This is a genomic window from Methanocalculus natronophilus (assembly GCF_038751955.1).
In the GTDB taxonomy this organism is placed as follows: domain Archaea; phylum Halobacteriota; class Methanomicrobia; order Methanomicrobiales; family Methanocorpusculaceae; genus Methanocalculus; species Methanocalculus natronophilus.
The window spans coordinates 225030-267736 of the sequence record NZ_JBCEXH010000004.1 but is presented as its reverse complement, the minus strand read 5'-3'; the positions used below and the strand labels follow the sequence as shown (position 1 = coordinate 267736).

Here is a 42707-nt window from a genome sequence, read left to right as displayed (position 1 = left end):
ATCGGTGATCGCGTAGAGGGGCGTCCTGCATGGACAGAAGCAGGGGCGTAAGGTCCTGTGGACCGTGCAGGAATGAGAATTCTGGCAGTAGTAGAAGCAGAGAACGGTGAGAATCTGTTCCGCCGAAAGGGCTAGGTTTCCTCGGCAATGTTCGTCAGCCGAGGGTTAGTCGGTCCTAAGTTGTGCCGTAACCCGAGCACGACAACAGGGAAACAGGTTAATATTCCTGTACCATACATTCGCAGTTGTTTTCGGACAACCCTGACGCTTCGGGATATACCATGCGAAACTGTCGTTTCGTTCAAGCGTTCAACGCGGTGGAGTACCGTCATGGTGAGAAACCGCAGAAGACGTGATGAGGTAACATGGTCAACTCCTGGAGCCCGTGAAAAGGGGAATGTATGACCGTACCGAGAACTGACACAGGTGCCCCTGGTTGAAAAGACCAAGGCGTGTCGGAACTAATTGTGGTAAGGGAACTCGGCAAAATGGCCCCGTAACTTCGGGAGAAGGGGTGCCTGCCTGGTGATCAGGCAGGTCGCAGTGACCAGGGAACTCCAACTGTCTAATAACAACATAGCAGACTGCAACTCGGAAACGACTCGTATAGTCTGTGAATCCTGCCCAGTGCGGGTATCTGAACACCGAGTTCAATCGGACGAAGGACCCGTAAACGGCGGGGGTAACTATGACCCTCTTAAGGTAGCGTAGTACCTTGTCGCTTAATTGGCGACTTGCATGAATGGAACAATGAGAGTTCTACTGTCCCTACCACAAGTCCGTTGAACCTTTTATCCTAGTGCAGAAACTAGGGACTCCTGATGGGAAGTGAAGACCCCGTGGAGCTTTACTGCAGCCTGTCGTTGTAGTACGGTATTGCATGCGCAGTGTAGATGGGAGACGTCGAACTGGTCCTTCCGGGGACCAGGGAGTCATCAATGAGACACCATCCCTGCTCTGCTGTACTACTCACTCTTCATACGAAGAGGACATCGGTAGGTGGGCAGTTTGGGTGGGGCGCCACACCCTCGAAAAAATATCAAGGGTGCCCTAAGGTCAACTCATGTGAGTCAGAAACTCACAGAAGAGTGTCAAGAGCATACGTTGGCCTGACGCGATGACGCATAGCAAGTCATCGCGAGAGGAAACTCGGGTCTAACGAACCAATACGCCCTGTTGATGAGGGCTATTGACTACAGAAAAGCTACCCCGGGGATAATAGAGTCGTCGCCGGCAAGAGCACATATCGACCCGGCGGCTTGCTACCTCGATGTCGGTTCTTTCCATCCTGGCTGTGCAGCAGCAGCCAAGGGTGAGGTTGTTCGCCTATTAAAGGGGATCGTGAGCTGGGTTTAGACCGTCGTGAGACAGGTCGGTTACTATCTATCAGGAGTGTTCGGAGTCTGAGGGCAAGAAAGAAATAGTACGAGAGGAACTTTCTTTCGTCGCCTCTGGTGTATCGGTTGTCCGACAGGGCACTGCCGAGCAGCTACGCGGCAAGAGATAAAAGCTGAAAGCATCTAAGCTTGAAACTCAGCCTGAAAAGAGACTCCGTTATAGGGCTCGGGTAAAAGACCCGGTTGATAGACCCGGGATGTACGCACGAAGGTAACGACGTGTTGAGTCCGGCGGGTACTAACGCCCAAATCCAGGTTTCTTGAAAAACATATGACGGATCGTTTACCAATAGGATTCTGTTGAACCCAGACGAAATCCAGAATGCATACCTTTAATTCTGTAAAACGAGTACATGTATACTCCTAACAGAACATACACAGCGCCAAGGTGGCGGAGCGGCCACGCGGCTGACTGCAGATCAGCTACACCCCAGTTCAAATCTGGGCCTTGGCTTGTGGTAATGGCGGCCATAGCGGTGGGGATACACCCGGACTCTTTCCGAACCCGGCAGTTAAGCCCACCTGCGTCGAGCACTGTACTGAGGTACGCGAGTCCCCGGGAACTGTTCAACGCTGCCAATACCACCCTTCTTATTCTAAAAAACAACCGTCTTATTCTAAACAACACACTCATCACACCAGACTGATACCGTCTTCTCTTCATAACAACGACCAAACGTCACAGCAACTATCAGAACGGGAAATTGTTTCGAAGCACAGCTGATTCATTGTCTCTTCTCTTCCAACAGAACCTGATTGCCCAAAGCACGAAAAAAAGGGGGGAAAAAGGTTGATCGGGTATGATAGGTTGCAGTATGGAAAGATAGTATACATCCGTTGTCTGCTTTCAGCAGGGTGGTGACCCTGGTGTCTGAGAGGGGGTTGCACAAGGAACAGCAGGAAGAGCAGGGTTTGCGACAAACGTATTCTCCCGGATGCTCCCGGCATACTATACTCTGTTTCTGGACTATATAAGAAAAGTGAGCGGAGGGTGAAAGTGAAAAAAAAATGCGTTGAAAAGGATTGTTGAAGGTTATTTCTTCCTCTCGAGCTTCGTCATCTCAACAGAAAACCCGCGGATAGTCCGATCTTTCATAACACTGATCACTTCTTGCGCTTTGTCTGCGGGGATATCGACATACGAGTGATGATCAAAGATCTCAATTGCACCGATTGATTTTCCGGGAAGCCCGGTTTCACCAGCGATCGCACCGACAATATCCTTTGCCCTGATATCCTTGTCCTTCCCAATAGAGATCCGTATCCGTGCCATACCAGGTTCTATTGGCCCTGCATCACTGCCATCGGCACCGATGTCGCCTGCACGCCCGGAGAGATGGATCTTCATCAGTGCGGTTGCGATCTCAATACAGGTGAGTCCTTCCTCAAGTGCCTGTTCGATATGCGGGATATACCGCTCACCAAGGCCGGTTGCATTGACATCCTTGACCCGCTCAATGAGCGAGCTTGCCTGGGACTCCTCGACATCACTTGTTGTTGGGATTGGAAGCCGGTTGATCTTCACCTTTGCAAACCGCTGAATCTCGCGGAGCTTGTAGATCTCTTTTGGTGCGACAAAGGAGATCGATCGTCCGGCTCTGCCGGCACGGGCCGTCCTTCCTATCCGGTGGATATAATATTCAACATCCTGGGGGACATCATAATTGAAGACAAAATCTATTTCGCTGATATCAAGGCCGCGGGCTGCAACATCGGTTGCCACCAGGATATCGATTGAACGCTTCCGGAACTTCCCCATGACACGATCCCGCTGGACCTGTTTCATATCCCCATGAAGGGCATCGGCAAAGTAACCACGTGCCTGGAGACGCTGGGTCACATCATCAACAGCGCGTTTGGTATTGCAGAAGACCATTGCGAGATCAGGATTATGGATGTCGATGAGTTTACAGAGGACATCAAGCTTCTCGCGTTCCTTGACTTCAAGATAGCACTGCTCAATCTGGGGAACGGTCATCTCACCGTGAACAACCCGGATGAACTTCGGATCCTGCTGATATCTCTTTGAGAGATCAAGGATCTCCGGTGGCATCGTTGCCGAGAAGAGGAGGGTCTGCCTCTTCTTTGGAGTCATCCCGAGAATATATGCAATATCCTCCCTGAATCCCATATCGAGCATCTGGTCTGCCTCATCCAGGATGACAAAGCGAACGTGCGAGATTGAGAGGGTCTTCCGTTCAAGGTGGTCCATGATCCGGCCGGGTGTGCCGATGACAATCTGGGCGCCTGCCCGGAGTGCACGGAACTGGCGCTCAATAGGCTGGCCCCCGTAGACCGGGACGATGGAGAGGCCTTTTTTATACTGGCCAAACCGTGCAAACTCTTCTGCTATCTGGATTGCCAGTTCCCGCGTTGGCGCTAAAACCAGCGCCTGTACGGTCCTGTCCATCGGATCGATGCTGTCAATTGTGGGGATGCCAAACGCGGCAGTCTTCCCTGTTCCTGTCTGTGCCTGTCCAGTGATGTCACGGCCTTCAAGGATCAAAGGAAGTGCCATCGTCTGGATTGGTGTTGCCTCTTCAAAGCCCATATCCGCAATGGCCTTGAGGAGGTCCTGGGATATTGAAAAATCTGAGAATTTTTTCGGGTCTTCCATTGCTATACATATTGCTTTTTGTGGACTTAGAACCTTGGGTGTATGAAGAGCAAGGGAACTTCTGAATTTTCAATAGCTCAGAGCCGGATGAGTGCGGCAATTGTAGCCTGAATCAAAATCCGGGCTTGCAGAAATGCCTCAAAAAAGGGGGCGGGTATGGAATTTCAACTGCTGTTCTGAACGGGCCTGAGCAGGAAGAAGCCGATGATCGCTCCGAAAACTGCAAGCAGAGCGATGTAGGGGAAGACACCGATATAGCTTCCTGTTGAGTCCCTGATAAACGCTGCAAGCTGTGGACCGGCAATTGCTCCTGCACCATAGGCGAGGAAGACCAGGCCATAACACCGCGGATAGTCGCAGGTCCCGAAGTACCGTGCCGTTGCCGTTGGTGCAATGGCAAGCCAGCCTCCAAGACAGCCCCAGAGCAGGCAGAACGCCACGATATAGGTCAGCTCAGACTGTACCTGCCAGAGCATGAGTGATGCTGCCCCGATCAGGACGAAGGAGATGACTGCTGCCCTTGGTGGATTGAGCAGATCAGTCAGCCAGCCAAAGACGGGGCGGCCGCCTCCATTGAAGATCGCAAAGACCCCGACGAGGGCGGTTGCAAGGACTGGCGTGATCCCAACAACTTCGACCCCGACAGGTTGTGCAATCGAGATTGCCATTAAGCCTGCGAGACAGCCGATGAAGTAGCAGATCCAGAGACCGTAGAATGTTGGTGTTCTGATCATCATGGATCGGTCGCATTCACAGGTTTCTGCTGCCGATGGCGGGGGTGTCCACCCGGATGGTCTCCATCCCTCCTTTGGGAAGCGAAGCGGCATCGAGCAGACCAGGATAATGATCAGAAATGCTGCTCCAAAGACCCGGAATGTGTCCATCACACCGATTGCCGGGATCAGGTAGCCTGCGATATTTGCTGATATAAATGCCGAGAAACCAAAACCAAGGAGGGCAAGGCCGACTGCAAAGCCCCGCCTGTCAGGGAACCAGCGGGTGGCCAGCGCAACCGGCACTCCATAGGCAATACCGACACCAGCACCGCCGATGACACCATATACGATGTAGAGCATCTCAACCGGAGTTATCGGCAGCTGGATGGATGTCACCGTCGAGGCGAGCAGCCACCCAAGTCCCGTCAGAAGACCACCAACAATCGTCGTCTTCCTGGGTCCCCAGGTATCGATATATCTCCCCGCAAGCGGCATTGCAATTGCAAATGCTGCCAGGAATATGGAGAACGGCATCAGGACTTCGCCTGTTGTCACCGTCATTTGAAGTTCCTGTGCCAAATGTTCGGTGAGGGGCGCAACAAAGACGCTCCAGGCATAGATGCTTCCAAGACAGATATTGATGATCAGACCTATAAGTACAAAGATCCATCGTCCTCGCTCTGCCGGAAGTCCGAATATGTGTGTTTCCTGCATGATTCAACCCGGGTGTGTCAATAAATAAGGGGATAGGTGGGATTTATTCTTCCAGTGTCGATATATCGCCTGGATCGACTCCCATCTCCTGTGCTTTCAGAACGCGGCGCATGATCTTTCCGCTCCTTGTCTTTGGGAGAGAGGGAACAAAGTCGATCTCTGAGGGCATCGCAATCGGGCCGATGCTCATCCTGACATGGTAGATAAGCTCGTTCTTCAGCTTATCACTTGGTTCATAACCAAGCCTCAGGATGACAAAAGCCTTGATTGCCTGTCCCTTCATGACATCGGGTTTGCCGATGACTGCTGCTTCTGCAACTGCTTCATGGGAGACGAGGGCACTTTCAACCTCTGCGGTACCGATGTTGTGCCCGGCAACGATGATGATGTCATCTGCCCGGCCGAGGACCATGATGTATCCATCCTTGTCCTTCACCGAGAGATCACCCGCTGTATAGTAGGGTGGGATCGTATCCCAGTACTGGCGGTACCGTTCATCGTTTTTATGGACGGTCCTCATCATCGATGGCCAGGGCTCCTTGATGACGAGAAGGCCGCCGACATTTGGCGGAGTTGGGTTTCCTTCCTTATCAACGACATCGACCTGGACACCCGGGATCGGTCTGCCGGCAAAGCCAGGTTTCATCGGTTCGCCCACAAGGGTTGTGATCATATGCATACCGGTCTCTGTCTGCCACCAGGTGTCAAGGATCGGACACTCCGATTTGCCAATGACACGGTGATACCATTCGAAGGCCTCGGGGTTCAGGGGTTCTCCGACAGACCCGATGATCCTGAGGGTATCAAGGTTCGCCTTATTCGGCCATTCCTCGCCGAATTTCATGAACATCCGGATAGCAGTCGGTGCGGTGTAGAAGATGGTGACACCAAAGTCCTCAATGATCTTCCACCAGTTGCTTGGGTCCGGATAGTCAGGAACAGTTTCCGTGATCATGACGGTTGCCCCGACTGCAAGCGGGCCGTAGATGATGTAGCTGTGTCCGGTGACCCAGCCGGGGTCGGCAGTACACCAGTGGACGTCGTTCTCTTTCATGTCGAAGACGTACTTCGTGGTGTAATAGGTTCCGACCATGTATCCTCCACAGGTGTGGACGATCCCTTTCGGCTGGCCGGTTGTTCCTGATGTATAGAGGATGTAGAGCGGATCTTCTGCATCCATCACCTCGGGCTCACAGTGCTTGTCTGCAGCTTCGATGAGTTCGTGGTAGTCGACCTCCATCTCAGAGACGAGTTCAACCTGTGGCTTCTCACGCCGTAAGACAACAATTGTCTCCACACTTGGTGCATTGACAACGGCGTCACCGACGATCGACTTCAGGGGAACCCGTTTTCCTCTGCGATATCCGACATCACTTGTGATAACAACTTTTGCGGATGCGTCCCGGATACGGGTGTTGAGTGCTGCTGCACCAAATCCTCCAAAGACGATGCTGTGGACTGCACCAATTCGTGCACAGGCAAGAATTGAAACGATCTGCTCGGGCACAAGCGGCATGTAGATACAGACCGTGTCGCCCTTGCCGACACCGAGGCTCTTTAAGGCATTGGCACATTTCTGCACTTCGCGGTGCAGCTGCCGGTAGGTCAGGATCCGCTCCTGCCCCTCTTCTTCGCCCCGCCAGATGAGAGCGACTTTGTTCCGGCGCTCGCTCTGGACGTGGCGGTCGAGGCAGTTATAGGTGATGTTCAGTTTTCCGTTGACAAACCATTTCGCATAGGGGTGTTGCCACTCCTTTACCCTGTCCCATGGCTTGAACCAGGTGAGTTCATTTGCAATACGTTCCCAGAAGCCATCGGGATCCTCAAGATAGCTGCCATATGCGCTATCCCAGTCACCCATGTTCGAATTCTCCAGATAGGAGGGATCGGGCTTGTAGGTCTTCTCTTCGAGTTTCACATCGAATGATTCAGACATAGTCTTCTCCCCCATGCGACCACATGGGTTCAATTGATCTGATCCACGTTTGGGTATCAGATCACATTTGCAGTGCTTTACACACAAGAGTTGCCAGCAATACTAGATAAACCTTATATTTGTCGAACACATATGCACTGCATAAGAGTCAGCCACCAAATCCCGGGAGACCTGGTAATGAATACCCAGACAGAAGAGATTATAAAAATTAAGGATTTATTAAAGCGATATCCACGTGGCATGAGCGTGTCAGAGATATCATCTGCACTGCACATACACCGCAACACCGCAGCAAAGCACCTGGACATCCTCAAACTCAAAGGCGATGTGGACAGGAAGCAGATAGGCACCGCGAAAAATTATTTTCTCATCCAGCGTGTTCCTGTCTCCTCACTGATTCCATACTGGCCAGAACCAGTCATTATCTGCGATTCCCGGCTCAATACCGTCATGATTACCGAGGGAATTCTTTCAATCCTCGGATGTTCGCTTGATGTGGTGTATGGTGTCGAGATACAGGATATCCCCATCTCCCTCTTCAAGGATCCGCGCATTGAAGAGCTATGCCATGATGCAGTTCAGGGAAAATCCGGATCAATTACCATTCAGTCAAGAATCCGCAAACAGGATCTCATCCTCAGAATAACCAGTATACCGGTTGTTTTTGACTCTGGGAGGGACGGGGCAGCCCTCTCGTTCTTTGATGAGACTGCAATGCGAAAGGCAAAACGTGAGCTTTTGATGATGAAGCAGCACTATAACGCGCTAAGTTTTGGGCAGAAAGAGTACATTGTTCATATAAATCCGGATTTAACAATCACATTCTGTAATGCTGCATTCTCGAAGCGGGCGGGCAGGAGCGAGGAGCAGCTGCGGGGAATGAAGTTTCATGCGCTTTTTCCCGCACACACCCATGATGAGATACAGACGCTCTTTGAAGAACAGATGGCTGCTGAAGAGATCACAACTGCTGAGCTGACGATGATCGGCGCCCACGGGACGCTTGGACGGGAACAATGGGAGGTTCGTGGCGTCCTTGACGAGAAGGGGAAACTGCTTGCCTATCATGCGGTTGGATGGGATAGTACCGAGCTTGCCCACTGCAGGGAACAGCTGAACCAGTACCATAAGAATCTTGAGGATATCATTCTCGAACGTACACGCTCCATGCAGGAGGCAAACAGAATGCTGATGGCAACCATCCGTGACAAGGAAGAACTGGAAAAAGAACTGCTGTTCATCCAGTTTGCCTTTGATCATGCCTCAGACTCTATCCTGCTTATCAATGAAGAGGGATTCATTATGAGAGGAAATCAGGCCGCAGCGGACCTGCTTGGCTATTCAACAGATGAGCTGCTGAGCATGCGGGTTTTTGATATCAATCCGGAGATCACACCCGGCGTCTGGAAGAAGATGTGGGAAGGAGCATATCCAGGTAAACGGGAGCGGGCGAGTGCAGTTCACCGGATGCGAAACGGGAGCGTTATCCGTGTAGAGGTGTCACGGAGTTTTGTCAGGTTTGCCGATACCATGTACTTCTGTTCGATTGCACGTTCGAGCCAGCCACGGGAAGAAGAGACGCATTGATCAGATGCGGGTACTTTAAAGATACTGGAATCCTGATTATACAGAAAAGGAGATTATCAGGAGAGTAGAGGGTTATTACAGATGTTTGAGAAGACCTTGATTCCTGTAGCATACGGAGAGAAGCCCGAGGAGCTGAAGAAGATTGGAAATATCCTCAAAAGTTTTGGATCCCGATCGATCTGCCTCTTCCACGTCAGCGAGGCGGGATCGCTCTTCAGGGGATCAGACATCTCCTGGATGGAAGCTCACAAGGATGTCCTTGAAGAGCTTGATCTCACTGTTGAAATACGAACAGGAAGCGACCATATTGCCTCTGCGATTGCTGAGGCGGCACTTCAGGAAGGAGCAGACGAGATTTACCTGAAGGCAAAGCGGCACTGGCAGATACGGACAATGCTGCTTGGAAGTGTCTCAAGGGACCTCCTCAGGCTCTCTGATATTCCGGTATTTGTCCATAAGATCCGCCCGCGTCTTCCAGGTGAAGGTGAGGGACGTATCAGCCGGGAATACCTGATCATCCTGTATGCAACAGATCTGGATGAGATCTCAAACCGCCCCATCCCCTATCTGATGGATTTCCAGGGTGCGTGGTGCCATATTCTCCATGTGCGGGACAGACGAGCGGATCCGCATAGTGAGGAGAGACAGAAGAAAAAGATCGATGAGCTCTTATTGGGAGCCTCCGAGGAGCTTGCTCCATATTTTGGCCGCGTCTCCTCAGAGCAGCGGCTTGGGGATCCGGCAGGCGAAGTACTGCATGTCTCTGAGCAGATCAAGGCTGATGTTATCGTGCTTGGAAGAAAGCGGAGAGGGTTTCTTGCCGCACCGATGGGTGAGACGGCCGAGAGGATTGTGACCGGGACAAAGGCATCCATCTTCCTTGTCCCATAAGCAGGAGAGGTAGTAGCTATGTTGCAGGATCATTTCAGAAAAGAGCCGGTCTTTCTTCTCTCATCAGGTATCATACTCACCTTCATTGCAATGGGTATTCTCTTTCCGGAGGTGCTTGACAGAGCAGCATCAGCTGTGCATGGAGCGATACTTGATTATTTCAGCTGGCTGTACCTGTTGGCCGGGTTCTTCTTCCTCCTCTTCACACTTGCAATAGCACTCTCAAAGTATGGAACAGTCAAGCTCGGATCTGACAACGAGCGGCCTCAGTATACTTTCTTTGGCTGGGTTGCAATGCTTTTTGCTGCCGGTATGGGGATCGGCCTCCTCTTCTGGGGCGTCTCTGAGCCGCTTGTCCACTTTCTCCAGCCGCCGCCTTTCCTGACACCAACCTCCCCGGATGCCGCTGCATTTGCCATGCGGTATTCGTTCTTCCACTGGGGGATCCACCCATGGGCAATCTATACGATTGTCAGCCTCTCAATTGCATACTTCTCCTTCAGAAGAGGTATGCCTGCATTGATTAGTTCATGTTTCTATCCGGTGCTTGGTGAGAGAACCTTCAGGCTTCCGGGGAATATCGTTGATGTCCTTGCGGTATTTGCCACCGTCTTTGGCACTGCAACGTCGTTAGGGTTTGGAGCTCTTCAGATACACAGTGGTTTCACCCACCTCTATGGCATCTCGTCTGCAATCTCGGTGACAATTGGGATCATCATCATTGCAACAGCCCTCTTCATGGCGTCTGCCATCCTTGGTGTGGAGAAGGGAGTCCAGATCCTCTCGAAATTCAATATACTGCTTGCAACACTACTCCTCGCATTCATTCTTGCTCTTGGGTCGACTCCATTTATCCTGAATCTCTTCTCTTCCACACTTGGAGGCTATATCAATAACCTGGTTGATTTAAGCCTGCAGGCATATCCATTTGCAGGATACGAATGGAGCCGTGACTGGACGGTCTTCTACTGGGCATGGTGGATCTCCTGGTCACCGTTTGTGGGTCTCTTTATTGCCCGGATCTCTCGCGGCAGGACGATTCGGGAGTTTGTCCTGACGGTGCTCACCGTTCCAACCCTCTTTACATTTATCTGGTTCTCGGTCTTTGGAGGATCCGCACTCTATCTTGAACTGCACAATGACGTTGATCTCGCCCTTATTGCCGGGGAGGATGTCTCACTTGCCCTCTTTGCGTTCTTTGAACACTACCCGTATGCAGGCATGCTCTCGCTTATTGCGATCCTCCTCCTCTCCATCTTCTTCGTCACATCAGCAGATTCTGCAACAGTGGTGCTTGGATCGCTCACAACCAGGGGAAGCATTGTTGTCCCTCTCTATAAGAAGGTGATCTGGGGACTGTCGCTCTCTCTTGTCTCGATTGTTCTTCTGGTAACCGGAGGCCTTGATGCACTCCAGATGATGGCGATCACAGCGGCATTCCCATTCATGCTTGTGATGATTGTTCTCTGCTACACGCTCTGGATAGGATTGTCACAGGAGAAGTTTGAGGAATAGGTGAGGAGAATAGTTTCAGGACGGCCGGTTTAGGGAACAACTGCCGGGAGAAGACAATCTATTGAGGACCTCCCGGCTCTCTCCTCGTCTGCTCCCCGGGTTTTGTCTCCTCCTTTTCTTCTCCTGTGTCTGGATACGCCTCCTCCAGATCAACATCCTCTGCTGTCTTTTCATCTTCATCGTTTTCCAGACGAAGAGAGTCTGTATCAAACTCAAAATCGGTAAATTCATCTTCAGAGAGCAGATCGGAATCGTCTGATTCCCCTTCAGTCCGTGCAGCAGGCGTTTGAGTGGCGGTAGTGGACCAAAACTGCTCTCCTTCAGACTCCATCCCCTGGCTGGCTGATGATGAAAGAGATGGAGGAGACTCTTCTTCGGCATCTGTTGGAATACCCTCGGAATACGATGCATCGTCACTGGGGGATTTGCCAGCAGATGCGGTCTCAGAGACAGGTTCACGCTCATTTCCAGAAGATGGCAGGGTATCGGCATCAGTTTCCAAAGCCAAATCAGCAATGCCGGTCTCTCCATCGGCAGCAGGTTCGCTTTCCGGGATCTGGCCGGCCTCTTCAGATTCCTGCCGGGAAAGGGGTACAGAATCTTCTTCCTCTTCGGAAGCAGGCTCAGGTTTGGGCAACTCCCGGGGAGGTCTTGCTTCTATGCGGCGTAGGATCCGCTGAATGGTTGTGTCCTGCTGATCTGTTCCTTTGCCAAGGAGTGCAGTCAGAGGCTCGACTGCATCCAAACCAATATCCACAAGGGCATATTCCGCACGTTTCCTGATCATTAAGTTTTCATCAGCAAGCGAATCGATCAGAAGGGTGATTGCTTCTGGATCGTGTAGCCGGCCTATCGTCTTGATCGCTTCAATCCTGGCTTCAACTGATCCTTTCTCAAGTGTTTCCCGGATCGGTTTAAGAGCAGATTTTCCGATCTTATCAACCTCAAACCAGCGGCTCTGGGATATCAGGAAACAGACCTGCTCCTCCTCGGTTTCAGGCGTCCAGCCTATGGCCTTGAGGGCATCGGAGACACCAGGACCAGCTGTGCCCGATTCATCGGTCAGTGCCCGGACAAGATGTTCCCGGGGGGTGCCGTCTGGATCATGTAATGCTTGGAGGGCTGCGTCCCTGACACGAAGATCGGTATCTTCAAGCGCATTGATCAGGGCTTTTGTGGCTGATGGATCATTCATATAACCCAGTGTCCTGGCGGCGACCATCCTGACATTCTCCTCTCTGTCCTGGAGTGACCGTATGATCGGATCTGCTGCCTCAGGCGTTCCGATATAGCCGAGTGCTTCAACAATAATGGCTCTGACCTCATCATCCTCATCGGTCTCAAGGGCACGTGTGAGCGGACCAACAACCGATGAGCCGCCAATACGCCCGAGGTTCCTGGATGCAACCGCCCGAATGACCGGACTTTCATCATACAGGGCATCAAGAAGCGGCTCAACAGCAACTTCCCTCATCTCACCAATAACTTCCTCTGCAAGAGACCTGAGTTCAGGAGATTCTGATTTGATTGCCTTGAGGAGCTCGTCAATTGCGGAACGGCCCATGACCGTGAGTTTCATCGCGGATGCAAACTGTACATTGCGGTTATTATCCTTTAATCCCTCAATGAGAGTATGGACATCATCCTCACCGCCACCCTCAACATATCGTTCTTTGTCCTCCTTCTTCAGCCGGGGAATCCCTTTTGGTTTCGGTACATCACCCTTCAGCTGATCAGCCCACGCCTCACGCCAGAGAGCAAGCGACTCCCGTTTCCTGAGCATCCGAAGAGCATAGAGGCGGACACTCTGATCCGGATCACCCAGAGCCGGACGGATTGCCGTTGTTGCCTCGTCTTCACTCATCCGGCCGAATGTGTCGAGGACTGTCAGCTTTTGAAGCCGTGAACCATCCTGAAGTATCGCCTGGAGAGGTGGGATGGCCTCAAGACCAAATCGTGCCAGTGCCCGTGCAATCGCAATACGCATCTCCTCAATTGGATCCTCAAGATACCGCACCAGGATCGGTATGACAAATGGATCCTCTGTCCTGCCAAGTGCGGCGGCAGCGTTTGTGCGGATCAGAATATTCTGATCATCAAGGGCTTTTATAAGATAGGGAAGGGCGGTATGTCCCATTCTGACGAGCGCATCAACTGCAGCAGTCGCGACACGGAAGTGATCATCACCAAGCAGCGTAATGAGAACAGAAACGATCTCGGCATCCGGAAGATAGCCAAGAGCAAGTATTGCAGCAATCCGGACATCGGGTTCTTCATCTCTGGTGAGTTTGAGAAGGAAAAGTTTCGCTCTTGGATCGGCTATTTCTCCAAGTGATTCCGCAGCTGCTGCCCTGACAAGCAGGGAGCTGTCACGGAGGGCAGATATGAGGGGATCAACTGCCCGTTCACCATGGAGACGAAGCGCATAACAGGCGGAAACACGGATATTGGGATCCCTGTCAGAGAGAGAGGCGACCAGCTTCATGAAGTTATCGCCTTTTTCTTCGTCCTTCTCATCATCCTCCTTCCAGAGGGAAGGCTGTGGTGTTGGATCCGGATCGGCTTCAAGGTGAGTCTCGCTCACAACCATATCATCATCCTTCTTCCTGAGCGGCTCGATAACCGTGGTGTCGATCAGCCCCCTCCCCTGCCCGGCTTCGCCATAGAGTTTCCTGAGTGCTTCATTGAGGCTGCCGAGTATCGCATCGTTTAACTCCAGGTTTGTACGGGAATCATCCGGGAGAGTTGCTGGATCCTTCTCTTTGGATTTGGTTTGTTTGGGTGGTACCGTCTGGCTGTGCTCTTCCCGGGCCCTGAGTGAATCCTGCAGTTCTTCACGGTATCTCTTCTTTTCCAGTGCTGGATCTACCGGCTTTGGAACAGCAATATTTTTGTCTGGAGGAGCACCCGGAGGCTTCTTTGACAATGACTTTACGTGAGAGGAGCGGGCCTTCAGCGAAGCCTGAAGTTCGTTTTTGTACCTGGAGTCATCAACTGTTATCTGCGAATCTGCCAATAATTCAGCTTCCTTCTTCTCTATCTCAAGGAGCGCCAGTTTTGCCTGCCGGGCAAGAGCAGCATCCCGTGATCCTGCTGCCTGCCTGAGTGCGGCTATTCCGAGCGGGCCAATCAGCCGGAGTGTCTCTATGGCATTTGCCCTGACTGCCGAATGCTCTTCACGGAGGGCATATACAAGAACGGGTATCGCAGCTTTTCCGATATCTGCAAGTTTCTTCCAGTTCTCGGTTGCAAAAAAGAGAAGAATTTTATCTTCCTCGGTATCTGGTTTCCACCCCATCCGTTGCAGACCCCAGCCCGACTCCATCCTGATGAGTGGATACGATGCGCGAAGGCATGCCACAAGTGTCCGTTCTGCTTCAGGACCCCCAATAGTGGCGATGGCCGCAATGGATTCGGCAACAATTAATGGATCAGGATCATTCAGCTGCCGCTGAAGAATTTTGACCATATCAGGATCCCGTCCTTTGCCAAGTGCCTTGATCACTGCCCTGCGCTCGGCATTGGATCCATCTTTTAATAAACGGAGAAGGATGGGTTTTCCATGTTTTCCCATCTGTGACAGTTCATGCCACTTCTCCCTGACATAGAGATATTGTGCTCTCTCCTTTGGGGATTCAGGAATATTTTTTCTTTTCTCAAAAATATCGGCAGCTTCACGTGCAACATCCGGATCCCGGTCGAAGAGGCCGGAGAGGACGATATCAAAACCCTCTTTACCGAGATGATCTGCTGTGGCAACAGCTGCCCGCCTGAGGATTGGATCGCTGTTCTTTGAGAACCTGTGGATGGTGGCAAGATCAGGCACCCCGGTTGAGATGATCTCTTTGGCAACCAGGTTCCTGACAATCTCGGGAGCGTGTAAGAGAAAGATGACTACTTCTTTCTGGTTTTTCCTGAGATTATTGTATATATCCCGGACAAGGACATTGAGCTCAATCGGTGAGAGCAGATCTTCAAGGGCATTTCCAAGCACCTCATAGGCTTCATCACCACACCCTGCAAGGGCAAGGGCAGCCTCCCTCTTGATCTCAGGCTCAGCTGTGACTATCATGGATGCGAGCTTATCGTATTTTTTCCGCTCGGCAAGCCGCTGAATGTTTGAGCCGAAGAAACCGTTGAGAACCATATCCACCTTTCCGGGTTGTTTCCAGGTACTATTCTATGTAGTAGCTCCTCCCTCTTATACCCTCAGATAAAAAAGAAGCTCTCTTATAGTATAATCCCTAAAGAAAAGACTGATGGAGGAGTGGGCAAAAGCCTGGCTTCATGAGCAGCGGGCAAAAGGAGTGAAGTGCCTGGAGATCAAGTATATTTCCAAAAGACCCTATGTCTACCATTCCACAAGCAGGTACGATCGTCAGACAAAGTCGCCGAAAAAAGTGAGCACCTATATCGGGAGGCTGACAAAGGAGGAGGGGCTGATCCCAAAGGGTGCGAAGAGAGGAGAGCCGGCTGCCTCTGTCGACTGGATTGTCGAGCCAGAGTTTCTAAAAGCTCAGGCTGAACCTGAACCAGACGAGTGGGGAGACGGGGCGGCTGCTCATCTTCCAAAAGAAGCTCTCGCTCTCTTTTCCCAGATTAAAGAGAGCTTCCCCGATTGCTTGGAGGAGATACTGTCACTTCTCACCCAGAGGATTGAGCAGCTGCGAGGGATGCCTGCTGGCAAGGAGGCAGCCTGGGCAAAGCCCTTTGAACATTCAGGTGAGAGCGAAGAACAAAGGCGAATGGTACAGAGGCTTATCGGCAGCAATAAAGCCGGCCAACAGGCGATTGGTTCATATCTCCAGACCAAAGGACGCCGGATAGCAATCCCGTTTTCTCCTGGCAGCATGCAGAATGAGGATCCACATCACCATAGTGCACTCCTCTTTGCCGAGGCAGATTCAGGAGTTCCGGTTTGGGTGGTAAGCCTGCCGGGCCCGCAGGCTGAGCCTTTTCTGCCTGCCCGGACTTTTCTCTCCCTGGCGAGCCCCGAACAGGAGCCTGAAGAGAGCATCCTCTTCATCAGCTCCCCGGAGCTGGCGATGACCGGATGCCTGGAGGATGCGGATTGTGAGATCGATGTCACCCCCTTTCAGGAGGCAGGGGTAGCGTTCATATACCCATTGCCTCACGAGAGCAGCAGGTATGACACCCCGCTTCAGCTCACGGATCATTTCAGACGGGAAGGGAGACACATTCTCACCGGAGCCAGTGAAACAGATGGTATCTTCACCTATCTCTTCAAGGATGTCAGATCTGCAACAGAAGAGGCAGAGGCTATCAATGCTGGTGCCAGGCAGGGTCTTTTTGATCGAAAAACCCAGAAAATCCTGTTGAGACGGGCAGGCAGGCAGATAATTGTTAGTTCACTCAACGAAAAGCCCGAAGAGATCTATAATCTCCTGGCAGCAGGCATTCTGGCAGAACAGTCCTCTGATCTGATGCGCGATATGTTCCTTTGGGATATCGGAGGGGATGAGAGAGACCTGGATGCTCGCAGCGGATGCCTCTTTATCAGCCTTCTTGCTGCACACCTGGACGCACGGATCAGAAAGCGGGTTTTCGATGGCACAATCCCCGGAAGATGATCTATCCCCTACGTGCCTGAAGATAGGGGATATGCAAACCGGGGAAGACGGCTAGACAACAACCATGCTCTCTGCAGTATCATCGAGATTGTCGGGATGAATCTCATCTTTACTGAGAAATGAGAGCAGCACAACGAGTATCGAGATGAAAAATATCAGGACAAAGACGAGATCAAAGCCCGCGACAACGACCTGAATCTGCAGGGCTGCCGGAGATGCCTCGGTGATCTCACGGTGTTGGGCAACAAACAGCATTGCCTGAACAAACAGCATGCTGAAGAAGGCGATCCCAAGGGTCAGGGGGGCGGAGCGTTCGACATTCAACAGGCTTGATACCATGCCGTGTTTGTCCCGTGCTGCCATCCACATGACCATGTTGGTGCCGGGCGGATAGACGAGCCCAAGACCCAGGCCAACCATGCCAAGTGCGATTATGATATAGTGAATACTGATGTCAGATGAGAAGAAGGCGATCATCAGGTACCCTGCAGAGAGGAAGAGCGACCCGATGATACAGCATCTCCTGTTTCCAATCCTGTTGATGAGCCTGCCTGAGAGAAAGCCGCTTATCATCAGTGCAACCGAGAGTGAGGCGAGGATGAGCCCGGCAGTTGAGGGGTCAAGATTCTTGACGATGGTGAGGAAGAAGGGCATGAGGTAATTGACCCCGCCAAACAGGAAGAAGGTGATGACCAGGATGAGGTTGGCCAGAACAAAGTTTCTCTTTTTGAAGAGCCTGAAATCGAGAATGGGGTCAGCTGTTTTGAGTTCGTGGGAAGCCAGGATACAGAGCGAGAGAAGCGATACCGCAAATGCACCAAGGACGACCGGACTTGTCCATCCAACTGATGCACCGATACTGACGGCAAGGATTAAAAAACCAAGACCTGAGAAGACGAGAACAGCACCGGGATAGTCAAATGGCGAGTGGCTGGTTGTTGCTGGCGGTTTGTATGGAATCGCATACATTCCAAGGAGTATCGCCAGGATACCGACAGGGATGTTGATATAGAAGATCCAGTTCCACGAGAGATACTGGGTCAGGAACCCCCCAACAATTGGCCCTATTGCCGTCCCAAGTGCTGCAAAGATCGTTATGATTCCCATTGCCTTTCCTTTCCTATTCAGGGGGAAGAATGCCGCAACCATGGCAGGCGCCATCGCAGCAATCATTGCTCCGCCGACTGCCTGCAGTACCCGGGAGCCGAGGAGAGCCAGGAATGAGTCAAGAAACTCAGGTAGGAAGCCACAAAAGAATGAGCCAATGGTAAAGATGAAGAACCCGGATATGAATATCCGCCTGAATCCTATTCTGTCTGCCAGTTTGCCAAAGATAAGAAAGCAGCCTGTCAGGGTGAGGAGGTAGATCGTCGCTACCCAGGCAACGGTTGTGGTTGGGAGATCAAAGATATGCGATATGGTTGGAAGAGCAATATTGACGATTGTTCCATCAAGTGACGCCATAAAAAGTGCCATTGAGATGGAGATCAGGATCAGCATGTACTGGCGCTCTGATAGCTTCTCCTCATAATTGTGCATCTATAGAGTTATTGCTCTTCTACTCGTAGATATTTTTTTGCTTTTTTTGTGAGAGAGAAGCTGGTTTTGTATTGAAAGAGATGAAGAGGCGGGCCATTCACTTTCGCCCTGCACCCCTGCAGGCTTATTATATTGCCAGTCTACCATTCTGAGGAGATGCGTGGGTCTGACCATATAGCAATTAGTACAGGCAGCGGTCTGCTGCTGGCAGCTCCGTTTCTGCAGATCAGTCCGGTTGCCTGTATCGTCTTTCTCAGTGGCACTGTTATCGGATCGCTTCTGCCTGATGCTGATGCCACTGACTCAAAACTCAACTATATGGACGGGATAGCGCAGGTTTTCAGCCTGATTATGCGGCCCCTGATCATGCCACTGACCCGGCTTCTCTTTTTTCTTCTCAGGCAGCCTTTTGATCCCGGCCACCGTGGCTCGATGCATACCATCCCCGGTGTGCTTGTCTACTCGCTGATCCTCTCTTCCATTTTTGCAGCCATTCTTCTTCTGATCAGGTACTGGCATGGCATCCTGGTCTTCTTCTTCTTTGGCCTTCTCTTCGGAGGCTTACTCCATATACTTGAAGACTCCTGCACAAAATCAGGGGTGAAGCCGTTTTATCCTTTTTCTACGAGGAAGTATACAGGCACCATCAGTACCGGAAGCAGGCGAGAGGAGAGGCCGGGCTACTATGCAACAGCTCTCTTTATTGCGGGAGGTGGAGTGATAGTCACAGGATATACCCATGATCTCCAGGTTCTCCCTATGGCGGCACTCTCACTTGCCCTGTTCTTCTCTTTCTGGATGCTGATCATCTGGATATCCAGATGGTAAGCAGTCACAAAAGCGATCTGGTGTGATGGGATACTACCAAATAGAAGAAAAGATCCTGATTACCTACAGGGAGATGGAGAATTGATCTCTGAACCAAGAAAACAGATCATAAATCCACTTGCTATTGGGATTCTCGGGGGCCTGCTCTGGCTGTTGCTAACCTATGTGCTGGGCGGAGGCATTATTGATCTTTTCGGGGCATCTGTCTTTGCCATTGTCATTACAATTGTCAATCTCTTCGTCTCCTGGAGATGTGTCACACGGTGAGCCGTGTGTGTGGCACGAACTAGAGGAGGGATGATACATTTTATCAGGAGAGAGGGAGGAGATGGGAGAGATGAATTCTTTTGAAACAAGGCAGCAGGAGCTCTACTCCCTGCTTCAAAATCCAGCAACCAAAAACAGCCTGGCATTTGAGGGAACATGGGTTGCAGATAGTGAGACAGGGGAGCGTTTCCCCATCCGGGACGGGATACCGGTTGTTTTGAGAGAGGATGATCTCTTTGGGTGGAATAAAAAGATGCAGCGGGGATATTCCTGGTTCAGCCACCTCTACGATCTGCTGTATGCAACAAATCTTGGAAATATCCAAAAATGGCTTGACGAACTGGCCGGGATAATCGATATTACAGATGGTGACGCTGTCCTTGAGACATCTGTTGGCACCGGCCAGCAGATAAGAAACCTTGCCAGAAGCGGCGTTTCTGCTCGCTTTTTTGGGAATGACATCACGTTTGGGATGCTCCGAAAGTGCCAGCACAACTGCAGGAAGTGGGGTATTGATAGTGGGCTTGTGCAGGGGAATGCAGAGACACTTCCGTTTCAGGACGGTATCTTTGATGTCGTCTTCCATATCGGTGGAATAAACTTCTTTAATGAGAAGGAGGCTGCGATTCAGGAGATGATCCGGGTTGCAAAACCGGGTGCATCGATCTATCTCTCTGATGAGTCGGCAGCGTTTCAGGAGAAGACACCCATTGGCAGTTTTATGCCAAAGGCTGAGACAGGAGTCTATGATCCGCCGGTGAACCTGATTTCTGATTCCATGCTCAATTGCAAAACATATGAGCTCTGGGATTCACTGTTCTGGATGGTCTCTTTTGAGAAACCGGAATAATCAGATATGGGAAAAATGGGTTGGATCCCGCCAGTGTGCAAATATGTGGAGCCTGTTCTGCGAACATCCGTGTACAAATGCGTGTACAAATGCAGCAGCCTGATTTTAGGGATTATATTCCATAGGTGCTGCAGGCTGTGGTGTTCAGCTTCTGTTTCGAATTTGTTTTTCTGTTCTTTTGGAAGTCACGAGAAGAGAGGCCGGGAAAATATGGCTCATCTCTTCCTGCGGAAGTTGGAATGGGCAAAAAAGAGACTATTTTGTTGTGAATCATAGTTTGAAGCCCGGAGCACTATCAAAGAGTTTCCGATACAGGGAGTTGAAGAGGGCAATATACTCCCCGGCACTCTCGGTGGAGAGATACCGTTTCCTTGTGCCATCCGTCTCTTCAGTGAGGTAGCCCCGTTCAAGCAGGAATGCGATATACTCCTGTCCGGTTTTTGAGTTGATGTCGCAACGGTTGATGATGCCCGTAAAGGACTGCGGCTTTCTGCAGAAGACCAGGATCTCCCAGTAGATTTCATAGACAGTCCTTCTCCCGACAGGCCGCTTTCCGCTCATTTCAGATCAGACTCCAGTGTTTGTTTCAGGAGATCTGCTTTGGAATCGATCTCATGTATCCGCTCATCCCAGACCTTTGAAAACCGGTAGAAGTAGATTGAGGATATGAGGCTGACAACTGCAATTCCAACAGTGATCAGGAGTGCCGGCAGCAGGAGGGTGTCCGGGCCGATTGTGAAGGTGAGGCTGGTTGCCGTGACCTGGAAATACTCAAGGCTTGCAAGTGTTCCAAGCAGGAAGATGCTTGCGCTGCCGAGCATGCAGAAATAGATCATCCAGTTGATGGTTGCATGGTTGTCCCGGTAGTGGGAGAGCATCCTAACAATGAGCCGGGTGAGATCCTCTTCAGGTATTCCATCTTCAGGAGCTGCGTCAGGCGACCCGGCAACTGCTTTTCTCTTCGTAACCTGACTTTTTTCCAGGCTGGCAACCTCATCCTTAATCTCCTCGACACCTTCAAAGATCCGTGCACTGATGACAATCCAGGAGAAGCCGATTGCCATTGCAGAGACTGCGACAACGAGGATGATTGGATTGTAGAGAATTGCCATCTCTGTTGTAAACGTCTCATAGATGAAGACGATTTCCCGTACGACGACCATAAGCCCAAAGGCCATCAGGAGTGCGGCAAAGGCGATGTTTAAGACCGAGACGCGGAAGAAGTGTCCGACTTCGCTCCTGAACTGTTTGAATGCTGTTTTTTCCATCGTGGTATTCACCAGCTTAGTAGTATATTGGGCTTGCACAAATAAAAGGCATGAAACTAAGATACGTATCAGAAAGAGAGAAGATTCGTTCACCAGGCAAGAGGGCCAGTCTGGTTGAGGGAAGAACGCAAGAGTGCCGGTATCCCGGAGGGTGGGATTCGCACGATTGTGATCGGTGAACTCCCCCCACCCTGAAGGCCGGGGCTTTCTGCTCCACTCCCGCCTGGTTAATCCATTACCGAGACGCCACCGAATGCAACAAAGCCGGTGATGACAAGATTTGGACCAGCCCGCGTTTTTTCTGCACCAGTATCTTCTGGAAATGTTGGCCGCCGCCGTTCATCCTCTGCTGAGCCGAGCACCGGCAGGACATTCAACCGGACATTCCAGTCTTCGGGCACCCGGATCTCGGTGCCGCCAAAGAGGGTGAAGACCTGGATCTCTGCAGGCGGATCGCTGATGCCCGCATCCCGGAGGTCGAGATCCACACCCCCAAAAATAGCGAGCATCTCACCCCCTCTGAAGCTCTTCGAGATGCTCCTGCTCTCGACACCACCGAGGACTGCCATCAGCTCGACCGTATCAGTTGCCTGATCAGTTGATTCCCCAGTTGATGGGCGTCTCACCCGGTTGAAGATGAAGCCGAGACCGACTGCGATGATGATGACGGGGAGGATGACATCCGGGGAGAGATAATCAAGAGCAACAGCCTGGATTGTGCCGAAGATGACGATCAGGACGACTGGCCCGGATAAGAACTGAAAGCTGCTCTTGAAAAGTGCGATTACCGCAAAGAGGACGATCAGTGACGGTGCATAGACAAGGAACTCTCCGGTATCATAGATACCGGTTGCCCTGAGGAGGAGCAATCCCCCGAGAATGAGGAGGATTGCCCCGATGATGACCTGGTAGGAGATGCGTTGCATGGGAAGCACCTGTTGTATGATCTGTTTGCGCTGTCAGGATAATATCTGGTTGCGCTATGAGGAAGAATAGTGGGGGCGAAAAGATAAAAAAATGTGTGTACCAGGAATGCTCCCTTACTGAAACTCCACCTATTCATTCCCCATTCATTTCTCCATTCCCTGCTGATCACCATTTTCGCATAGTATATGCGACAATAATTCCAAAAAGGGCCGCAAACAAACAAAATCCTGGTGCCGGGCTCGGTTCGGGATCTTCAGGAGGCGGAATGAGGCGGTAGACCCTGCCCGTTTCTCCGGACGGCCCGCTGTTCTGAGTGGTCAGGATATAGAGTTCATGGTCTGCATCCTGTCCGATTGCCAGGATGTAGGCGCCAATTGCCTGGTAGGGAACCGGCACGAGTTCCGTAAACTCCCACATTTTTTCTGTGATATTCTCTTCAGGAGGGGTTGCGATTAAGATGAGGCCATTGCCATCGCCACCCGCCCTGTTCCAGTCCGCGAAGATGTAGCGTCCCTCGAATTCCAGAATGGCAGTACCACGGTAAACATATCCGCCTATAATAGATATTCCAAGGCCACCAGGCTGATTGGCATGTGGATACTCGATGATTGGATCGATCAGGGGCTCACCGCGGTAGCCTGTTTCCGGCACTTCTTCAGGAGACTCCCACGGGTTCTCTGGATCGAAAGCATGACTTCCCTCCTTGAGATTCCAGCCATAGTTGCCGCCTTCTTCAATGATATTTACTGACTCCCACAGGGCCTCCCCGACATCGGCGGCAAAGAGATGGTTCTTTCCGCCTGCATCAAAGGTCATGTGCCAGGGATTACGCAGTCCGTAGGCATATATCTCATCCAGCACCTCATCATCTCCGATAAACGGGTTGTCGTCCGGAATCTCATAGGGCTCCTCACCATCGATATCTATCCGGAGAATGCTACCAAGCAGTGTGGTGGTGTTCTGTCCGTGGCCTTCCGGTGGGTGGCCTCTACCGACATCGCCGCCACCACCGCCATCGCCAAGAGGTATGTATAGATAGCCGTCAGGGCCAAAGGCAATCGATCCGGAATTGTGATTGAGCTGTGGCTGGTCGACCTCCAGGATCACCCGCTCGGATGTGGGGTCTGCACGATTCTCATCTTCTGCCAGAAGATTGAATTCTGATATCCGGCTGGTATGATCCCATCCCTCTGGCGCTCCTTCCCTGAGCGGGGCGCTGTAGTAGATAAAGAATCTGCCGCTCTCGGCGAAGTCCGGATGGAATGCGAGACCAAGCAGCCCGCGCTCATCGAAAGATAGTCGCAGCTCGACGAGCTGATCCCTGATATTCAGGAAAGGCTCCTCAAGCAGGGTGCCGTTCTCATCAATGATCCGGATCTCGCCGATCAGATCCACCACAAAGAGCCTCCCGCTTCCATCATCTGGTGAAGTGAGACCGACCGGTCCGATGAATCCCTCGGCAACAAGATCCAGGCCTACCTGCTGCCGCTCCTGCCCCTCCAGCGACATTTTATGACGTTGAAAGGCATGTTCACAAAGCCAAAATTCCGCACCTCAGTGTTCTCTGTTTGCGGCTGTGCCTGTACAGGACAGATTGCAAAGGCTATAAAGAGAAGAAGTGCCATTCCCACCAGGAGTAGTTCTGATCTCATGCCCTCGCCACCTTGTTAACGGGTATACCAGAACAGCCATCGTCGATTCCGGGTCCAGACCCATCCCCTTCTATCCCCGGCAGGTGGACTGGTATCTCGCTCGTTGCTTCATGTTTCATACCGATTTCGAAACAATCAGAAATTATCATGCCAATCGCCTTTCCCTGTAGTTCGCCAGTCAATTCTGTACACATTACCCATTCACCCATCCCTTCTGTTTACTTGATACTACCTTTCCCCCGGGCAGTATTGTCTGAGTTCATCTAAATGGGCGAGGCCCCATCTGCTTTTGTCCGGGTGCTCCCTGTCCGTTCGCTCACCCGGGAGTCCAAACGGCATTCTACCAGACCTTTCAATTATGGAAACTGTTAATGGAAGCAGTTAGTATCAGTGTCGATTGCCTACTTCACTACCCGTTGTGGTGGAGTTTCGTAGCTCGACAATTGTAAAAAATAGAAGTGTTCTTATTTAAGTATAACTATTCAGCCACATCAATTATGCCAGGTATATTTCTGCTCAGCTCATTTCTAATAGGCTTATTCCGAATAGGCTAATTTCAAATATCCTCTTATGTTAGTTTCGGCTGAAGTTATATGCAGAAGAAGTTATATGCGGCTGATGTTTCTTGTACCCTCTTTTTTAGACAGTTCATCTGATTTGGACCAGCATGAATAGCCGGATCATCAATCCAATTGGGTTATATACAGTCGATAATTCAGCAACAATCGAAAATCGACTTTGACTGTGTAAATGGTGTGTATGGGTGGGGGGGAAAAGAGCTACTTATATTAACGCTAATATTAATTATATTAATACCTGTACAAGAGAGAGAGAGAGAGAGAGAGAGAGAGAGAGAGAGTTGATCCAGGACACGGTCATTTCTTGGACTGGAAATAATGGCATTTCAACACGTCCATAACTAACACGTCCATATCAACACATCCTACCTATTCTGTAACACTCCACTATTTGATAATCGGCAATATTGCGTAGGTGCCTTCTCCACAAATCTCGTTGTATTTCTCGATGTGGATCGAGAATCCCAAGGAGTGTCTTAAAGTGACAGACGACATCTATGATATTCACTCTTTGATCGAGGAAGTGTTCACATTGGATAAAGATGCGCTTTTCCTGATAGGATTGAACCGATATACTCGTCGATCTGTGGCAAAAGTCGTTTGTGTGAATGTATTTAAATTGGTATAAATATTCCCACGACTTCAGCCAAAAGAATAAACTACAGGCACTTTCGAAATGGTGAAATGAAGAGGGGGGTAATGCCCTTGTCGTTGATGGCGTGATCCTTGGCATCGTTGAGGCAAAGCGGCTGACGCTCAGACCGCAGAACATGCGCACCCAGGCAGAGCGGTATGCCGTGTCCGAGGATGACAAAAAAATTGTACGATCTGACTTAATGAGCAAGGACAGGTATGCATTACGAAGAATATGACATGGAGCTAATTCCCCTCAAAATAGTCAAAATCGATCTTTTTGACCACATATTCTGCTTCTTTCGAAACGCCAATATCGAAATCGATCATTAGCTGGGCAAGCTGCTCACCATCAATGAGCACCACCTTCTGCTCGATGAAATTGACATAATCACGCGCCTCTCCAGAGAATTGCGATGTTGTAATGAAGACACCTTTCTTTGCCCTGCTCCCGGCCAGACTTCCAACAAATGCCTGGATATCCGGCCTGCCAACCGTGTTCTGCCACCGTTTTGCCTGGATATTTACAACATCAAGACCCAGCCTATCTTCTTTGATAATCCCGTCGATACCGCCATCGCCACTCTTTCCAACCGCCCGGCCTGCATCGCTCCGTGATCCTCCATAGCCCATTGCAACGAGAAGATGCACCACAAGTTTCTCAAAAAACTCGGGCGGACATTGTTTGACTCGCTCCAGGAGCTCATCGGCGAGCTGGTTGCGGAGGTCCTGGTAGCTGTTTTCTAGAGTTTCTTCAGGGGTTAAATCGGGGGAGGAAGTATCTTTACCGGTTACGGGCACAGTCCTGCTTTTATCATGGCGAAGCGCCTTGAATTCCTGGTATTCTTCGTATTGTTCGAGGAACTTCATATCAATTTTTTCTGGATTCTGTTGCAAAACCTCTTTGCCGCGGTCGGTAATCCTCACGATCGCACGTTTTGGACTTTTAAGCAAGCCGGATTTCTTTAAATAGGTCATCGCCCACCCGGCCCTGTTATCAAAGGTTGACTGGTTACCGCTTGGAAGAAGTTCTGCGAGATCTTCATCTGAGAGCTTCAGTCTCTCTGCCATCATCTGGCGAACTTCTTTGGTAGTATGCTCCCTTCCGTCTGCGACACATTTCAGCACGGGCAGCATCAATGATTGAAAATCAGGCACGGGCATGGTATCATCTCCTTCCTGGTCATTCTTTATCAAGTTCGGTGCGATAAAACTTTTGAAGATCGGACCAATTTGATTTCATTTTCTATCATTTCACTTTCACCACCTGTAGGTACTCCTTAAAATATCTACGAAGCCTAATACAATAGAGATCAAAGTAACCTATTGGAACAGGATCTAGAGCTTGAATGCAATGGATTTAAAATTTTGTACAACGAAAGAGTGTAAATTGACAAAGAACAAAACTAAAGTGCTACAATATGCCAGAAACCAATGCAAAGCCGTTCCTCAAATGGGCAGGGGGAAAAACCCAATTGCGAGAGGAATTTGTCAAAAGAGTTCCCAAAGAACTTAAAAATGGCGAGATATCCACATTTATTGAGCCATTCATTGGTGGAGGGGCAGTTTATTTTTGCTTTAATGAAATGTTTTCATTTGAAGAATGCCACATCTTTGATATTAATGAAGAGTTGATTCTCGCATATAATGTAGTTAAACGTAATGTTGAAGATCTAATAGATTATCTCTGTGGAATCACTGAGGAATTCATATCAAAAGATGATGATGGAAGAAAAGAGTATTATTATTCGGTTCGGACAGAATTTAACAAAGTAAAACCCGATTTTAATTATAAAAGGTATAGCAAATCATGGATTCCAAGAGCAGGCGATTTAATTTTTTTAAATAAAACCTGTTTCAATGGCTTATTCAGAGTGAATGCAAAAGGAGATTTTAATGTTCCATATGGCAGCTATAAAAACCCAAAAATCGTTCACCCTGATATATTAAGAGCTGATTCTGAGATTCTGCAAAATACTAGGATTCATCTTGGCGATTTTACAAAGTCATCCAGATATATCACTGAATATTCATTTGTTTATTTTGATCCTCCTTATCGACCTCTGAGTTCAACTGCATCATTTACCAACTATTCCAAGAATGGATTTGATGACTCAGAGCAGAAGAGACTAGCAGAATTCTTTACAAAATGCGATAGAAAGAAAGCTAAACTGATGCTAAGCAACTCAGACCCAAAAAATATTAATCCAGAGGATAATTTTTTTGATGAGCTCTATGCTCAATATACCATTGAGCGGGTACCAGCCAGAAGGATGATCAACTCCGATGCAAGTAAGCGAGGAGAAATCAATGAAATTATCGTAATGAACTACTGATCGATTTTTATGACCACAAAAATGAATAAGGCATGGAATCAGGTTTTTCAAACCCTAAATTTACTCGATACTATTGAAGCTAATGGATACGTTGAGATTTCTGCAACAAACCTAAAGGAGATTGGGGGGAGAGAGCCTCGTCTACTAGCTAAGCATGATACAATTCAATCACGACCAGAAATATTTAAAAAGCAACATTTATCCATCCTTCCTATTAAAAATGGAGAATATGTCATTTATAAAGATGGTGAAATAAAATCATACTTCCAATACAAAAACATCTTTGATGAAGTACCCTGGGAATTATATGATCCATCTCCTGAGTCGGATACCATTGAAACCCTACAAATTGGTTCAATCTCCAGCGAATTCCAGGCAATTGATTATGCAAATATTGCATCCCTTTTGAAAAAGTTCACTAATGAGTCGTATTTACATCTTACAATAAGGGGTAGGCTTCATTCAGGTATTTTTTCATTACATTTACCTGAAAGCAACACTCAAATCGTCGTTGATGGAGTACAAATAGAAGTTGATTCCGGTTATGAGGGGCAGAATGGTATTTATCTAATAGAGGCTAAGATTGGAAAGCGGGACGATTTCCATATTCGGCAACTCTACTATCCATGGAAAGAGTGGTCAGAAAAAACTAACAAACCAATAATTCCAATATTCTTTGTCTATTCAAATGGAATCTTTTATCTCTCAAAATTTAAGTTTGGGAAGCGTTTTGGCGACCTTGAGATCACAGAACTGCGATCATTCTCAATTAATGAAGATCCGAAATTAGACGTAAATCTGGAGGAATACATTAATTCAGTGCCAGTAGATGCCTTTGAACATGAATCAATTCCTTTTCCTCAAGCAAATGATGTTGATAAGATTATTGACATCATCACATTGTATGGTGAAGATTTGAAAACCAAGGATCAAATATCTGAATATTTTGATTTTGATGAGCGACAGGGCGACTATTATGCAAATGCCGCAGTTTATCTTGACTTTCTCCAACGGGATCGAAATAATACCAGTTCTTTCCTTTTAACGGATTATGGAAAGGAAATTAAGCGTTGTTCAAATCGTAGATGTCGTAACCGGCTATTCATCATTCAATTATTAAAGCGACCATCATTTCGATCTGCAATACAATTATTAAGTGAATCCGGCTTCAATCCAAAGGATATCGATTCGACCGATCTTGCACGGATTATCAAAGAGAATAATCCAAGATATAATCTTGTTACATCAAAAAGAAGGGCCTCAACAGTAAAAGCCTGGATGAAATGGATTTCGGTGAATGTGAATTTTGTATAACCTAAACTCCTGATATTTTAGTGCACATAATCATACCAAGTCTTCTCTATTCTTTCAAAATTTAAAAGTGAGTTCGAATAGACCAAAAGATCTTTATATATGTAATCCCTATATTATAACCCTCATTCGGCAGCTAATTTTTCACGCATAATATTTTTCCACCCTCAGCCCAAACAGCCGCGTTATATCCTGTAATTCACCTATATAGTTCATAATCCGGCATTCAAACCCTGTATCAGTCTCTTCTTCAATCTGCCGGACACGCCTGAAGAGATGATAGAACCCACTTTCCGCATGTCCTCTTTCACAAATAGTATTTTTCATACTCTTTCCCTAGCAACTGTTTTCGCTCATATAATTTTGATCCACTTGGCTCATCTAAACTGATCCATCTTATTATGTCAACGTCTGTCAACGTCGGTTCACTGTTCCCTATTTGGTCAGGTTAAAAATTCAATATCCCCATATATCTGTATTCGCCTATCCATAACAAGAGCAGGCAACAGACCAAATCATCTATCAATCGATACCACATTAAACTCATTTCATTCTCTTTTTCACCCCTATCATCCACCCACCATCCAACCCATAGAACAATCATTTTATACATAGAACGATAATTCTCTACATCGAATGATTCCTGAGTTCAATACCTTTGCCGGTAACAAAATCCTGAAGTGGCATTTGATGAATCCTGATTCCAGGCTTCATATCAATGAGCTGGCCCGGGAGCTGGGCATCTCTCCATCAACAGTATTGCGATATGCCAATCTATTCCAGAAGGCCGGGATTGTTACCATACATAGAATCGGAACTGCCCACCAGATCATCCTTAATAACGAAAAGCCACTGGTAAAGGAGTTAAAAAAGTGTGCCATACTCCTTCTCCTGAATGAATACGGTATTGAGGAGATTGCCAGGGAGATTTCCAAGGATTTTTCCGGGGAGAGTTCCGGGGAGAGTTCCGGGGAGAGTTCCGGGGAGAGTTCCGGGGAGGGTTCCGGGGAGGTTTCCAGGGAGTTTTTCGGAGATGATTCCGGAGAGAGAGAAAAAGATACTGCTGAGCATGTTTCCAGAGATATGTCCGGTGATAACGCCAGAAGAACTGAAATAAATGTCGTCTCGGAGAATGATGAATCCACATATCCGGTATCTGATCATGGGGGATCTCCGAATATAATATCGGTTGCATTGTACGGGAGTGCTGCATCAGGCACATTCAATGATACAAGTGATCTGGATATCCTTGTCATTGGTGAAGTAGACCATGTGGATAAGGATAAGATCCTCAGCATTCAGGAGAAGATTGGAAGGCCAATACAGCTCACCGTCATTCCATGGTATCGATTTGAAAGGAAGAAAAAAGAAGGCGATCCTTTTGTACAAAGCGTTCTTGAAAACCACATACTTCTCTTTGGAGCCGAGCTATGAAATTACTGAAGACATTTGATAAACTCAGGCTCTCAAGGCACAATATACAATATGGCGGATTTCTAGCTGAATTCGAGGAAGCATCCTTCTCTGTTGAATTTGCCGGGGATTTTCTGGTTTTTATTGAGAATAGCCACCGATAAAACGAAGAAATACTAAAACAACATGGACCGAGCGGGATTTGAACCCGCGGCCTCTACCATGCCAAGGTAGCGATCTCCCCCTGATCTATCGGCCCACTGACCTTATACTATTTGCAGGAGTCGCATAAATAGATTGTTTATTTGCCAGCCCCGAGGGGGCGATAACGGCGAGGGAAGCACCTGTGCAAACCCCCTCCATCCTTCGCATCTCCTCCATCTTCCACACCCCCACGTTCTTCGCGGCTTTCCCATCCCTCGCATCTCTTCCGTCCTTCACATCTCTTCCACCCTTCACATCTCTCCCTTTATTCGCATCTCACCCATCCTTCGCATCTCTTGCATCTCCTCTGCCGCCCGCCGCCGGGATTCCTCCGTGCTGACGGTGACAACCGGGCGGCCGGCCCGGATGACCTCTCTGAGGAGGGGGGCCGCCCCGGTGGGGGGTGCCTCTGTGAAGGGGAGGATGCGGCGGCTGCCGTTTTGGAGGCGCCACACCTGTTTCCGGCCGCTCCGTCGGCCTCGCTTGGCGATTGCCAGGGTGTTCTTCTCAACAATATCTGCTGAGAAGTCGATGACGGGGGCATTCGCAATGGCGCCGCCAACCCCAAACGCATCAACAATATCAGCAAGGGCTGCGACATCAGGTGCAGTGACGCCGCCGGAGAGAAAGATTTGGACATCCTGGTAGCCGTGGGTGTCGAGTTCCCACCTGACCTCGTCGATGATGGAGCGGATATCGCCCCGGCGGGACCGCGGAGTATCGAGCCGGACCGCCGAGCAGCCGATCCGGGCAGCAGCAAGGGCCTCGGCCTTCTCATCAGAAAGCGTATCGCAGAGCATGATCCGGGGCACATCAGGATCGGCATATTCCGCGAATGCCGCCCACGCCGATTCGGGAGTATCAAAGGAGAGGACGAAGGCGTGGGGCATTGTTCCTGCAAGCGGTATCCCGTCGGGGGCGGCCGTGTTGCTCACCCCGGCAACACCCCCAATCCAGGCGGCCCGCTCGATCATGGGGGCAATCGCCGGGTGCTGGCGTCGTGAGCCAAACGAATAGACCGGCCGCCCCGCTGCAAGCGAGACGACATGGGCAGCAGCCGTTGCAATCCCCGAAGCATGGCAGAGGAAGCCGAGAAGCGCGGTCTCAAACCGGGCAATATCCTGGTAGAACCCCTCGATAACCATCACCGGCTCGCCCTCAAAGAAGATGGAGCCCTCAGGAAGGGAAGAAACAGTGACCGGCTTTCCGGAAAAAAGCTCAAGTACCGAGTCAAGCCCCGCCAGGATGCCAAACCCGGACGGAAGCGAGGCAACTGATACCTCCAGCACCACATGGGGATTTACCCCCGCCTTCTCAAGCACCGCCTGCGAGCGGAGAAAATAGACATCAGTACACCCGCCGTTCTGTATCAGGTCAGGTTCAAGGCTCCCAAACCGGCTCATAGAATACAGATCAACCCTCCAGGGATAGAAAGATTGCGAAGAAGTGCCCTGGAGATAGCAGAAGTGCACTGTGAGTTGGAATCACCACCCAATTGGTGACGAATGTACCACCACATCAGTAAATGGCAATACACATCCGCCGGAAAAGACAGATAAGCTCCAGAAATCCAAAAAAGCCTCAATCAGAAACAGGGGAAAAGCCTGCCCCGTCTGATGGTGAAGGTGACCAAAACCATCAGCCTCAAAGGCAACAGGAGCACAACACCTCCCCTGATATGGCAATTATCGTTCACAGCAGTTAAGTGTATGCATCATATCAGCCCATGAAAATCATCAGAGTAATAAAAAAAGAACAAATAAAACCCATTTTAAACCTTTTTTGCCATATGAACAAGAGAGAGCTCGGATCACGCATGGCAGGCGATAGCTTTTTGTACCGGAAAAGTCATGCCATCCATATGCCTCATCAATGAGGCAGGAGAAGAAAAATGGCAGATTTTAAATCCTGGGCCGATGAGCGGGTGCAGCAGCTCGGCTGGATAGAGATGGGGCTCGTGAAACTCAGCGTCTTTGCCTTTGCGCTCATGGTGGCAAAGCTCTGGGAGCCGATCCTTGCCCTTGACTGGTACTGGTATGCACTCATCTTCATCGCAGCAGCAATACCGCCCGCCATCAGGATCTTCAGGCAAAGATAGGCTTCAGCAGATCGAAACGCACGGCGGGGCATGGGAAGAAAACCGGGGCAGGAGACCATCTGGACATCAATTGCACGAGAACGCACACGGAAGCTGCCATTACACATCAGGAATCAGCAGTCCACTCACTCATCAAGGATCTTCTGCATCAGGTGGATCTCAAGGTTGCAGTCAGGCAGCGGCCGTCTTCCCTGGATTTCAAACTCGCTCACAGAAAGAGCATGAATACGGGCAAACCCGGCCTTCTCAAAAAGCATCCTGGATCCGGGGCTTGTGCATTCAGCAACCGCAACACGAAAACCACGTTTTTTGGCCTCTGACAGGGCAGTCTGGAGAAGGCGTGTTGCAATACCTGCACCCTGATACTCCGGTGCAACCCCGACCGCAGCAACATGCATGCATACGCCCTCCCCCTGTGCGAAGATCTCCTGCATCGGGCGGCTAATCTCTTCCAGCAGAGCCATCGCAACAGAAATCCGCTCTAAGTCCTGGCTGTTGAGATCCTCAGACATCTGGAGTTCCCCTGTCGCAACCGGATCATCACAGGCGATGATGCCGACAGGACGGTTCTCCTGGCTGCAATCCCTCGCAATCCAGCTGAGCCTCTGGGAGAGGAAGTTGCTCCCCCTGCCATAGAGGGTCCGGGTGATAAAATCCATCTGCTCCCGGCTTAAGCCGATGCACTGCCCCAATGGCTCACGATCATAAAAGATATCGATATAGAATGGTACAAAAGAATCGAAATCATGGACCAGAAAACGGTCTATTGCGATTCCATTTGCAATCGGATTATGCTCTCCCGTCATAAATAGTGCTCCTGCTCGTGCTCGTAGAAAAGCCAGAGCACACCTGCGCCTTCATATGTTCGCAAGAGACGTGATAAAGCCCTCACCCCCTGATGAAGGTCCCGTTCCGGTATTCAGCAAGAGCCTGCCTCACCTCGGCATCTGTATTCATAACAATCGGCCCACCCCGAAGGGAGACTGAGAGAGAATGTGCAGCAAAACGGCAGCAGAAACTTTTTTAGAGAAAAAAAGAAGAAAATATCAAAGGCTGAAGCTTCTTATGCCTCTACAGCTTCAAATCCAGCCTGCTGTTGCTGCTGCTCGTAGAGTGCCCGTAACTCCTCCTCAGAGAAGTCCAGCATCCCGGCATCAAGGTTTTCCTCAAGGTACATATCCAGGTACCGGTTTATTGGAAGCTGTGTTTTGATATCGCTTTGTAGATCCTCTTTCGTCATCCCAGCCTGCTCAAGCTCCGTGTTCAGCTGCTCTTCCCCGCCAAACTGTGCTGCGAGCTGCTGATACTCGTCCTGTACATCCTCGTCAGTCACCGCAATACCCGCATCTGCTGCCTTCTGGGAGACAAGCGTTGTGGCAATGAGATTATCAACAACCTGTAACCGGAGCATCTGCATCATCTCCTGGTTCTCCCCGGCATCCGTGTCAAAACCCATCATCCTGAGCTGTTCCAGCTCCTGCTCCTCGGCAGCGACCATGGCACTTCTCTGGATCTCCTCACCATTTACAACAGCAATAGCTGCATCATCAGCACCATCGGCGATAGCAGCGTCATCCTGCTCAATATCGGCTTCAGCCATGAGTGTTTGCAGATGTTCATCAATCAGGCGCTGCTCGGTCTCCATCATGAGCTGCTGTTCAAGATGGGGACGGGCCTCTTCAAACCCATTCTCTTCAGGTGCAGTTGGGTCCATCACTCCACCCGGATCATCCATATCTCCGGGATCGCCAATCGGTATCGGTTCTTCACCAGGTACCGGCTCTTCACCTGTGCATCCGGCAGTAAAAGCTCCTGCCAGCAGGAAAAAAGCCGCCAGACATACTATCAGTACTCTCTTCATCATCTCTTCACTCAACCTCGAACCTGTATAATCTCACATTGGATACCAAAATACTGCATAGCAATACCCTGGCATACCATCTCCTCATGAACAAAATGCTGCTGTACTCCACAGGCAGAACCGTCATGAGCAACCCAGGAGCCTGTATGATAAACCACAGTCAGACCGGCACCGGGGAATCAAAAGCGGGGATGGATACAACCCATATCCGGGTATACCCAGCCACATGCCAGGAGCAAACATCACACAGAGTGATGCGTCCTGCGCTCTCCAAACCCGGCAACATCCGGTTTATCCTGGTTTACTCAACCACATGGGTTTATTTTGCGTTTGAGCCCGCCCACCAAAAGGTTTCTGGTAACAGTCCATGGCGCAGAGATGATGCCTGCATACCCACAACAAAGGCCAAACCATCTCCTTCAATAATCCTGAAGTAAAACACTTCTCGTGATGCCCACATACCCGGAGCGTGAACCATGTTTAGGGATCATCGGAGGAACAAGCCTCCTTTTTGCAGACCTTCCGCCACTTGAGGAGAAGATCATCCCGACACCCTATGGCAAAGCAGTCGTCCATTGCGGCGATTTCTGCCTGGTGCCACGTCATCAGAACACACTGCCACCACACCGGATCAACCACCGGGCACACCTGGCAGCACTCAGAATTCTCGGAGTTGACCGGATCGTGGCATTTGGATCGGTCGGATCACTGAAAGTGGACCATCACCCGGGATCAGTACTTATCCCACAGGACTTCATCAGCATGAGCGGGATCCCGACATTCCATGACACCACCATCACCCATGTCATGCCAGGACTGGACCACGAGCTGATCCTGAAACTCAGCACAACACACCCTGATGTGAAGATCGGCGGAACCTACATCCAGACGATCGGTCCCCGGTTCGAGACCCCGGCAGAAGTCCGTGCACTGGCAAAGATTGCCGACATGGTCGGTATGACAGTTGCAAGCGAGGCAACACTTGCAGCAGAACTGGGCATGAGAATCGCAGCCATCTGCACAGTTGACAACTACGCAAACGGCATAGGCGATGAAACAATCAGCTACGAGACAATTGTTCGCGCTTCAAAAGAAGGAGCAGGCAGAACAAGTAAGATTCTGGAAAAAATTGTACAGGAGTTTTGATTGCCATGATACCATACAACAAGCAGACAACAATTCTGATCCGGGATGCAAACCTGGACTGCCAGAAGACCGACATCTACATTGAAGGGGGAATAATCCAGGCAGTCGGCGAAGGGATCCGATCCCGGTATAAAAACACCGCTGAGATCGAGATCGATGCAGGGGGCGACATCATCCTCCCCGGCCTTGTCAACACCCACACCCATGCTGCAATGAGCCTCCTGCGGGGCTATGCAGATGACATGATCCTCTTCGAATGGCTATCTGAAAAGATCTGGCCGCTTGAAGCCCATCTCACCGGAGATGATGTCTACTGGGGCACCCGGCTTGCATGCCTTGAGATGATCAAGTCGGGAACAGTCGCCTTCAATGACATGTACTTCCACATGGACCGGGCAGCAGACGCGGTTGAAGAGTCAGGGATGCGGGCATGCCTTGCCCATGGCTTCATCGACCTCTTCACCGAAGAGAAACGTGAAGCCGAGATCAGGGCAACAACAGAATTCCATAAAAACCTCAAATCCCGGAACAACCCTAAACTAACCTTTGCAACAGGCCCACACGCCCTTTACACCGTCTCGCCTGAGGGGCTGTCATGGTGTGCCAGTTACGCAAACGAACACGACAGCGGTATCCATATCCACCTCTCTGAGACGCAGCAGGAGCTTGATGACTGCATCAAAAACAACAATGCCACCCCGGCAGCTTACCTGGACACAAGCGGCATCCTGACGGACCGCACCGTCGCCGCCCACTGCTGCTACCTTGATGAGGCCGAATGCGAACTCCTTGGACGTCGCGGTACCGCAGCATCCCATAACCCGGCAAGCAACATGAAGCTCGCAGGCGGCCGGGCAATACCGTACCAGGCCCTGTTGGATGCGGGCGCACCCATCACCCTCGGAACCGACGGGTGTGCCTCAAACAATAACCTCGATCTCTTCGAGGAGATGAAGATCGCAGCGCTCCTTCAGAAGTTCAGCACCAGGGATCCGACAATCCTCCCGGCTGCCGAGGCAGTTGATATCGCAGCACGAAACGGGGCAGCCGCACTCAGAACCGGCGGCGGAATAATCTCACCCGGGTTTGCTGCCGACATCATCCTGGTGGACAGGAATGCCATCTGCCAGGCACCATTCCACAACCCGCTCTCAAACATCGTCTATGCCTGCGGCGGCAATGCGGTGAGGACCGTCATCTGTGACGGAGCAGTCCTGATGCATGACCGCGAGATCCCAGGAGAAGACGCAATCCTTGCCGGGGCAGAGGCAGCAGCAGTCTCACTTGTGAAACGAAGAGAAGAGGAGCTGCTGGATCAGGCCTGAAACCAGGTTTTTCATTTTTTAAAAAATTTTGTTTTACCCCCCACCAGCCGGGGGGAAGAGGACGACGAGATCGCCGTCTTTGAGTTCGGTATCAAGCCCGTTGATAAAATTGATATTCCGGCCGTTTACCAGGATATTTACATAATCCTGAAGCTCCCTGCTGCCCTCTTCAAAGATCTCGTCCCGGAGCCCCGGATACCGCTCCATAAGAAGGGTAAGGAGATCAGATAGGGTTGAGCCATCATTCAACTCCTGGGTGAGCCTGGATTCCATCACATTCCTGAGCGTGGCAAATGATTTGACGGTTACCTGCATATCCCTCCTCCACTTCAGTTTTCCATGGATTCATACGTCCATGTATCCTTTCGTTCGATCCGGCCTCCGATGCCTGCCCTCACGATACAGGCAAACGGCTTCTCCGGTTCAGAGAAGGCCGAGTTCTCGCAGTTTCTCCTCTGTCGGTACACCTTCAGCATCCCATCCGCGAATGCTGTAATACTCGCTGAGAAGTGGTTCAGGCTCCCAGACCCGGCCCTTTGGACCGCCCTCCTGAAGCGGCTCTGAGAGAAGGCGTTTGGGCAGGGTATCATCTGCTTTTGTATAGCCGACCTTGATATTGAAGAGTTTCTGAAGATTCCAGATCCGCTCTCCAATTTTGAGGAAGCCTGCTGCATCAAGGTCCGTTCCCATTGTTGCAGCTGTCAGGTCCGCATAATCTGTGGCATCAAGGGCAAATGAACTGAAGAGACACATACCGGATGCATCAATTGCAGCCGAGAGATCCTGGAAGATCTGTACCCACGCAGCTTTTCCCTCATTAACATACGGATCAAGTTTCTCAGGAGCACCAAGCACCTCAGGCGCAACCAGGTATCCATAGACATGATCGCCGCCCCGGTTCGATGTCGCATAGGAGAGGCCATGTCCCTGCAGGCCGCGTGGATCATAGGCAGGCAGATCCTGTTTCTTGACACTCATTGAGAGTTCGGGATGGCCGTGCCGTTCTGCAAATCGATATGAACCATCCGTCAGCTCAGCGCCAAACCCTTCACGGCGGCCAATCTGCCTGACCAGATCAACGATACCCGCGGATTCGCCAAATGTCGGTCCTTCATTGATATAGCCCTTCTCCCGCATCTCCATGGCACAGGCAATCGTTGTCGGGGTGCCGATTGCATCCAGCCCGAGCTTGTTGCACTCCCATGCAGCCCTGGTAATGACGTTGAGATCATCAATACCCAGGTTCGCACCAAATGCCCAGATCGGTTCATACTCAGGCCCTTCATTCACAACGCCGTCAACCTCACAGACACGGGAACACTTCACAATACATGCATAACAACCCGAGTTCTTCTTCAGGATGGTCTCTGCCATCCGCTCACCAGAGATATTCTCTGCCTTCTCAAAATATGCGGTCTGGAAATTCTTTGTCGGGAGGATATAATTTTCATTGATGATATTGACAAGAACAGCTGTTCCATAGGTGGTGAGGGCCTCACATATACCATTCTCCTGGAGCTTTGTTCTGATCCGCTCCTTCACCGCATTTAGCCGGTCTTTATCACCCTCATCGATCCTGAGATTCCCGGTGGCAACGATGGCTTTGAGATTCTTTGAGCCGAGTACTGCCCCGGCACCACCCCTGCCTGCAGCACGATCGCGATCATTCATCACACAGGCAAGAAGGCTCTTCGTCTCTCCTGCAGGACCAATACAGGCGACCTTCGCCTTTGTATCATCAAGATCTGCAAGTAATGCGTCGGTTGTCTCATGGACATCCATCCCCCAGTAGGAGGAGGCATCACGCAGTTCAGCTGCACCTTCATTGAGGTAGAGATAGACCGGCTTCTCAGATCGTCCTTCGAAGACAACAGCATCAAATCCGGCCTTCTTGATCTTCCATCCAAATGTTCCACCACTATTTGCGGACATCAGCGTGTTGTTGAGTGGAGATTTCGTGCTCACCTCGTACCGGCTACCAAGAGGAATACCGGTTCCGGTTGTTGGCCCTGATGCCAGGACGAAGACATTCTCAGGTGAGAGTGGATCAACAAGGGGATCCATCCTGTCTGAGATGATCTTTGTTCCAAATCCACGGCCACCGAGGTAATCCCTCTTGAGATCGGCCGGCGTTTCCTGTATATCGATCGTGCCTCTGGTGAGATCGACATACGGAATCTTTCCTGCATATCCATCCATCTGTGTCATAACCAAAACCTCCTGGTACGAAAGGATGGGAAAACGACTCAGTTCTTTAACCCACCCGTTTGGACACCTGACCAGGCATCCATTGCTCGATTTAAGTTAACCACGTTAATATATTCTTCGGAGACGGAAAACCGACAGGCCCACCTGATTTTAAAGAGAGAGAATAACCAGGTCAGATCAGGGAAACAAAAGCTCAGTTCCTTCCATCTTATCAACAACAAGCCTTGCTATCGCCAGATCCTGGATTGCAAGGCCGGTTGAGTCAAAGATCGTGATCGCATCAGGTGACGACCGCTTCTTCTTCTGAATCACCACCTCGCCGAGTGTCCCGCTGATCTGATCAGGACTGTATACCCCCTGGCTGATTGGGACATTGACTTCGCCTGAATGAACCGCCTGTTCATAGTCATCGATGAATACCTCAGATCGAAGCAGAAGCGCCGGATCAAGCTCCTGTTTGCCGGGTGCGTCGGCACCGATTGCATTGATATGGGTACCGGTCCGTATCCAGTCGGAGCGAATCAATGGCTCACGGGACGGCGTTGTTGTAATCAGGATATCGCAGTCACAGGCCTTCTCAACAGTATCAACGGGGATACTCTCATATGCGGGGTACTGTGCGGCAAAAGCCTCCCTGGTCTTCTCCTTCCTGCTCCAGACAAGAATTTTCTCAAGAGCAGCGTCCTCTGCAATTGCCTGGAGCTGGGCATGCGCCTGCCTGCCGGCACCAACAAATCCAAGGGTGAGCGGGCGGGAAGATTGGGCTGCAAGATGGGTCACAGCAACAGCACCGCCAGCTCCTGTTCTCATATCGGTCAGGGCGGTTGCATTGATAAACGCAGTTGGAAACCCGGTTTCCGGATCAATCAGGAGCGTGGTTGCCATCACTGTCGGAAGGTTGCGGGATGGATTCTCCGGGTGAACCGAGACTATCTTCACCCCTGCAAGACCAATGCCAGGAATTGATGCGGGCATCGTCCGGAAATCACCCTCTGGAAAGGTGATGTAGATCTTGGACGGCATCTGGACATTGCCTCTGCCATGCTCTGCAAAGACCTCCCGGATTGCCAGGTTTACTTCAGCATACGTAAGGAGTGAGTGACTGTCAGGATAATATTTCATGCTAAATCATTTCATTGAAGGCTACTTTTGTCTGCCGATTTTGAAAAATAAAGGAACAAGACAATTCATAGCAGCTGCCACCAATCCAGCCACTCAGATCCCAATGATATCCCGCAACAGTGCAAGCGTCTCCTCAGGTGTTCCCTTCCGTCCAACAAGCTGCACCTCCACCCGTTCAAGGAGCCACCGGTAGTACGTCTGCCTTGCCTCTGCCTTATACCCGCTCTTCACAAGCAGATGGGGGTTGAAATAGGAGTTGTGTTCAAGCATCGACAGTGCCTCATCCGGGGAGAGCGTCCGTACCTCCACCTCTTCTGGTGTCAGGATCAGAAGCCGCCGGAGCGTTGTCAGGGGAAAGATCCGGCCCTTCCCGATCGCCCACCGGAGATCAACAACCGCCCGCCCTTCTGCATCATAATCTGCCCGCTTGAGCAATGGGGCAAAGGAAGGCCATGCAGCAGCAAGATCAGCCCGTATATAAAAGTTCTTTTCACTTGAGTATGCAAGCGCTTCACCTCCGAAGATCCTGAAGAAGAACCAGTCGTCTGCAATTGCCCTGACGGACTCATCAAGCAGAAACCCATATGTCTGGGTCGTCTTTCCTGCACCCGACGTCCCGACGATCGCAAAGCCTTCACCCCGGTAATCCAGACAGGCACCATGACACGACGCAATCCCGTGGCCGTCTTCCAGGATATCGCCCGCAAGAGCAAGTGCAATCGACTTGATCCACCCGTAATAGGTCATATTAAAGAGGAATGCTGTCTTTGAGACGGGATCGTACCGGACTGCGTTTTCGGGAAACGCCTCGTTTTCGAGGACAAAGAGACGGCCATGCGACCGGATCGACTGCGATGCAAAAAAGAAGTTCTCGGAATAGCGGTTCTTCACCTCATCCGAATCCGTGAGCAGCTTGATACAGCACCCATGGATCTCGCTTCTGACCTCGTAAAGCCGGGACCTGTCAAGCGAAGACAGGAGTTTATCCTTCTCACCCAGATCGATGAGAACTATCTCATACCCCATGGGAAAGGGTTGTGGTGAAGGGTTATCAAGCCTTCTGTGGGTTTAAGATCAGAATTGAGAGGGTCAGGCAGTCTCAACGCTCTCGGCATCCTCAAGACCGAGCTCTTTAATTGCGATCTCACGCATCTTGAACTTCTGGATCTTGCCAGAGATGGTCATTGGGAACGAATCGACGAACATATAGTAGCGGGGTATTTTGAAGTGGGCGATCCGGCCTTTGCAGAACGAACGGATCTCCTCCTCGGTCAGGGTAGCGCCATCCTCAACTTTCACCCAGGCCATCAGCTCCTCGCCATACCTGATATCAGGAACCCCGATCACATAGACATCCGCTATCGCCGGATGGTTATGCAGGTACTCCTCGATCTCGCGGGGATAGATATTCTCGCCACCCCTGATCACCATCTCTTTCAGCCTCCCGACAATCCGGAAATATCCTTCCTCATCCATGACACCGAGATCGCCGGTATGGTTCCATCCATTTGGATCAATGGTGTTATGGGTAGCGCTTGGATTGTTGTAGTAGCACTTCATCACCATGTATCCGCGGGCACAGATCTCGCCCGGCTCTCCCCGTGGCACAAGCCGCCGGGTATTGGGATCAATGATCTTCAGCTCGGTATGCGGCATCACACGCCCGACAGTAGATACCCGCCGTTCAAGGGGATCCGTCACTGTCGACATCGTCACCCCGGGTGCCGTCTCGGTCTGGCCATAGACGATGACAATCTCGGACATATGCATCCGGGTATTCACCTCCTTCATCACTTCTATCGGGCAGGGAGATCCCGCCATGATCCCGGTCCTGAGCGTATCAAGTGAAAAAGAGTCAAAATCAGGATGCGACAGTTCTGCGATGAACATTGTTGGAACACCATGAACAGCTGTACAGCGCTCATCCTGGATCGCCTGGAGCACCGCACCTGCATTGAAGACAGGGGAGGGGAGGACCATCGTCGACCCATGGGTTACACAGGCAAGGTTTGAGAGCACCATCCCAAAACAGTGATAGAACGGAACCGGAATACAGAGCCGGTCTTTTTCGGTAAACCGCATCCCCTCGCCGATGATAAACCCGTTATTCATGATACTGTGGTGGGAGAGGACAACCCCTTTTGGAAACCCGGTTGTTCCGGACGTATACTGGATAT

The 42707-nt window shown here is 50.4% G+C and carries 35 protein-coding genes, 2 tRNA genes and 2 rRNA genes (1 of these 39 only partly in view); 17 read left to right on the top strand and 22 right to left on the bottom strand.

Annotation, left to right across the window (positions count from 1 at the left end):
- The 3 genes from ABCO64_RS06865 to rrf form a co-directional block, all read left to right on the top strand.
- Positions 1 to 1658, top strand: a 23S ribosomal RNA gene (locus ABCO64_RS06865); the annotation flags it as partial.
- 121 nt (positions 1659 to 1779) lie between these two features.
- Positions 1780 to 1851: transfer RNA gene (locus ABCO64_RS06860), tRNA-Cys, on the top strand.
- A gap of 6 nt (positions 1852 to 1857) precedes the next feature.
- Positions 1858 to 1979 (top strand): 5S ribosomal RNA (gene rrf, locus ABCO64_RS06855).
- 451 nt (positions 1980 to 2430) lie between these two features.
- Here the strand turns inward: rrf and ABCO64_RS06850 are convergent.
- The 3 genes from ABCO64_RS06850 to acs all read right to left on the bottom strand — a co-directional run bounded on the left by ABCO64_RS06850 (position 2431) and on the right by acs (position 7380).
- A complete protein-coding gene (locus ABCO64_RS06850) occupies positions 2431 to 4014 on the bottom strand; it encodes a DEAD/DEAH box helicase (protein ID WP_253458612.1) in 1584 nt (527 codons plus the stop codon).
- 164 nt (positions 4015 to 4178) lie between these two features.
- Entirely contained in the window at positions 4179 to 5444 is a 1266-nt protein-coding gene (locus ABCO64_RS06845; RefSeq protein ID WP_253458614.1) for an L-lactate MFS transporter, read from the bottom strand.
- 43 nt (positions 5445 to 5487) lie between these two features.
- Positions 5488 to 7380: an acetate--CoA ligase gene (gene acs / locus ABCO64_RS06840; RefSeq protein ID WP_253458617.1), complete on the bottom strand. Its 1893-nt coding sequence runs from the start codon at positions 7378 to 7380 to the stop codon at positions 5488 to 5490.
- Between the two features lie 177 nt (positions 7381 to 7557).
- Between acs and ABCO64_RS06835 the strand changes: the two genes are divergently transcribed.
- From ABCO64_RS06835 to ABCO64_RS06825, 3 genes are all read left to right on the top strand, one after another.
- On the top strand, positions 7558 to 8967 hold the full coding sequence (locus tag ABCO64_RS06835) for a PAS domain-containing protein (RefSeq protein WP_253458620.1): 1410 nt from the start codon (positions 7558 to 7560) through the stop codon (positions 8965 to 8967).
- A gap of 81 nt (positions 8968 to 9048) precedes the next feature.
- A complete protein-coding gene (locus tag ABCO64_RS06830; RefSeq protein ID WP_343089303.1) occupies positions 9049 to 9858 on the top strand; it encodes a universal stress protein in 810 nt (269 codons plus the stop codon).
- Between the two features lie 18 nt (positions 9859 to 9876).
- Positions 9877 to 11373 carry a BCCT family transporter gene (locus ABCO64_RS06825; RefSeq protein WP_253458625.1) on the top strand — a complete coding sequence of 499 codons (1497 nt, stop codon included), beginning with the start codon at positions 9877 to 9879 and terminating at the stop codon, positions 11371 to 11373.
- A gap of 58 nt (positions 11374 to 11431) precedes the next feature.
- Here ABCO64_RS06825 and ABCO64_RS06820 read toward each other — a convergent pair whose 3' ends face one another.
- Complete coding sequence (locus ABCO64_RS06820; RefSeq protein ID WP_253458629.1) at positions 11432 to 15520, bottom strand: HEAT repeat domain-containing protein; 4089 nt, start codon at positions 15518 to 15520, stop codon at positions 11432 to 11434.
- A gap of 112 nt (positions 15521 to 15632) precedes the next feature.
- Here ABCO64_RS06820 and ABCO64_RS06815 point away from each other — a divergent pair, with 112 nt between their 5' ends.
- A complete protein-coding gene (locus ABCO64_RS06815) occupies positions 15633 to 16964 on the top strand; it encodes a hypothetical protein (RefSeq protein WP_253458632.1) in 1332 nt (443 codons plus the stop codon).
- Positions 16965 to 17015: 51 nt separating this feature from the next.
- Here ABCO64_RS06815 and ABCO64_RS06810 read toward each other — a convergent pair whose 3' ends face one another.
- The gene (locus ABCO64_RS06810) at positions 17016 to 18503 is read right to left on the bottom strand and encodes an MFS transporter (RefSeq protein WP_343089302.1); all 1488 of its coding nucleotides are present in this window, start codon (positions 18501 to 18503) and stop codon (positions 17016 to 17018) included.
- 156 nt (positions 18504 to 18659) lie between these two features.
- Here ABCO64_RS06810 and ABCO64_RS06805 point away from each other — a divergent pair, with 156 nt between their 5' ends.
- The 3 genes from ABCO64_RS06805 (at position 18660) to ABCO64_RS06795 (ending at position 20448) form a co-directional block, all read left to right on the top strand.
- Positions 18660 to 19331: a metal-dependent hydrolase gene (locus ABCO64_RS06805; RefSeq protein WP_253458638.1), complete on the top strand. Its 672-nt coding sequence runs from the start codon at positions 18660 to 18662 to the stop codon at positions 19329 to 19331.
- A gap of 81 nt (positions 19332 to 19412) precedes the next feature.
- On the top strand, positions 19413 to 19598 hold the full coding sequence (locus ABCO64_RS06800) for a hypothetical protein (RefSeq protein WP_253458642.1): 186 nt from the start codon (positions 19413 to 19415) through the stop codon (positions 19596 to 19598).
- Positions 19599 to 19668: 70 nt separating this feature from the next.
- A complete protein-coding gene (locus ABCO64_RS06795) occupies positions 19669 to 20448 on the top strand; it encodes a class I SAM-dependent methyltransferase (RefSeq protein ID WP_253458644.1) in 780 nt (259 codons plus the stop codon).
- A gap of 270 nt (positions 20449 to 20718) precedes the next feature.
- Here the strand turns inward: ABCO64_RS06795 and ABCO64_RS06790 are convergent, their stop codons facing one another.
- The 5 genes from ABCO64_RS06790 to ABCO64_RS06770 form a co-directional block, all read right to left on the bottom strand.
- The gene (locus tag ABCO64_RS06790) at positions 20719 to 21009 is read right to left on the bottom strand and encodes a winged helix-turn-helix domain-containing protein (RefSeq protein ID WP_253458646.1); all 291 of its coding nucleotides are present in this window, start codon (positions 21007 to 21009) and stop codon (positions 20719 to 20721) included.
- Complete coding sequence (locus ABCO64_RS06785) at positions 21006 to 21716, bottom strand: hypothetical protein (RefSeq protein WP_253458648.1); 711 nt, start codon at positions 21714 to 21716, stop codon at positions 21006 to 21008. The genes ABCO64_RS06790 and ABCO64_RS06785 overlap by 4 nt, the downstream gene beginning before the upstream one ends.
- Positions 21717 to 21943: 227 nt before the next feature.
- Positions 21944 to 22642 (bottom strand): LiaF transmembrane domain-containing protein, encoded by a 699-nt coding sequence (locus ABCO64_RS06780; RefSeq protein WP_253458650.1) that lies wholly within the window; start codon positions 22640 to 22642, stop codon positions 21944 to 21946.
- Positions 22643 to 22808: 166 nt separating this feature from the next.
- Complete coding sequence (locus tag ABCO64_RS06775) at positions 22809 to 24152, bottom strand: PQQ-dependent sugar dehydrogenase (RefSeq protein WP_343089301.1); 1344 nt, start codon at positions 24150 to 24152, stop codon at positions 22809 to 22811.
- Between the two features lie 139 nt (positions 24153 to 24291).
- On the bottom strand, positions 24292 to 24414 hold the full coding sequence (locus tag ABCO64_RS06770; protein WP_343089300.1) for a hypothetical protein: 123 nt from the start codon (positions 24412 to 24414) through the stop codon (positions 24292 to 24294).
- 1178 nt (positions 24415 to 25592) lie between these two features.
- Between ABCO64_RS06770 and ABCO64_RS06765 the strand changes: the two genes are divergently transcribed.
- Positions 25593 to 25745, top strand: coding sequence for a hypothetical protein (locus ABCO64_RS06765; protein ID WP_343089299.1), 153 nt, complete (start codon positions 25593 to 25595; stop codon positions 25743 to 25745).
- A 7-nt stretch (positions 25746 to 25752) separates the two neighbouring features.
- Here the strand turns inward: ABCO64_RS06765 and ABCO64_RS06760 are convergent, their stop codons facing one another.
- Positions 25753 to 26703, bottom strand: a complete 951-nt coding sequence (locus tag ABCO64_RS06760; protein WP_343089298.1) for a restriction endonuclease — start codon at positions 26701 to 26703, stop codon at positions 25753 to 25755.
- Positions 26704 to 26927: 224 nt separating this feature from the next.
- Here ABCO64_RS06760 and ABCO64_RS06755 point away from each other — a divergent pair, with 224 nt between their 5' ends.
- Positions 26928 to 27842: a DNA adenine methylase gene (locus tag ABCO64_RS06755; RefSeq protein ID WP_343089297.1), complete on the top strand. Its 915-nt coding sequence runs from the start codon at positions 26928 to 26930 to the stop codon at positions 27840 to 27842.
- Between the two features lie 9 nt (positions 27843 to 27851).
- A complete protein-coding gene (locus ABCO64_RS06750) occupies positions 27852 to 29156 on the top strand; it encodes a type II restriction enzyme (RefSeq protein WP_343089296.1) in 1305 nt (434 codons plus the stop codon).
- A gap of 141 nt (positions 29157 to 29297) precedes the next feature.
- Here the strand turns inward: ABCO64_RS06750 and ABCO64_RS06745 are convergent, their stop codons facing one another.
- Positions 29298 to 29480 carry a hypothetical protein gene (locus ABCO64_RS06745; RefSeq protein WP_343089295.1) on the bottom strand — a complete coding sequence of 61 codons (183 nt, stop codon included), beginning with the start codon at positions 29478 to 29480 and terminating at the stop codon, positions 29298 to 29300.
- A gap of 309 nt (positions 29481 to 29789) precedes the next feature.
- On the opposite strand from ABCO64_RS06745, the gene ABCO64_RS06740 reads away from it, so the two are divergent.
- A complete protein-coding gene (locus ABCO64_RS06740) occupies positions 29790 to 30587 on the top strand; it encodes a nucleotidyltransferase domain-containing protein (protein WP_343089294.1) in 798 nt (265 codons plus the stop codon).
- Between the two features lie 166 nt (positions 30588 to 30753).
- On the opposite strand, the gene ABCO64_RS06735 is transcribed toward ABCO64_RS06740, so the two are convergent.
- A tRNA-Ala gene (locus tag ABCO64_RS06735) sits at positions 30754 to 30825 on the bottom strand.
- A gap of 196 nt (positions 30826 to 31021) precedes the next feature.
- On the bottom strand, positions 31022 to 32173 hold the full coding sequence (locus tag ABCO64_RS06730; protein WP_343089293.1) for a nicotinate phosphoribosyltransferase: 1152 nt from the start codon (positions 32171 to 32173) through the stop codon (positions 31022 to 31024).
- A gap of 488 nt (positions 32174 to 32661) precedes the next feature.
- Between ABCO64_RS06730 and ABCO64_RS06725 the strand changes: the two genes are divergently transcribed.
- Positions 32662 to 32868 (top strand): hypothetical protein, encoded by a 207-nt coding sequence (locus ABCO64_RS06725; protein WP_253458671.1) that lies wholly within the window; start codon positions 32662 to 32664, stop codon positions 32866 to 32868.
- A gap of 125 nt (positions 32869 to 32993) precedes the next feature.
- Here the strand turns inward: ABCO64_RS06725 and ABCO64_RS06720 are convergent, their stop codons facing one another.
- The 3 genes from ABCO64_RS06720 to ABCO64_RS06715 all read right to left on the bottom strand — a co-directional run bounded on the left by ABCO64_RS06720 (position 32994) and on the right by ABCO64_RS06715 (position 34732).
- Positions 32994 to 33674 carry a GNAT family N-acetyltransferase gene (locus ABCO64_RS06720; protein WP_253458673.1) on the bottom strand — a complete coding sequence of 227 codons (681 nt, stop codon included), beginning with the start codon at positions 33672 to 33674 and terminating at the stop codon, positions 32994 to 32996.
- A gap of 82 nt (positions 33675 to 33756) precedes the next feature.
- Positions 33757 to 33831 (bottom strand): pirin-like C-terminal cupin domain-containing protein, encoded by a 75-nt coding sequence (locus ABCO64_RS10970; RefSeq protein WP_292615945.1) that lies wholly within the window; start codon positions 33829 to 33831, stop codon positions 33757 to 33759.
- Between the two features lie 100 nt (positions 33832 to 33931).
- Entirely contained in the window at positions 33932 to 34732 is an 801-nt protein-coding gene (locus ABCO64_RS06715) for a SurA N-terminal domain-containing protein (protein ID WP_253458675.1), read from the bottom strand.
- 447 nt (positions 34733 to 35179) lie between these two features.
- On the opposite strand from ABCO64_RS06715, the gene ABCO64_RS06710 reads away from it, so the two are divergent.
- Together ABCO64_RS06710 and ABCO64_RS06705 are read left to right on the top strand one after the other, a co-directional pair.
- Complete coding sequence (locus ABCO64_RS06710) at positions 35180 to 35875, top strand: MTAP family purine nucleoside phosphorylase (RefSeq protein WP_253458677.1); 696 nt, start codon at positions 35180 to 35182, stop codon at positions 35873 to 35875.
- Positions 35876 to 35880: 5 nt separating this feature from the next.
- Positions 35881 to 37200: an amidohydrolase gene (locus ABCO64_RS06705; RefSeq protein ID WP_253458679.1), complete on the top strand. Its 1320-nt coding sequence runs from the start codon at positions 35881 to 35883 to the stop codon at positions 37198 to 37200.
- Between the two features lie 33 nt (positions 37201 to 37233).
- On the opposite strand, the gene ABCO64_RS06700 is transcribed toward ABCO64_RS06705, so the two are convergent.
- The 5 genes from ABCO64_RS06700 to ABCO64_RS06680 all read right to left on the bottom strand — a co-directional run.
- Complete coding sequence (locus ABCO64_RS06700; RefSeq protein WP_253458681.1) at positions 37234 to 37515, bottom strand: ubiquitin-like small modifier protein 1; 282 nt, start codon at positions 37513 to 37515, stop codon at positions 37234 to 37236.
- A gap of 108 nt (positions 37516 to 37623) precedes the next feature.
- Entirely contained in the window at positions 37624 to 39408 is a 1785-nt protein-coding gene (locus ABCO64_RS06695) for an aldehyde ferredoxin oxidoreductase family protein (RefSeq protein ID WP_343089292.1), read from the bottom strand.
- A 177-nt stretch (positions 39409 to 39585) separates the two neighbouring features.
- Positions 39586 to 40530, bottom strand: coding sequence for an ornithine cyclodeaminase family protein (locus ABCO64_RS06690; protein WP_253458684.1), 945 nt, complete (start codon positions 40528 to 40530; stop codon positions 39586 to 39588).
- A 93-nt stretch (positions 40531 to 40623) separates the two neighbouring features.
- Positions 40624 to 41556, bottom strand: a complete 933-nt coding sequence (locus tag ABCO64_RS06685) for an aldolase (RefSeq protein WP_253458687.1) — start codon at positions 41554 to 41556, stop codon at positions 40624 to 40626.
- A 63-nt stretch (positions 41557 to 41619) separates the two neighbouring features.
- Positions 41620 to 42707, bottom strand: partial view of an AMP-binding protein gene (locus ABCO64_RS06680; protein WP_253458690.1) — the 3' portion only. The gene runs 613 nt beyond the window's last position; the window shows 1088 of its 1701 coding nt (coding positions 614-1701); the start codon falls outside the window, past its right edge; the stop codon is at positions 41620 to 41622.

Coding starts and splice junctions, on each gene's coding strand:
- ABCO64_RS06850 (WP_253458612.1), bottom strand. CDS start 4,014: ATGGAAGACCCGAAAAAATTCTCAGATTTTTCAATATCCCAGGACCTC.
- ABCO64_RS06845 (WP_253458614.1), bottom strand. CDS start 5,444: ATGCAGGAAACACACATATTCGGACTTCCGGCAGAGCGAGGACGATGG.
- acs (WP_253458617.1), bottom strand. CDS start 7,380: ATGTCTGAATCATTCGATGTGAAACTCGAAGAGAAGACCTACAAGCCC.
- ABCO64_RS06835 (WP_253458620.1), top strand. CDS start 7,558: ATGAATACCCAGACAGAAGAGATTATAAAAATTAAGGATTTATTAAAG.
- ABCO64_RS06830 (WP_343089303.1), top strand. CDS start 9,049: ATGTTTGAGAAGACCTTGATTCCTGTAGCATACGGAGAGAAGCCCGAG.
- ABCO64_RS06825 (WP_253458625.1), top strand. CDS start 9,877: ATGTTGCAGGATCATTTCAGAAAAGAGCCGGTCTTTCTTCTCTCATCA.
- ABCO64_RS06820 (WP_253458629.1), bottom strand. CDS start 15,520: ATGGTTCTCAACGGTTTCTTCGGCTCAAACATTCAGCGGCTTGCCGAG.
- ABCO64_RS06815 (WP_253458632.1), top strand. CDS start 15,633: ATGGAGGAGTGGGCAAAAGCCTGGCTTCATGAGCAGCGGGCAAAAGGA.
- ABCO64_RS06810 (WP_343089302.1), bottom strand. CDS start 18,503: ATGCACAATTATGAGGAGAAGCTATCAGAGCGCCAGTACATGCTGATC.
- ABCO64_RS06805 (WP_253458638.1), top strand. CDS start 18,660: ATGCGTGGGTCTGACCATATAGCAATTAGTACAGGCAGCGGTCTGCTG.
- ABCO64_RS06795 (WP_253458644.1), top strand. CDS start 19,669: ATGAATTCTTTTGAAACAAGGCAGCAGGAGCTCTACTCCCTGCTTCAA.
- ABCO64_RS06790 (WP_253458646.1), bottom strand. CDS start 21,009: ATGAGCGGAAAGCGGCCTGTCGGGAGAAGGACTGTCTATGAAATCTAC.
- ABCO64_RS06785 (WP_253458648.1), bottom strand. CDS start 21,716: ATGGAAAAAACAGCATTCAAACAGTTCAGGAGCGAAGTCGGACACTTC.
- ABCO64_RS06780 (WP_253458650.1), bottom strand. CDS start 22,642: ATGCAACGCATCTCCTACCAGGTCATCATCGGGGCAATCCTCCTCATT.
- ABCO64_RS06775 (WP_343089301.1), bottom strand. CDS start 24,152: ATGTCGCTGGAGGGGCAGGAGCGGCAGCAGGTAGGCCTGGATCTTGTT.
- ABCO64_RS06770 (WP_343089300.1), bottom strand. CDS start 24,414: ATGAAACATGAAGCAACGAGCGAGATACCAGTCCACCTGCCGGGGATA.
- ABCO64_RS06755 (WP_343089297.1), top strand. CDS start 26,928: ATGCCAGAAACCAATGCAAAGCCGTTCCTCAAATGGGCAGGGGGAAAA.
- ABCO64_RS06750 (WP_343089296.1), top strand. CDS start 27,852: ATGACCACAAAAATGAATAAGGCATGGAATCAGGTTTTTCAAACCCTA.
- ABCO64_RS06745 (WP_343089295.1), bottom strand. CDS start 29,480: ATGAAAAATACTATTTGTGAAAGAGGACATGCGGAAAGTGGGTTCTAT.
- ABCO64_RS06740 (WP_343089294.1), top strand. CDS start 29,790: ATGATTCCTGAGTTCAATACCTTTGCCGGTAACAAAATCCTGAAGTGG.
- ABCO64_RS06730 (WP_343089293.1), bottom strand. CDS start 32,173: ATGAGCCGGTTTGGGAGCCTTGAACCTGACCTGATACAGAACGGCGGG.
- ABCO64_RS06725 (WP_253458671.1), top strand. CDS start 32,662: ATGGCAGATTTTAAATCCTGGGCCGATGAGCGGGTGCAGCAGCTCGGC.
- ABCO64_RS06720 (WP_253458673.1), bottom strand. CDS start 33,674: ATGACGGGAGAGCATAATCCGATTGCAAATGGAATCGCAATAGACCGT.
- ABCO64_RS06715 (WP_253458675.1), bottom strand. CDS start 34,732: ATGATGAAGAGAGTACTGATAGTATGTCTGGCGGCTTTTTTCCTGCTG.
- ABCO64_RS06710 (WP_253458677.1), top strand. CDS start 35,180: ATGCCCACATACCCGGAGCGTGAACCATGTTTAGGGATCATCGGAGGA.
- ABCO64_RS06705 (WP_253458679.1), top strand. CDS start 35,881: ATGATACCATACAACAAGCAGACAACAATTCTGATCCGGGATGCAAAC.
- ABCO64_RS06700 (WP_253458681.1), bottom strand. CDS start 37,515: ATGCAGGTAACCGTCAAATCATTTGCCACGCTCAGGAATGTGATGGAA.
- ABCO64_RS06695 (WP_343089292.1), bottom strand. CDS start 39,408: ATGACACAGATGGATGGATATGCAGGAAAGATTCCGTATGTCGATCTC.
- ABCO64_RS06690 (WP_253458684.1), bottom strand. CDS start 40,530: ATGAAATATTATCCTGACAGTCACTCACTCCTTACGTATGCTGAAGTA.
- ABCO64_RS06685 (WP_253458687.1), bottom strand. CDS start 41,556: ATGGGGTATGAGATAGTTCTCATCGATCTGGGTGAGAAGGATAAACTC.